This is a genomic window from Serratia sp. CoH_122_TC_1 (assembly GCF_058191755.1).
The window spans coordinates 216,350-257,420 of the sequence record NZ_JBXWLA010000009.1 but is presented as its reverse complement, the minus strand read 5'-3'; the positions used below and the strand labels follow the sequence as shown (position 1 = coordinate 257,420).

Below are 41,071 nucleotides of genomic sequence, written 5' to 3'. Positions count from 1 at the left end.
GTTGTTCCCGGTCAGTGGAGGCGCATTATAGGGAGTTCTCAGAAGGCCGCAACCCCTAAATGCAAAAAACTTTTCAAACGCTCAAATAACCACCAAAAAGGCCATTTTAGGATATTTATTAGTCAGAAAATGGGAGTTTTAAGGCTGTTACCCCGCAAAAAATCGGAAGCCCAATAAAAACAGATAAAGAAAAGGGAGCGGTTTCCCGCTCCCTATTATCGTAATCACTCTATATAGACATTACTGCCTGGCGACGATGTGCTCGTTTTCCACATCCAGCGTAACCAACTTGCCTGGAATCAGTTTGCCAGAAAGGATTTGCTGCGCCAGCGGGTTTTCTATCTCCTGCTGGATAGCACGTTTCAACGGACGCGCCCCATATACAGGGTCGAAACCCGTTTTGCCTAGCAGCTCCAGTGCAGGTTCGGTCATCGTTACTGCATAACCACGCTCTTCCAGACGTTTGTACAGACGCGCCAACTGGATCTTGGCAATCTCGGCAATGTGTTTCTGACCGAGAGGATGGAACACGACCACCTCATCTATACGGTTGATGAATTCCGGACGGAAGTGGTGGCTCACCATTTCCATGACGGATTCCTTCATCTGTGCGTAGTTCATCTGACCAAAGTGCTCCTGAATGAGATCGGACCCCAGGTTAGATGTCATGATCACCACGGTATTACGGAAATCAACAGTACGTCCCTGGCCATCGGTCAGGCGCCCATCATCCAACACCTGCAGCAGGATGTTGAACACATCCGGATGCGCCTTCTCCACTTCATCCAGCAGAATCACGGAATAAGGTCTACGGCGCACCGCCTCAGTCAGGTACCCACCTTCTTCATAACCGACATAACCTGGAGGTGCACCCACCAGCCGCGATACCGAATGTTTTTCCATAAACTCGGACATATCGATACGCACCATCGCGTCGTCACTGTCGAACAGGAACGAAGCTAACGCCTTACATAGCTCGGTTTTACCTACCCCGGTCGGCCCGAGGAACAGGAATGAACCTATTGGCCGGTTTGGATCTGACAGACCAGCGCGGCTACGGCGAATAGCGTTGGATACGGCGCTCACCGCTTCATCCTGGCCAATGACCCGGGTATGCAGTTCATGCTCCAGGCGCAATAGCTTGTCACGCTCACCTTCCAGCATTCTGGCGACCGGAATACCGGTAGCGCGAGCCAGTACCTCAGCGATTTCTGCGTCAGTTACACGGTTACGCAACAGCTTCATGGTTTTGCCTTCAGCCAATGTGGCCGCAGCAAGCTGTTTTTCCAACTCAGGGATCTTACCGTATTGCAATTCTGACATCCGCCCCAGATCGCCGACGCGACGCGCCTGCTCCAGAGAGATTTTGGCCTGCTCAAGATCCGCTTTGATATTCTGCGTACCGGAAAGTGACGCCTTCTCGGCTTTCCACTCTTCTTCCAGCTCTGAATATTCGCGTTCTTTCTGCTCCAATTCACCACTGAGCATTTCCAGCCGTTTCTTACTGGCGTCGTCAGACTCTTTACTCAGCGCCTGCTGCTCCAGTTTAAGCTGTATGATGCGGCGCTCCAGACGATCAAGTGATTCTGGTTTCGAGTCCATCTGCATACGGATGCTGGACGCAGCCTCATCGATCAGGTCAATGGCCTTATCCGGCAGTTGGCGATCGGAGATGTATCGATGCGACAGCGTCGCCGCCGCGACTATCGCCGGGTCCGTGATCTGCACATGGTGATGCAGTTCATAACGTTCTTTCAGGCCACGCAAGATGGCGATGGTGTCTTCAACGCTAGGCTCTGCCACATAGACTTTCTGGAAACGACGTTCGAGCGCCGCATCCTTCTCTATATACTGGCGATATTCATCCAGCGTTGTCGCACCGACGCAATGCAGTTCCCCGCGCGCCAGCGCAGGTTTCAACATATTACCGGCATCCATCGCGCCGTCGGCCTTACCTGCACCAACCATAGTGTGCAATTCGTCAATGAAAAGGATAACGCTGCCTTCCTGTTTGGACAGGTCGCTCAGCACGCCTTTCAAACGTTCTTCGAATTCACCACGGTATTTAGCACCTGCAATTAATGCCCCCATATCGAGGGAAAGTACGCGTTTATGCTTCAGGCCTTCCGGCACTTCACCATTAATGATGCGCTGTGCGAGGCCTTCGACGATGGCGGTTTTACCCACGCCAGGTTCGCCGATCAATACCGGGTTGTTTTTGGTACGGCGTTGCAGTACCTGAATAGTACGACGAATCTCTTCATCACGACCGATAACCGGGTCAAGTTTGCCCTGCTCAGCACGTTCTGTCAGATCAATCGTGTATTTCTTCAACGCCTGACGTTGGTCTTCAGCACCTTGATCTTCCACGCTGTCACCGCCTCGCATTTGCTCAATGGCCTTACTGATTTTATCGGTTGTCGCGCCAGCCGCTTTCAACAGATCGGTCAATGTTCCACGATCTTCAAGCACCGCTAACACAAACAGTTCGGATGAAATGAATTTGTCCGCCCGCTTTTGCGCCAGCTTGTCGCACAGGTTCAGGACACGTACCAGCTCATGGGACGGTTGAACGTCACCACCGGTACCTTCAACTTGAGGCAGTCGAGACAAAGCCTGTTCGATTTCGGTGCGCACGCGCCCGGCATCGATACCGGCAGAAGTTAAGAGTGGACGAACCGTGCCCCCTTCCTGATTAAGCAAGGCGCTCATCAGATGTAACGGCTCAATAAACTGGTTGTCGCGCCCAAGTGCGAGAGATTGGGCATCGGCGAGGGCAAGCTGGAATTTGTTGGTAAGACGATCCAGACGCATAACACCTCCAAGTTTGGTCGAAATTGCTACTGGAGATTAAATGAGGTCATCCCTCAAATTTTCAAGGTTATTTCGACTGTATATTTTCGGTACTACATCATGCGTCTTTGGACCGCCCTAATTCAATAGGTTATATCAGCCAGATTAAACTTGCCAGACGTCCGGTTATTCCATCGCGGCGATAGGAGAAAAAATGACTCATTTCGCTCACCGTACAGCGATCACCACCGTAGATGGCGTGGATACCTGCACGCTGTAAGCGCTGACGGGCCAACAGATAGATGTTAGCCAGGAATTTATCGCCGTGTGGGATAAAGGCAGCCGCAGCGGCGCCATCAACATTTATAAACGCGGCACGCACTTCGGGGCCGACTTCAAACTGCTCTGGACCAATCGCCGGGCCGAGCCAGGCGTTAATGTTTGCTGGCTCAGTGGCAAATTCTGCCACCGTGTGTTCCAGCACACCATTACATAACCCGCGCCAACCGGCATGGGCTGCGGCCACTTCATCACCGGCCTGCGAGCAAAACAGCACCGGCAAGCAATCTGCCGTCATCACTGCACACACCTGCCCAGGCACATTACTGTAAACCGCATCCGCACGCAGATTGGTCGGCGTTCGCCCATCTAACCGCACGACACCTGTACCATGTATCTGTTCCAACCAAACCGGCATCTGCGGTAGTTCAGCCCCGCCCACCAGCCGTTGGCGGTTATCCGCGACTGCCCAAGCCTCATCACCAACGTGAGTGCCGAGGTTAAGCGAATCGTAGGGCGGCGCACTCACGCCACCACCACGGGTTGTGCTACAGGCTTTTACGCCAGCAGGCAGCGGCCAATCCGGTAAGATGAGCGAATCCATTACCAGTTCATCTGATCTTTGAATTCTTCGGTATCCGCTTTCAGCGCGTTAATCAGATCGACCATATCCTGTGGCAGCGGCGCATGCCACTCCATTTGGATACCGCTGATCGGATGATATAAACGCAGCATGGTAGCGTGCAGTGCCTGGCGATCGAAACCGCGCAGTGCGGCAATAAATGCCTCTGACGCGCCTTTTGGCGGACGCGGACGGCCACCGTAAAGCTGATCACCCACCAGCGGGTGGTTAATGTGCGACATATGCACACGGATCTGGTGAGTACGGCCGGTTTCCAGGCGCAAACGCAGACGAGTGTGCGCACGGAAATGCTCCATAATACGGTAGTGCGTCACCGCCGGCTTACCCATTGGGTGAACCGCCATATGGGTGCGTTTGGTTGAGTGGCGCGAAATAGGCTCCTCAACGGTACCGCCTGCGGTCATGGTGCCGATAGCAACCGCTTCATATTCACGCGTGATTTCACGCGCCTGCAGCGCTTCGACCAGTCGAGTTTGTGCTGGAACGGTTTTCGCCACCACCATTAGACCTGTGGTGTCTTTGTCCAGACGGTGCACGATGCCGGCACGCGGCACATCGGCAATTTCAGGATAGTAATGCAGCAACGCGTTGAGCACAGTACCGTCCGGGTTACCGGCACCGGGGTGCACAACCAGATCGCGTGGTTTGTTGATCACCAAAATATCACTGTCTTCATAGACGATATTGAGGGCGATATCCTGCGGTTCCCAGCGTGCTTCTTCTTCTATCTGTGCATCAATGGCGACCGTCTCTCCCCCCAGCACCTTCTCTTTCGGTTTGTTTATCGTTTTGCCATTGACCTGCACCCGATTGTCCAAGATCCAATCTTTTATGCGAGATCGTGAATAATCAGGGAACAATTCGGCCAAAGCCTGATCTAAACGTTGTCCGAGTTGAGATTCGGCCACCGTTGCGGTGAGTTGTACTTGTTGTGCCATATGCAGCTTCTTCGTTAACGTTGGGTTTTCACGGCGATGCCGTTTAATATAATGTGCTATTGTACCTGGTCTTTGTCGGGAGCTTAACGGACAGTCTCCCGGAATAACACCCTGAGGATAATCAAAACGTCATGACGCGTATGAAATATCTGGTGGCGGCAGCCACGTTGAGCCTGGCGCTGGCAGGTTGCTCCACATCCAAGGATGCGGTTCCCGACAACCCACCTTCGGAAATCTATGCTACTGCCCAGCAAAAACTGCAGGACGGTAACTTTAAGGGCGCGATTACGCAACTCGAAGCGTTAGATAACCGCTATCCTTTCGGGCCGTACTCTCAACAGGTCCAGTTGGATCTGATTTATGCCTACTACAAATCTGCCGATTTACCGCTGGCTCAGGCGTCTATCGATCGTTTCATGCGTCTGAATCCAACGCACCCGAACATTGACTACGTGATGTACATGCGTGGTCTGACCGATATGGCGTTGGATGACAGTGCATTGCAAGGCTTCTTCGGGGTCGATCGTTCAGACCGAGATCCTCAGCATGCACGCGCTGCGTTTCGCGACTTCAGCCAGCTGATTCAACAGTATCCGAACAGCCAGTACGTGACCGATGCAAACAAGCGTTTGGTGTACCTGAAAGACCGCCTGGCCAAGTATGAGCTTTCGGTGGTGGAATACTACACTAAACGCGGTGCCTACGTCGCGGTCGTTAATCGCGCCGAGCAGATGCTGCGTGAATTCCCGGATACCAAAGCGACACGCGATGCGTTGCCGCTGATGGAAAACGCGTATAAGCAATTGCAACTGAACGGCCAGGCCGACAAAGTGAGCAAAGTGATCGCTGCCAACCCGGCATAACCTGATTGGCAACAGCAGAAAAACAAAACGGCAGCCTCGGCTGCCGTTTTCATTTGCCGAATACTTAACCAAAGCAGGATAAATACACAAGCAAAAACACGGCGTTAGCACATATGCCTCACCGCTTATCCTTTCAATAATGCGCGTTCCGCTCTCTAGACTCAAGCGTTAGATAGCCAATTCAAAGCTTGAATCACAGATTGAACTAACTTTGCAAAAAGTGACAAAAAAATGTGATTTTCATCACGCATTTAAGCAAAAAGCGGGGTATGCTGGACTCATCCAAGACGGAAAGACAGAGAGGTAAGTTATATGACATTGAACATTACCAGCAAACAAATGGATATCACTCCCGCAATCCGCAGTCACGTCGAAGACCGTCTCACCAAACTGGAAAAATGGCAGGCCCAACTGATTAACCCGCATATCGTCTTATCGAAAGAACCGAAAGGGTTTGTTGCCGACGCCACCATTACCACACCTAACGGCCCGCTGGTTGCCAGCGCCAAACATGATGACATGTACACCGCCGTTAACGATTTGATCGCCAAGTTAGAGCGCCAGTTGAACAAGGTGCAACATAAAGGCGAAGCACGCCGTGCCGCGACCAGCGTGAAGGACATTATTCCGGAAGTAGAGCCGGAACAGGAATAACCGTTTAGCGGCTGTTTCACATCGAACGCGCCTGAGGGCGCGTTTTTTGTCTGGTTTTTTTATTGACGAGATAAAAGCCTGCGGTTACTTTAAAACTTGTCACACACACTTTGGATATCACATGGCTCGTAAACCGTTTTTCTTCGCATTCTTTTTTACCTTCCCCTGATTGGGAGGCGTTTCGTCGTGTGATAAAGAATGCGAAGACGAACAGCAAAGCCTCCTGAAAACAGGGGGCTTTTTTTATGGCTATTTTACAACGTATAAAAATACAAGGCAGAAGCTGATTATGACTGACAACCCGTTACTCGTGCTGCGCAAACGCATCAGCGCACTGGATCTGAAATTGCTGTCCTTGCTGGCAGAGCGCCGTGAGCTGGCGGTAGAAGTAGGGAAAACCAAACTTCATTCCCATCGGCCAATCCGCGACAAAGAGCGTGAACGCGATCTGCTGGATGCCTTAATTGCCGCCGCCAAGCCCTACGACCTGGACGGATTTTACGTCACTCGCCTGTTCCAACTGATTATTGAAGATTCTGTGTTGACCCAGCAGGCGCTATTACAGAACCAACTCAATCAAGTCAGCCAACATTCTGCCCGTATCGCGTTCCTTGGCCCTAAAGGGTCCTATTCACACTTGGCAGCACGTCAATACGCCGCCCGCCATTTCGATCAATTGATCGAGTGCGGCTGCCATAAATTCCAGGACATTTTCACCCAGGTCGAAACTGGCCAGGCGGATTACGCTATTTTGCCCATCGAGAACACCAGTTCAGGTTCGATTAACGACGTCTACGATTTACTGCAGCACACAAGTTTGTCTATCGTCGGTGAATTGACTAACCCTATTGATCACTGCGTCCTGGTTGCCAATGACACTGATCTTGCCCAGATCGAAACCGTGTATAGCCACCCTCAGCCATTCCAGCAGTGTAGCCAATTCATTAACCGCTACCCGCACTGGAAAATTGAATATTGTGAAAGCACCGCAGCCGCGATGGAAAAAGTGGCCAAATTGAACTCGCCAAAAGCCGCCGCATTAGGCAGCGAAGCTGGCGGTGCTCTCTATGGTCTACAGGTGTTGGAACATAATCTGGCCAATCAACAGCAGAACATTACTCGCTTCATTGTGCTGGCGCGCAAAGCGATTGACGTCTCGGAACAAGTTCCCGCTAAAACGACGCTGATTATGGCCACAGGCCAGCAGTCTGGCGCGTTGGTGGAAGCATTGCTGGTGCTGCGCGATAACGGCATCATCATGACCAAACTGGAATCTCGCCCGATTAACGGTAACCCGTGGGAAGAAATGTTTTATATCGATGTGCAGGCAAACCTGCGTTCTGAAGCGATGCAGAAAGCATTGAGGGACCTGACGCCCATCACGCGCTCGTTGAAGGTGCTGGGTTGCTACCCGAGTGACACCGTAGTACCCGTCAATCCATCCTGATAGAGATAAAAAAGGGTTCGGCATTTGCCGAACCCCGATACATTATTATTGCCGGCTGTCGTTCGCCTGACGTAACAACGAGCGGCTTTCCACCAAGAATCGCTGCGCATAGTCACCAAACCAATGCTCGACCTTCTGGAAGCTCTGAATAAACGCCTGTTTGTCGCCCTGATCCAGCAGCTTTATCGCCTCACCAAACCGTTGGTAGTAGCGTTTGATCAATGCAATGTTCTCTTCCGAGGACATGATGATATCCGCGTACAGCTGCGGATCCTGAGCAAACAGACGCCCGACCATCGCCAACTCTAACCGATAAATCGGCGAAGAAAGTGCCAGCAACTGTTCCAACTGAACGTTTTCTTCTGCCAAGTGCAAGCCATAGGCAAAGGTTGCAAAATGGCGCAGTGCCTGAATAAAGGCCATGTTCTGGTCGTGCTCAACCGCGCTAATACGGTGTAAACGTGCCCCCCACACCTGCAACTGCTCCAATAACCATTGGTACGCCTGCGGCTCGCGACCGTCGCAATACACCACCACTTGTTTGGCTACACTGCCAACGTCAGGGCCAAACATCGGATGCAGACCCACCACAGGGCCAGTATGCGCAGCCAACATGGCATTCAGCGGACGATTTTTTACGGAGGCCAGATCAACCAGGATGCAATCTGCCGGCAGTGGCGGTAACCGCTCAATGACCTGTTCTGTCACGTGAATAGGTACGCTGACAATCACCATGCCGGCATCCGCCAGCAAAGTGTCAGCCTGCGCCCAATCGTCCTGATCCAACACTTTGACCTGGTAGCCGGACAGCGTCAGCAGACGATTAAACAACCGCCCCATTTGGCCATTACCGCCAATAATGACAATCGGGCGCAATTGCGGATGCAGCGTTTTAAAACCTTTGTCGTTCTCGCTGACGTAAGACTCGCGCATAACACGACGTAATACGTCCTCAATCAAGTCAGGCGGTACACCAAGGTTTTCCGCCTCTTTACGTCGTGAGGCCAGCATTGCGGCCTCACGCTCAGGAACATATACCGGTAAGCCGTGGTGGCTTTTCACCTCCCCCACTTCCGCCACCAGGTGCAGGCGTTTCGCCAGCAGCTCTAACAGCGCCTTATCCACTTCGTCAATTTGATCGCGCAGCGCGGTCAGTTCAGCCACCATAACTTACTACTCTCCAGTGCGTGCCGTCAGTGCGGCGCCGAGTTCCTGGTGCATATGACGCAGCAGCGTCTCTGTACTTTCCCAATTAATACAGGCGTCGGTTACAGAAACACCGTAGCGCATATCTGCACGCGGTTGCTCAGATGACTGGCTGCCTTCGTGCAGGTGGCTTTCCAGCATGATGCCGGTGATCGAACGGTTACCCGCTTTGATCTGCTCTACCACGGACTCGGCAACTGCCGGTTGACGACGATAGTCTTTATTCGAGTTGCCATGGCTGCAATCTATCATCAAGGACGGATGGAGTCCCGCGTCCCGCATCTGTTTTTCACAGGCTGCAACGTCCTCAGCACTGTAGTTTGGCGTTTTACCACCACGCAAAATCACATGGCCATCCGGATTGCCCTGCGTTTGCAACAGACATACTTGGCCAGCCTGATTGATACCCACAAATCGATGCGGCATTGCCGCGGCGCGCATGGCATTGATTGCCGTACCCAGGCTGCCATCCGTGCCATTTTTGAAGCCGACCGGCATCGACAACCCTGAAGCCATTTCGCGGTGAGTTTGTGATTCCGTCGTGCGCGCACCAATCGCTGACCAGCTAAACAGGTCGCCAAGGTATTGCGGGCTGTTTGGATCTAATGCTTCTGTTGCCAACGGCAAGCCCATACCAACCAGATCAAGCAGCAGGCGACGCGCGATATGCAAACCTGCTTCAACATCAAACGAACCATCCATGTACGGATCGTTAATCAAGCCTTTCCAGCCAACAGTGGTTCGCGGTTTTTCAAAATAGACACGCATAACGATATACAGCTGATCGCTCAATTCAGCCGACAGGGTTTTCAAATGACGGGCGTAATCCAGTGCAGCATCCGGGTCATGGATAGAACAAGGCCCGCACACCACCAACAGGCGATGATCGCGCCCCTGCAAGATATCGGCGATGGTTTTGCGCGCGGTAGCGATTTCATTTTCATCGCTGGCGCTAAGCGGGAACTGGTTCTTCAACTCTTCCGGAGTAATCAGAATTTGTTCTGCACTGATATGAACGTTATTGAGCGCGTCTTTTTGCATGATGCTATTCCTGTCGTTTGCCGTTATGCGTAAGCGTTGAGAGTACGTTGAGCGATTCAGGACCTTACCATATCACGTGATGTAAAGTTTTCAATCCGATATCTGTAAATAAAAAATTACCAATAAGATTACGCATACCAAAAGATGATATTAAAAAACAAGAAAATTTATTTAACTAACTGATTTTAAATGAATAAAATCAAGGAAACACTAGAGTCCTCTTTTCATTTCTTCATAGCTACCCAGCCTACATCACCACCGAAAAACGTAAATATAAATTTACATCAATGATATCAATACACCCCAGGAGCAAGGCTCTACCGAACATAATAGCCAGGTACATCTCACAATGCGGTTGCCACCAAGCGACAACCTCACGTAATGCCCCGTTAAATGCTAAGGACACTCAGCATGATATGCCACTGGACAGGGTTAATTAAGTAGAAGAAAAGTGAATAAGTGATGATGAGAAATTAAAAACTTAAGCTAATCGTAGCTATTTTGGTCGCCATGACGAACCGATATAATGTGACCGAAATCACCTATAATCACTCTTAACAACTGGATCCAAAATGCTCTCTTTACGCGCTCGTCGCGCTATTCCGCTGTTCATTAGCTGCTTAACGACTTTCACCAGTGTTTCAGCCCTTGCCGACAATACACTTTTTACCGCGATGGACGACCCAGCCACAGCTAAAAAGCCATTTGAAGGTAACGTCCAGGCTGGTTACAACTCTCAGTCAGGCAACTCGCAAAGCTCAACACTGTTGGCTAACACCAGCATGACCTGGTTCAACAGCGATGCTGCCTACAGCCTCTGGGGAGCAGCCAACAACACCACGTCGTCCAATGTGCGTTCGTCAGAAAAGTATCAAGCCGGTGGCCGTACCCGTTATAACCTGAGCGATCGTAACTATCTGTTCGGCCAAGCAAGCTGGCTGAGCGACCGCTTCAACGGCTATGACTCCCGTTCAACACTGACCGGGGGTTATGGCCGCCAGATTCTCAACGGACCGCTCAGCGATCTGCGTGTTGAATTTGGTCCAGGCGTTCGTCACGACGAATACCATGGTGGTGGTCGTTCAACCAAAGCGCTGGCCTACGGTGCTGCTAACTATTCGTACCAGCTAACCGACAACACCAAGTTCTCCGAAGGTGTTTCCGCACTGGCGAACGAAGAAACCACGTTGAACTCCGAAACTGCATTGAGCGTCGCAATTAACGAAAAATTTGCACTGCGCCTGGCCTACACGGTGACTTACAACAGTAAGCCACCTGCGTCTGCACCAAAGAATACCGACACGACCACCTCAATCAGCCTGGTCTACGGTCTGTAATTCCTTCGTCTCTACAATCCAATATTACCTAAGCCCATCATTGATGGGCTTTTTTTATGCCTGAGGTGACAGCGTCAACCAAATCATGCCCAATGCTTTCAATGCATCGGTGGAACACTGGAAGTCCGCATTCCCGCCGCAGACCTGTACCTGATTACCCGGCAAACGCGCAATATCATAGACGTCAATGTTGCCATCTATGTCGATCAACCAACGGCCATTGGCAATGTGTGTCACCGCTAAATCCACCAGCCAAGAAACCCGCCCGCCGTCAACATAGGCTGGCTGTGTAACGCCAGCAGAGATGAGTGAACTATCCGCCAACCATTCTCCTGCATCTTTCAGTTGCCCGGCAACGAGCCTATATTTAGGTAGTGCCCGCCCGCTGGCTGGCGCCACGTCATACTTGTTGCCATTCCACATATCTCCTTGCCCAGTAGCTAACCACAGCAAAGAAACACCGGTATCCAAAGCACAGGTCACCACGATATCCCCTGGAAAATAATTACGGCGAACCCAAGTGCTCATGGTACCTGATGAAATCCCCAACAAATCCCCCAGTTCTTTCTGAAGACTGAAACCATAGGCATCAAGGATACGGCGCAGAACGCTTTTACCGCCGGAGGCCAGAACTCGGTCATAAAGCGCTTTGCCCTGTGCTGGCTGAGTAGACATGTATCCGACTTTTGCTTTTGCAAGCTCACCAGTCATTAGCCAAGACAAATCAGTGCCCGTAGCCAGCGCACAGCTAATGATCACATTACCAGGAACACTACCGCGCTGCTGCCAGCTACTGATATTGTTAGGAGCTATCCCCAAGATTTCACTAAGTTCTTTTTGCGTGCTAACACCATAGGCTGAAAGGATCCTTTCAATCACAGCGCCTACTGAGGCGTTAACGTTCACAGTTTCTTCACGCATATCATCACCGATTAAATTAAATCTTGTATTTACAAGTCGCATTTTGCGATCTAAAGTACAGTCACAATGCTTCAAAAACGATTTCCATACTATTTTAGTTAAGATGATGCGATACGGTTGATGAAAATGCAAACACCAAGATAACCAAGTAGCACGTTACACCGGCTGTTAAGTGCAGAGAGCGCGAGTAATCACAAGGTGATTGTGACTTTAGTTGGAATAACTCTCGCTTTTGCAAGTCCAATATAGCATTCAGGGAGGTCGCCATGCTGCTGGCCAGTGAAGAACAGCGGGCTATTGGTTTGCGGCGTATCGCCGAAATCCGCCGTACACTGTTCGCCCACAATAAAAATCAGGCCGAAGAGATCTATAACACAGCGCCGCTGCATCTGCGCCACACGTTCTGTTTTCATGCTGGCTTAACCGAACACCACGTGATGTTGCGGTTCGATGAAATGAGCTATCTCCACCGACAGAAAATTGTCGCTGCGCTCAATGCCTTCATTGAATTGGGCAAAGCACTGCCTCGCTATATCAGCGAAGAAGACTGTTTACTCAATCAGAAAAAATAGCCGTTCTGCAAACCCTGGCGTGCAACCCGCCGGATATCGCTCGGCCCAAATACCCTCTTTAAGGAAAACACCCAATGGCTGATACCATTGATATGGCGCAAGAACGCCAGGCGCTAGTGCTCGAAAAGCAGATAGCCTATGCCAGACCCTTAGTTACTCAGGCTTCTGCACTGTTTTGCGTCGGATGTAACGTGGCGATCCCGGAAGCACGACGCGGAGCCATTCCTGGCGTAAGCCGCTGCGTGACCTGCCAAGAGCTCGCAGAAGCTCAGCAACGTCATTTTATCCAACGGTAAAACGATGTCCGCCCCGACCCACAGCCAGACTTCATCCTTGTTTGAAGGCGTGTCCCCCTGGAATGCCCCGCGGCCAGCCATCGGCCGCGAACCGACGTTAAACCGCGATCGGCTACGCCAGTGGCAAGCCGCGCTACGGCGTGTCAACACCTTGCCTTATTACCTGCGAACGCAGTTTATTGAGCATCATCAACATCTGCTGAGCCAACAGGGGCCGCAAGCATCCTGGCGTTACCTGGTGCTATTTTTCGAACGCCGAATGTGGCCACGCATTCAGCAGGTGAACCTTAAATTTGGCCTGAATCGGCAAGCATCGGCACGGTTTGGTAATGAAGCCGATAGCTACGGGGCTTTGCCGACACTAGGTGATAAAGCACTGGAGCAGTTAGCTAAACGGATCGCCGGTCAACTCTTGGCAATTTATCAGAGCGAATGCGATACCCTCTTGGCTAAACATGCAGAGGATGCTTCGGTGTTGCTGCAAACGAAGGTTCAGACGCGTCTCTACGGCCAGATCGCTGGCATGGCACGTGCCTTCAACATTCAGCCCATGCATTGGCGTTGCTACCAAAAGGGGAACTTAGATAGCCATCGCGCAATGGCAGCGTTATCGAGGCTGACCTGCAACCGTTGGTGGTTCCGCCAGCTTAAAACGCAACGTATGCAGTGGCGAGAAGCTTTGCTGATTGCAATTGGGAATGTCAGTCGCAACACCTCACCCTATGCCAGTCAGCAGGCTATTAGAGATGTAAAGGCGCGGCGCCAGTCAAACCTGGATTATCTGCGCCGCTGTGATTTGGAAAATACTCAGACCGGCGAACGTATTGATCTGATGGAGAAAGTACTGGGTAGCATCGCCAACCCGGCGATCCGCCGTATGGAGCTAATGAATACCCTCGCAGGCATTGAAACCTACGCCGCGCGCAGGAAGCATATCGGACTGTTTGTCACCCTGACGACTCCCGCACGTTTTCATCCCACTCGAACCCTTGGTGACCATCGCAAGACACGCTTCAATCACCGCTGGGACCCTGAAGATTTCACCCCAAAAGACGGCCAACGCTACCTGGTGAAGCAATGGAGCAAAATGCGCACCGCATTTAAGGATTGTCAACTCCAGGTCTACGGCATCCGGGTGGTGGAACCCCACCACGACGGTACGCCGCATTGGCACCTGATGCTGTTTACTCCCCATAATCACCGTCAACCGGTGATCGATATTCTGCTCCGTTATGCACTGCAGCAGGATGCGGGGGAACCCGGAGCGCAAGAGAATCGTCTCCAGTATAAGCACCTGAATCGAGGGGGTGCGACAGCTTACATGGCCAAATATATTGCCAAGAATCTCGATGGCTATGCGCTGGAGGGAGAACTCGATCATGAGACCGGTACCCCGTTGAATGAAACCGCCAATGCCGTCAGCGCTTGGGCCAGCACCTGGCGTATTCCGCAGTTTCATCCTTTTGGTTTGCCCAGCATGGGCGCATACCGCGAGTGTCGTCGCATTCGTGGGCAAAGCCTGACGCAGCAGTTCGATGAGCGAACCGAAGCCGTACGCGCCGCCGCCGATACTGGAGACTTCTCCGGTTATATCGATGCCCAGGGCGGTGCCAACGTGCCCCGCAACCGGCAATGGGTACGTGTAGCGCGTGATGATGCGCCCACACTGAACAGTTATGACGAACGAGTGCAAAAAGTGGTCGGTATTTATGCTCCTCATCTGGGCTCCGAACGGGTATACCGGACAAGGACGCTGCAGTGGCGCATCGTCGCCAAAAACAGCAAATCTGCGACACCTTGGAGTTCTGTCAATAACTGTGGGTCCTCCCCCTTTAACGGCCCGAAACTGGCACCCTCCGCACGTCTGACTACAGCACAACAGCAGTATTGCCTGACTATTGCCCGCGATCTTCGGCAGATAGGTATCGATCCGCAGCGCTGGCAACTGGAAGTATTAGCAAGAGGAGGAAAAATCAGCTTTGACGGACAACTTGTACAATTTCCGCTAATCAATGACTGGGCCAACTTTTACCGCACAAATGATAAATCCAATCATTGACGCCTTTAGCGTTTTGCTTAATACTGTATAAATAAACAGTATACTTAAGAGAGGGCAAGAACAGTGGAAATTATGGATAAACAACAGCTAACACTGTCCCGCATCCAGTTCATCGCCGATGTTTCGCAGGCTGCTCAGTGCAGTGCCGCCGAATTTTTGATCGCCATGTCGCTGATTTCAGATCTGGCCGGCCAGGTGCTGCCAGACAATGATTATCAAGAAATATTTTACCCGGCTGACGGACAGGACTCTCGCTAAGCCAGTCGCTGCTGGTGCTACCCCCCCTTTTTTTCCAACACCCGCCGCCGGCGGGTGTTTTCGTTTATGCCGTCGGCACTTTCTCGCTTCGGTTGTGCCAGCTCATCCACAACCCCATCGCGTTGCCGACGCCAGCCCCGCGCGGGAAACTGGTGCCTATCCAGGGCCCCCGAGCCGCTATCACTCCCCTATTGCAGGAGCGTAATAATGAAAATTTATGCACAACAAGGCGACACCATTGACGCAATTTGCTGGCGCTATTACGGCAGCACTCAGCGTCTGGTGGAGCAGGTTTATCTCGCCAATCGTGGCCTGGCCAATGCAGGCCCAATACTCCCCCACGGTCATCCGATCGAACTGCCAGATCTGCCGGCGGCCGTTCAACGAGAAACCGTCAAACTGTGGGACTAAACGATGGAGAAACTCACCTCAACGCTTGCCTATCTCACGGCGGCCTGCCTGGCCTGGATGGGGCGGCACTCTACACAGGACATTGCCCTTTTGGTCGGTGCTGCGGTCGGTGTTGGTACCTTCGCAGTGAATTGGTACTACCGGCGTAAAAGCTACCAGCTGTTGAAATCGTTAAAAAAAAACGGCTTGAAACGCGGAGTCTACGATGAACTCACTCGCTAAACGCTGCGGCGTGGCGGCTATTTTGGCCCTCGCCACCCTGCTGCCACAGTTTAATACCCTGCACACCTCTGAGCAGGGATTGCGTCTGATTGCCGATTTCGAAGGCTGCCGGCTTTCGCCTTATCAATGTAGTGCCGGCGTCTGGACCAACGGCATCGGCCATACCGCCGGTGTGAAAGCCGGCTCTGTCATCAACGAACATCAGGCAGCGGCCAATCTGATCGAGGATGTCCGCACCGTCGAACGAGGGATAGCCCGCTGCATGGCAGTAAAGATGCCTCAGCCGGTTTACGACGCAGTCAGCGCTTTTGCCTTCAACGTAGGAGTTAGCGCGGCCTGCAATTCCACATTGGCCACCTTTATCAAACGCCAACAATGGCAGGCAGCTTGCGATCAGCTACCGCGCTGGATCTATGTCAACGGCATTAAAAGCCAGGGGCTGGAGCGCCGTCGCACTGCCGAACGTGCGCTGTGCCTGCAAGATGCCCAGCGCCCATCGCAGTTGCTTCGACTCAACCATTAAAGGAGAGACATCATGTTAAAACCCGAGCAGTTGCGTACTGCGCTGACCACCGCTCTGCCAGACCTACAGACGCATCCCGATAAGTTACGCATCAGCCTGGATAACGGCCGCGTGGTCTCGACATTAGGCCCTTCGCTGTCATTCGAATACCAATACCAGCTCAATCTGACGCTGAGCGACCAGACTGCCGAAGAAGACCTGGTGATGGTCACCGTCTTGACCTGGCTGCGCAGTCACCAGCCCGACATTCTCGCCAACGCGGAAAAACGAAAAAATAGCTTTGCCTTCAAACGCGATATCAGCGCCGCCGGCCAGCTTGACCTGCAGTTGCAATTGACCGAACGCATTCAGGTGGAACATCGCGACAGCGCGTTGCATATCACACCGTTGACCGAGCCAGCAGAGCCGGAGAATGTCATTCGCTTCACCCGCGTTTACCTGCACGGCGAGCTGATCAGCCAATTTCAGCAGCCATAAACTGACCCGAGGGACGGCTTCTGTTGTGCTGGCGTCAGCTAAACGCCGCCGCATTGCCGCTCCCCTTACACGGCGGCATTCTTAACAGATGAACACAGACAACTTTGATATTCAGCGCCTGGTACGCAACCTGATACGCATCGGCACCATCAGCGAGATCGACCTCGAGCGCGGGCGCTGCCGCGTTGCCACCGGTGGCAACCTCACCGACTGGCTTAACTGGCTAACCGGCCGAGCCGGTGATGCTCGTTACTGGTGGGCGCCCAGCGTAGGTGAACAGGTGCTGGTGCTGTCGCTGGGAGGCGAGCTCGACACCGCCTTCGTGCTCCCCGGCATTTTTTCCGATGCCCATCCCGCGCCGTCAACCTCGGCTCAGGCAGCACATATCACCTTCCCTGACGGCGCGGTGATCGAATACGAACCGGCAGCAGGGGCACTGAAAGTCATGGGTATCAAGAGCGCCACCATCGAAGCCACAGAACAGGTAAGCGTCACTGCACCGGCCATCACCTGTCGTGCAACGAGCAAGATCACGCTGGATGCCCCCGAAGTGGAATGCACCCAGCTATTAACCACCGGCACCATCGCCATCAGGCAGGGCGGCTCGATGACCGGCGATCTCAACCACTCCGGCGGCAGCATCAGTTCTAACGGCGTGGTGGTACATAGCCACACCCACGGCGGCGTGCAAAACGGCGGAGGCCAAACGGATAAACCAGCATGAATAACGCGAAATATCTCGGCATGAACCGCGGCTCGGGCCGCGCGATCACCGATCTTGACCATATCCACCAATCGGTTAGCGACATTTTAATCACTCCGATCGGCTCACGCATCATGCGCCGCAATTACGGTTCGCTGCTGTCCGAGCTGCTGGATCAGCCGCAAAACGACGTGCTGCGGTTGCAGATTATGGCTGCCTGCTACAGCGCGCTGCTGCAATGGGAGCCGCGCATTCAACTTAGCGGCATCACCTTTAACACCACCATCGACGGAAAAATGGTGGTCGACATTACCGGCAACCGTACCGATACGCCGGATACCTTTTCTCTTTCTGTTTCTGTGAGCTGACACCATGGCAACCATTGACCTGAGCTTATTACCCGCCCCCACAGTGGTGGATCCTCTCGATTACGAGTCTCTGCTGGCCGATCGCAAAGCCACGCTGATTTCCCTTTACCCTGAAGAACAACGTGAAGCCATTGCACGTACGCTGACGCTGGAGTCGGAACCGATCGTCAAACTGCTGCAGGAAAACGCATACCGCGAACTGATCCTGCGCCAGCGCATCAATGAGGCCGCTCAGGCGGTGATGCTCGGCTATGCCGGCGGCAGCGATCTGGATCAGCTTGGCGGTAACTTCCAGGTTGAACGCCTGGTGGTCCAGCAGCCTGACAATACGGTCACTCCACCGGTGGCGGCGATTATGGAGTCCGACAGCGATTTCCGTGTGCGCATCCAGCAGGCCTTCGAAGGGCTGAGCGTTGCCGGCTCCAGCGGTTCCTACGAATACCACGGCCGTTCCGCCGATGGCCGGGTAGCCGATGTTTCTGCCACCAGCCCCAGCCCGGCCAACGTACTGATTTCGGTTCTCTCGCGTGAAGGTGATGGCACCGCCAGTGCCGAGCTGGTGGCGATTGTCGATAAAGCGCTGAACGATGAAGACGTGCGCCCGGTGGCGGATCGGGTCACCGTCCGTTCTGCCACCATCGTCAATTACAATATCGATGCACTGCTCTACCTCTACCCTGGTCCGGAAGCCGAACCAATCCGCCGCGCTGCCGAAGCCAAGCTGAAAAGCTACATCAGCGCGCAACATCGCCTGGGCCGTGATATCCGTCTGTCGGCGATTTATGCCGCTCTGCATGCCGAAGGGGTGCAACGGGTAGAACTGAAAAGCCCTCAGGCCGACATCGTGTTGGATAAAACCCAGGCTTCGTACTGTTCCAGCTATCTTCTGGCGGTAGGAGGCTCCGATGAGTAACCGCCTGCTGCCGGTCGGCTCTTCACCTCTGGAGGTCGCTGCGGCCGCCGCCTGCGCCGAGCTGGCCGTGATGCCGGTCCCCCTGCGGGAACTGTGGAACCCGGCCACCTGCCCAGTCAACCTGCTGCCGTATCTGGCCTGGGCGTTTTCGGTCGATCACTGGGATGAGGACTGGACGGAGGAAAGCAAACGCAACGTCGTTTCTTCTGCCTTCTTCGTGCATCGTCATAAAGGCACTATCGGCGCCATCCGCCGCGTGGTGGAGCCGTTGGGCTATCTAATCAAACTGCGCGAATGGTGGGAAACCAACGCGGAACCAGGCACCTTTTCACTGGATATCGGCGTGCTGGAAAATGGCATCACCGAAGAAATGTATCTGGAAATGGAACGGATGATCGCCGACGCCAAACCGGTCAGCCGCCACTTGACCGGCCTGGCGCTGAACCTGGAAGCCTCAGGTAATATCGAGGTCGCCGGCGGTCATTACGACGCCGAGATAACCACGGTATATCCGGATTATGTCGAGTACGCCCACCAGATGCTGGAGGGCCACTATCAATTTTTACAACGTAATACCGGTACCACCCTGGATTCGACCCAACAACATTTTGTCCTTAATGAAGAACATGTTCTGGCTGACTCGCGCCATGAACGAGAGCTTTCGCGCATGGCAGGATTGCCCAATGACGCCACCACCGAGGGGCAGGCATTGCAAATTCTCGGCTATGCCCATGCCTACCTGGCGACCCGACAACAGAAGTACCTGGATCAGGCCATTGCCTGTTTCGATGCTTATGTGACTCATTTTTACGACGGTGCCCCCATCCCAAAAACCCCTCAGCGTTGGGTAGCCAACTGGATCGTCAACGCCAAGGAGCCGGTACCTGCCAACTGGCCGGTAGACAGTAAAGATCCGACGCACAGCGGTTTCAAAGGCGTCCCCATGACCTTCATTAAAGGCAAAACGCAGATCCCGCAGGGCGCGCCGTACTGGGGGGAATATCTGGATATCGCTACTTTCGCCTTTGACGGCATCCTGGCCTGGGATGCCATCAATGCACAGGTGCGTGCGGTTGACGCCGCCGGCAACGTGAGCTGGAGCAGCGACGGCAAGCGTTACGACGTTGAATGGATCATTAACTGGCAGGGTTATCAGATTAGCGCTGACGGTGACATTCTGGCCCAGGGTCTGCCCTCCGAGCAGTTTGGTACCGTTCAACTGAAAGATGACACGCTCAGTGGCAGCCATAAGCTGAACTTCGCCAATCGCCAGCCTGTCGAGCACGGCGGCGTCATGATCGAACGTAATCAGGCTCAGCACAATCGTCCGCTGCACGTGCCAGTTCCGCACAATGCCATGGGTAATGCGGCGGACGCCGAATTATGGTTCGCCGATGCCTGTCACCTGCTGCACCAAATCACCGGCGAGCAGCGCTATTTCAACGCCTGGAAAAGCGTTGAATTCACCGCCATGGAATACACCGATATTGACGCGCAGGATAAATTCTTCCGCCAGAGTTTGCATGCCAATACTCCCTTCACCGACGGCATCTCCTACGACTGGTCTTATCCTGCCGATGCGCCCGTCAGCTATGCACGCAACGCCGAAGGTATGATCAGCCTGCGTAAAGAAGTAGCGTCTCAACAGTCGCTGGAGCAGCAGGCGGTGTGGTTTCGCATCAACGACCAATCGAAAGTACGCACTAGTTTCGGCGGCGTTGATGACAAAAACCAGCCGATTTCCTGCAAATTACAGCTTGCTATTGCACCAGAAAAAGATGCGGCACAAGCCACTGACTGGGGCATAGGTCTGCCGCAGTCCACCCAAACTCAGGTAAAAACTTACGATATCCCACTCACCAGTCTGGCGGCGTTAACCCGCAAAGATGGCAGCGATTATCTGCTGGCCGACCTGCGTGCCGTGACCGATTACGGCGGTTGCGCGATCGGCAGCCTGTTTGAGGAGCAAGTTTACGATCGGCGCAGCGCAACGATAATCAACGCGCGCTACCCTAACGATGACGCCGGAATGGTAATCGGTGCCTGGCTGACTGCCGGAGAACGTTTTCCTGTTAACCAATTGGTTTATCGCGCCGATGCCGACTTCAACCTGCGGCTAGAGGATGACGACAAATGGCGCTGGTACTGGATACTACCCGCCACCGACGGTAAATGGAAGTTGGCAACCTTTGGCCCGGCAGCCGCAGTGCTAAGCGGCTATCAGCCGGACCATCAGGATGCTGATGAGAAACCTGCCCATCCTAATTTCAGCACTGTTGACCAGGTCACTATCCTGCAAGACGGCAACGTAGCGGACGCCAACTTCAGTTACTACGTACTGAATGATATTCCGCCGACCTTCAGCGCTGACGACGGTTACACCATCAAATACCGCGTCACGCTACAGGCGGAAAATCCTTATACCGCGCTTTTAGGGGATTGCACCCTGTTGGGCCACCGTCAGGACAGCCTATTCTGCACGCCCGGCGTGATCCCCTTTTCCAACATCTATCAGGCAGACAGCCAACAGTTCGACGGCTGGCACGGCATGCCTTATCCGGGCTACCAGTACCCCTTCATTTTCGTGCACGCCGATGCCGATCCCGACGGCCTGATGCTGAACAACATGACCGAGTTCCTGTGGCAGTCACAGCAATGGTACCAGCAGCAGTTTGGCGTATTGGGGCCCGGCGCTTCCGCTTATATCTGGAATCGCTGGGACAACCTGAGCTATGGCAATGCGGACAACTGGACCATGTATCACTGGGGCGATGGGACTGCCTGGTCCGGTTATCAGCCGCGAGCTTTCTTTGGCGCTGCGCGCGCCTGGCATGAGCTGAAACTGGCGGGTAAAACACCGCCGGCCAAATTGGTCAGCTATGTCGAAAACTGGCTGAACTGGCTGATTGGTTTTACTCAGGATTCTGGCGGTATTACACCGACCGATTTCCCGATGTCCGGTATCCCACAACCCGACAAACATGACTTTACCGGCCATATGTGTGGCCTTTGGTTGGCCGGAGCCGTGATGGCAAAAATGGCCGGTAGCGAGGTCATCGGAACAGAATATTTTATTGAACAATGCGTTACAGAGTTACAGAAGAATTATCTCACCAGTGGGGATGTGATGGATGGCGCCTGGTCGCCAGCCCCGCGTCCCGGCACGGACAACGGGATGTTCTTCGGTTTTTGGTCGGGTGAAATCCTGCGCGGATTGAGCCTGTATGTGATGTACAAGAGCGGCCTCAACTATCCGGCCGACAAACAGAAGAGAGCAACGACATGACAGCAAAATACCGCGCCCTGCTCACCGATCAGGGCAAAGCGCTGCTGGCTAACGCCGCGGCAACCGGCCAGAAGCTGGAGATCACCCAGATGGCCGTCGGCGACGGCGGTGGCTCAGCCACTTTGCCCAGCGAAAACCAAACCAAACTGGTGAACGAGAGGCGACGCGCCGTGCTCAATTCCCTGCAGGTTAACGCCAACAGCAGCAACCAGGTAATCGCCGAGCAAATAATCCCCGAAGATACTGGCGGCTGGTGGATCCGTGAACTGGGGCTGTACGATAAAAATGGCGTACTGGTAGCCGTGGCCAATACTCCTGACACTTATAAGCCATTGCTGGCCGAAGGTGCCGGTCGTACTCAGGTCGTGCGCATGGTCCTGCTGGTCAAAGGTGACGCCAGCGCAGTGATTGTGGCGGATAAAACCGCCGTGTTGGTTTCCCGTGATACGCTGGATGCGGCTATCGCCGAACATGCTCGTTCACGCAATCACCCTGACGCTACCCTGCTCGCCAAGGGGTTCACCCAGTTGAGCAGTGACATTAATAGCAGCAGCGAAGCCCTGGCGGCGACGCCAAAAGCGGTGAAGGCGGTTAATGATGCGAGCGTCAAAAAAAGTAACAACCTTTCGGATCTGACCAACAAGGCCGTCGCACGTGGCAATCTCGCACTGGGTAATGCTGCAACGAGAAATGTGGGAACTGAAGCTTCAAACCTGATGGAAGTCGGGGCGTTCGGCCTCGGTGCAGGCCCAATACATCGTACAGACACTTACAGCAACCGTGGTGAAATTTATCGAGTCAACAGCACTTCAAAAAATGCACCAGGTGGCGGTGTCTATGGCGTACTAAACCTCCCTTGCGATGGAGGTCCTTCCAGCGGATATCTGGCTGTGCAGAATAATGGCGCTGCTTATATCGGTAACTCCAGCACAGCGGAGAGACCACTGTCATGGTCCAGGATTTATACTACGGGTTTTAAACCTACTGCAGCGGATATTGGAGCCTATAGCAAGGCCGAGGCTGAAGGGCGTTTTGTCAAACAAAGTGGAGACACCATTACCGGTGGTTTAACGGTTAATGGCTCTATTGAAACAAAATCAGGGATGACCACTCCGTCATTATCTGTAAATGGATCAACCACTATTGCAGGTGGGCTTATTGCAAAGGCTGGTGTGGAGTTTTACGGTTCTACTCCATATATAGATTTCCATTATAATAATAGCACCGACGACTTTGACACCAGACTAATTAATGACAACAAAGGTATATTATCTTTTCATGGTTCAGAATATTATATTAATGGCAAGCTGAGTGCCACTGGTGACATTTGGTTCGGTGGTAAATTAAATGTTAATGGCATCTCTACATTCTACAGTGGTGATTTCATCACCAAATTTGGAAATATAACCCATGCTGACGGAAACCGGCAGACAAATGGTTTCCGCTTACAAGGCCAGGGAGATCTGTCTGCAGACATTTATCATTATGAAAAAGTCGGTAGTTATCATGAACTTGGGTTGCACGTAGCTAACGGCGGTGCTGACGGTTGGTTCGCATTCCGCAACAATGGTGAATTTCGCGCTAATGGCGCAATCTTTGCTTCTGGAGCTATTTTACAAACAGACGGTAATCTCAATGGCAGCGTATGGGGGGGATATCTAAGTAATTATCTTGACCGAAATTATGTCCGTGACATCCGACTGGGAAGTCTGGAAAGTATTATGACATGGAATGGTCCTGGTTACTCAGATAGTGCTGGTTATGTATTAACCGGTGCGTTAAATAGTAATAGAGACGAATATATTGACACTATCTTCCGTCGCCCACTACAAAAAAACATTAACGGAAACTGGGTTACCGTTTGGAGCGTTTAAATGAAAAATATAAAAAATTTCACTCTGACTCAGCCTGAAAGTTCAGAACAAAAATTACTGGCAGCCTCACATGGTGTTCTATTTTTAAAGTCTGATAACGGTGATGACTGGTATGAGTGTCAAAAATCATTCCGCCAAGACACATTTAAGATCATGTATGATATGAATGGTATTATTCACTCAATCTCCAACAAACCTAATGCAGAAGGACATTATGATGTTTCTGGTTTTTTCCCAGAAAACATGAGCGTTGCAGAAATAGAGCACCTACCGGAACATGCTGATATTGATGGTCGCTGGATGTTTGATGGGACACAGGTTAAGCCTCGCGCGTACTCAATCGCAGAATTACAGCAACAGGCTACGAATAAAAAACAGGATCTGATTAATCAAGCCACGCTCCAAATTACAACACTCAACGACGCCATCGAGTTAGAGATGGCGAACGAAGATGAGCAACGGCGGTTAACTACCTGGAAGACCTATCGCGTTCTACTCAACCGAATCGATCCAGAAGATGCCGCCGACATCGATTGGCCAAATCCACCACAGTAATATCCATCCAACGCCCCGACAGGGGCGTTTTTTTTAACCTTAATTTTCCTACTGTTGTATCAGTTCTCATACATACCCAATGAGATGCACGCGCCCATCACGAAGGGCATTCTGTTATGACCAACCACAAACGGAGTAATGCTATGGGTGATTATCACCACGGCGTGCGTGTCCTCGAAATCAACGAAGGCACCCGCGTAATTTCCACCGTCTCGACGGCTATTGTCGGCATGGTTTGTACTGCAGAAGATGCCGATACAACCTTGTTCCCCCTCAACACTCCGGTGTTGATTACTGACGTTCTGGCCGCCAGTGGCAAGGCCGGTAAGAATGGCACTCTGGCACGCTCGCTGCTGGCGATCGCCGAGCAGGCCAAACCGGTCACCGTCGTGGTACGCGTGGCGGAAGGCAAAGACGAGGCCGAAACCACTTCCAATATCATTGGTGGCGCCGATGAGAACGGTAAGTACACCGGTATGAAAGCCTTGCTGGCGGCACAGGCCGAGTTGGGGGTTAAGCCCCGTATTCTGGGGGTGCCAGGCCACGACAACCTGGAAGTCGCTACCGCGCTGGCCGGCATCTGCCAGCAGCTGCGTGCCTTCGGCTATATCAGCGCCTACGGCTGCAAAACCGTATCCGATGCCATCAAGTACCGTGCAAGCTTCAGCCAACGCGAACTGATGCTGATTTGGCCGGATTTTGTTAACTGGAACACGACGACCAACAACAGCGATATCGCTTACGCCACAGCTCGAGCACTAGGTCTGCGCGCCAAAATTGACCAGGAAACTGGTTGGCATAAAACCCTGTCTAACGTCGGCGTCAACGGCGTCAGCGGTATTTCGGCCAGCGTATTTTGGGATCTGCAAACCGTCGGTACCGATGCCGACCTGCTGAACGAAGCCTGTGTCACCACCTTGATCCGCAAAGATGGCTTCAAGTTCTGGGGCTCACGCACCTGTTCCGACGAGCCATTATTCCAGTTCGAAAACTATACCCGCACCGCGCAGGTATTGGCTGACACCATGGCCGAAGCTCATCTGTGGGCCGTTGACCGCCCGGTTACGCCAACGCTGATCCGCGACATGATCGACGGTATCAAAGCCAAGTTCCGCGAGCTGAAATCTGCCGGGCTGATCATTGACGGCGACTGCTGGTATGACGAAAGCGCCAACGACAAAGAAACCCTGAAGGCCGGCAAGCTGTTTATCGATTACGACTACACCCCAGTACCGCCGCTGGAAGACTTGACCCTACGTCAGCGCATCACCGACCGCTACCTGGCGAACTTCGCCGGGTCCGTGAACAGCTAAGGAGACCTGAATCATGGCACTGCCAAAAAAACTGAAATACCTGAACCTGTTTAACGATGGCTTCAACTACATGGGCGTGGTTTCCGCCATGACCCTCCCAAAACTGACCCGCAAACTGGAGAAATTCCGCGGCGGCGGTATGAGCGGTGCGGCATCGGTGGACTTTGGTCTGGACGATGATGCGCTGGTGGTCGAATGGACCATGGGCGGCATCGATGAGCTGGTGCTGAAGCAATGGGGGCGCGTCGATGCGGTACCCCTGCGCTTCACCGGTTCTTTCCAGCGTGATGATACCGGTGAAGTATCGGCGCTCGAAGTGGTCATGCGCGGTCGCCATAAAGAGATCGACAGCGGCGACTTTAAGCAAGGCGAAGACACCGAGACCAAGGTTTCTACCGACTGTACCTACTTCAAACTGAGCATCGACGGCAAAGAGCTGATCGAGATCGATACCGTCAATATGATCGAAAAAGTCGACGGCGTGGATCTGTTGGCGGCCCACCGCCGCGCTATCGGCCTGTAATTATCACTTCAATGGCCAGCCGCAGTGCTGGCCCTGTTTACCCTGACAATAATTGGATACCCCCATGGAACTGAATGCATCCCCAGAAAATACCGTTGTACTGGAAACCCCGATCAAACGCGGCGACGGCGAGATCCGCGAAGTACAGATCACCAAACCGAACGCCGGCAGCCTGCGCGGTATCGGTCTGGCGGCCCTGGCCAACGCCGACGTCGACGCCCTGATCACCATCCTGCCGCGCGTGACCTATCCAAACCTGACCAAAGAAGAGTGCGCCCGTCTGGAACTGCCGGATCTGATTGCGCTGGCCGGCCAGGTGATCGGTTTTTTGTCACCGAAATCGGCCGGGTAAACATCGATCCCGTTCTGACCGTGGATGACCTGATGGCGGACATCGCAGTGATTTTTCACTGGCCGCCATCGGAAATGAACGGCATGACGCTGACAGAGCTGATGAACTGGCGCTATAAGGCCCTTCAACGTAGTGGAGTAAAAACAGATGAGTAGCAGCGGCAGCAAAAAAGCGTTGGCAAACGCGGATACCACCATTCGCAACCGGCGAAAACAGCTTAAAATAGAACAAAAAAACCAGGCCCAACTAACTCAATTACTGAAGATAAAAGCGGCGCAGGCCGACGTCCTGATTGAGCTTGATACGATTCAAAATACCCGTAAGGCTTTGCCCGCTTTTTTATCTTCCCCCAAAGATATTGAAACGGCACAGCAGGCGAATCTCAATCACGTCGTGCAAAAGGCCCGTGGAGCCATTTTATCGCTCCAGCAAGGCCATCTCGAAAAACAGCTCCAGGGCAAAGGAATTGATACCGCAAATTTAACCAGCGCCCAGCAACGCTCCCAAAAAAAATCAGAAACCGTCCAAAGCCATCTTAACTTCCAACAAGGCGTCCGCCAAAAATTGAGTCAGCAGAGACGCACGGAAGTACTTGGTGATTTTCAAACCCGGCAGAACGGAATTGGAAAGATTCGCGATGTGGCTTCAAAGGGGTTGGGACTGGCAGGTAGTGCCTTCAAAACCGGTAAAGATTTGTTGGCTCCGGGTATGAAGTTTGAACAGCAGATGTCCGGTTTGCAGGCGCAGTTGGGATTAAACAACGACGACCCCCGATTAACAGCCCTGCGCCAGCAGGCAACCGGCAGGGTGTCCAGAGGGCGGTCCCCGCAGGAAGTCGCTGAAACACAATCCGCTCTGGCCACCGCTGGCTACAATCCTCAGGAAATTTTGGCTGCGACGCCTGCAGCACTGAATCTGGCCAAGGCCAGCGGCGGCAGCATCGAAGAGGCAGTAAAAGCGCTGTCGAGTATCCAACAGGCCTTTCAACTGCCTGCCGATCAGGCGGGAAATATCGCCGATATTATGGCCAAAGCCAGCAGCAGCTATCAGTGGAGCCTTGATGAGTTCGATAAAAAAATTCGGGCCGCCGCACCGGCAGCCCTCCAGAGTGGACAGGGGCTGGAGCAAACTGCAGCACAACTAGCCCCGCAAGGGCATAGTTTGGGAACAGTTGACGGTGCTGCTCAGGTGATGGTCACCATCCGGGGGGATAATCTGGACGGCGATATTAAAAAACTGTTCGCCACCTGGGACAGCATTCGAATCGATCTGTTCGATGGGCAAAATTCAGCCCTACGGCAGTTGACGCAAACCGCGACCGGTTGGCTGAACACCCTGGGTCAATGGTCAAAAGAAAACCCCGCGTTGGCCAATACGTTGATGACAGTAGCCATTGCCGTGACTGCACTCATTGGGGGCCTCTCAACCATAGGTACCTTTATCGTGCCTGCGCTGAGCGCCATTAACATGCTGATGGCCGGTGCTGGCTTACTGGGCACTGTATTCACTTCCGTTGGCGGCATGATAGCCGGAGCCTTCGTTGCCCTCAGCCTGCCCATTGTCGCCGTAGTCGCAGCGATCGTCGGAGGGGCCGCCTTAATCTATAAATACTGGGAACCGATTAGCGCCTTTATCGGCGGAGTCGCGGAAAGTTTCAGTACGGCAATGGGGCCGATTGGCGATGCATTTTCTCCAGTCATTACAGCCTTCAACACCGTCATGGACAAGTTAAAACCGGTCTATAACTGGTTTATGCAATTATTGACGCCGATAAAAAGCACTCAGGAAGAGCTGAATACCGCAGCGGCTTACGGAAAAATGCTGGGCGAATGGCTGGTTTGGGCATTCAGGCTGCCCGGCGATGCGCTTAACCAGCTAGTGGGTTTAATCGGCAAGGCGCGAGGCATCATTGATTCGGCTATTGGATGGTTTAGCAATGAAAAAAGGGATCCAACCTCGGAAAAATATGACAGCAGCCTCTCCCCCAGCGGCGGCGTGTTGAGTTTAGGAAACGAAAACTATCGTGCCGTTCGCCCAACAAGCACCCCTACCGTTTCTGATAACAGTGTACGGACCAATAACGTCTCTATCAACGTACCGGAGGGAACTACGCGTGACGAAATGGAACGTGTCGTCCGTTCAGCCATGATGGACATCGAAAATACTCGACGTAATCAGCACCTCAGCGCTTATGCGCAGGTATAAGGAGCCAGACTAATGATGCTAACTCTGGGACTGTTCGTATTTATGTTACGCACCCTGCCCTACCAAACCATGAACCGTCAACTGAGCTATCGCTGGCCGACAGGAAGCCGCGTTGGGCAAAGACCAAGCGCTCAATTTTTGGGCGTGGATGGCGAAACTATCACCTTAAGCGGACAATTGATGCCTGAGCTAACCGGTGGGCGGCTATCTTTACTGACGCTGCAAACTATGGCTGAACAGGGGCGCGCCTGGCCGCTTATCGAAGGCAGCGGCACCATTTACGGTATGTTCGTGATCGAGAAAATCACTCAGGACAGCAAAGAATTTTTCGCTAACGGTCAACCACGCCAAATTTCCTTCACCATCACATTAAAACGCGTAGATGAATCGTTGCATGCCATGTTCGGCGATTTGCGCCACCAGGCTGGCGACCTGCTGACGAAAGCGCAAAAAGCAACGGGAGTGTCATTATGATCGCCGATGTTTATCAACCTATGGGGGCCAAACCGGCCCCCGACTTTATCCTGACGCTGGCAGATAAGGATATTACCAACGATATCCGTCAACGGCTGATCTCGTTAAACATGGTAGATAATGGCGGCTTGAGCGCCGATCAATTGACCATTAACCTGGACGATAGCGATGGCCTGATTTCCCTGCCTGGCCGGGGGGCCATTTTGGAGTTGTTTCTTGGTTGGGATAACTCGGCGCTGGTCGGCCAGGGCAAGTTTATTGTTGATACCATCATCCACTCAGGCGCTCCAGATCTCATCTCCATCACCGCCCGCAGCGTTGATTTTCGTGGCTCGCTGAACGAATCCCGCAGCGAGTCTTATTCCGACAAGACCTTTGGCGAAATCGTACAACAGATTTCAACACGTAATGGGTTGAACGAACCCTATTTGAGTAATGAGTTGGCCGCAATAAACATTGCGCATATCGACCAAACCAATGAGACCGATGTTCAATTTCTTTCTCGTTTGGCCTTGGCAAATAGCGCACGAGTGACTATCAAATACCAGCGCCTGCAGTTCATCAGGCCCGGATTTGGCCGTAACCCGCGTGGCGAGCCAAACCCTATTAAAACACTGATCCGCAGTGACGGTGACACTCACCGTTTTGAACTGAAAGATCGCGGCAGTTACACCATTGTCAGTGCCAGTTGGCTGAATACCGAACATCCGGAGCAAGCAAACAGTAGCGTACAAGTAGAGCGGGAAATCCCGCAGGCAAATGCCAGTACATCCCGACATCCTGCCGCCAAATTCACTGAAAGAACTGTCACTGTTCCGCGGCAAGCCAGCAGTTATATGGCCGGCAAAGAAAAACAGGTCTACCACATTGCAAAAATCTATCGTGATAAAGAAACCGCCATGCGGGCAGCTCAATCACTGTTTGAGCAATTACAAAGAGGGATCGCAACCTTCAGTATCAGCCTGGCAACCGGACAGCCAGACCTGTTCCCTGAGACCCCCATCCGAGTTTATGGTTTTAAGGAAGCTATCGATCAGCAGCTCTGGGTGGTTAATAAGATTACCCATACCTTAAGCAACAGTGGCTTCTTCAGTAATCTGGAACTAAACGTCTATATCGAGGGTGTTGAGATCGTTACCAAAGAAAGTTGATCTCTATTTCGAATAATCAAACTTGCTTTTGCAAGATTGTGAGCTATTATAAGTCATATAACTTGATGCAGTCGAAAGGGGGATTCAACTATGATGCACTGTCCACTTTGCGGTAGCGTGGCCCATACTCGCTCCAGCCGCTACTTGAGTGAAGCGACCAAAGAGCGCTATCACCAATGCCAAAACATTAACTGCAGCTGCACCTTTGCCACGCATGAGTCCGTCGCGCGAGTGATTGTGAAGCCTGGCGATATTATTCCAGCTCAGCCGCACCCGGAAAAAAACAAGCCGCGCACCGCCGCGCTGTAATGCAAAGAGCCTGCTACCGCAGGCTTTTTTATGCCAGCGGAAACTTACTTTTTCAAAAACAAAATCTTGCAAATGCAACCATTAGATTTTAAGCACAAAAAAAGGGGTCGGCATAATGCCAACCCCTTCATAGCTATTAACTTTTGGATGCAGCGTTAGCCGACGCGGTTCAGACGCTCTTTGATACGAGCAGACTTACCAGTACGCTCACGCAGATAGTACAGTTTGGCTTTACGAACGGCACCACGACGTTTAACAGCAATGCTGTCAATTACTGGTGAGTGAGTCTGGAATACACGCTCAACACCTTCGCCGTTGGAAATCTTACGAACAGTGAATGCAGAGTGCAGACCGCGGTTACGGATAGCGATAACCACGCCCTCGAATGCCTGCAGACGTTTTTTGCTACCTTCAACGACCCATACCTTCACTTCCACGGAATCACCCGGACGGAATGCAGGTACGTCTTGTTTCATCTGCTCTTGTTCAATTTGCTTAATAATGTTGCTCATAATATGTCTCTTACCCTAGGTAAACTGATATATCGGTCGCGTCGAGCCAATTGCTCAGACGTTCCCTTCATAGTCCTGCTGCTTGAGCTGATGTTCCCGTTGGAACTCAGCCAGCAACACCGCTTGCTCGTCAGTCAGAGCTAGGCTTTCTAGAAGTTCAGGTCTTCTAAGCCAGGTACGGCCCAGCGACTGCTTTAAGCGCCAGCGACGTATCTCGGCATGGTTGCCCGACAGTAAAACCGGCGGAACCTCCATCCCTTCCAACACCTCAGGACGGGTATAGTGCGGGCAGTCCAGCAATCCATCGGCAAAAGAATCTTCTTCTGCTGAAGCCTGATGGCCCAGTACACCCGGGATAAAGCGGGCGACTGAATCGATCAGGGTCATTGCCGGCAGTTCCCCACCGCTGAGTACGTAATCTCCGATTGACCATTCTTCATCAATTTCGGTTTGGATTACGCGCTCGTCTACCCCTTCATAACGACCGCACACCAGAATCATCTTCTGGTTGGTCGCCAGTTCGCACACACCGGTTTGATCCAGCTTGCGCCCCTGAGGTGACAGATAAATCACCTTTGCTCCCTCGCCTGCCGCTGCTTTTGCTGCATGAATAGCTTCCCGCAAGGGTTGCACCATCATCAACATTCCCGGGCCGCCGCCATAAGGGCGATCGTCCACGGTACGATGCCGGTCGTAGGTGAAGTCACGAGGACTCCAACACTGCACGCTCAGCAGGCCATTTTTTACTGCCCGGCCAGTCACCCCGTAATCGGTGATTGCGCGGAACATCTCAGGAAACAGGCTTACAATACCAATGAACACAAGCCAATCCCCATACTGTCATTCCACTTGTTTCGACCGTTTAATTCGGAGGTCAAAAACCAGGATCCCAATCTGCTTCAATCACGCGAGCAGTGAGATCGACTTTCTTGATAACCTGCCCATGAAGAAACGGGACCAACCGCTCCTTCATGCCGAACGCATCTTTCAGGTTAGCTTTCACAACCATCACATCATTAGAACCGGTTTCCATCATATCGATGACTTTACCCAGCTCGTAGCCGGTGGTTGTGACTACCTGGCAACCCATAAGGTCTTTCCAATAGTAATCATCACCCACCAACGCAGGAAGTTGTTCCGAATCTACCAGTATCTCGCGATTGGTCAGTAGATTCGCAGCATCCCGATCATCAACGCCTTTGACTTTGATGATCAGATCCTGACTGTGGCGCTTCCAGTCTTCCAACTCGACAAGCTGCCATTGACCCGCCTGCTGGATAAACCAGGGCTGATAGTCAAAAATGCTTTCGGCGTTCTCGGTGGATGAAAATACTCTGAGCCAACCACGGATGCCGTAAGTAGACCCCATTTTACCGAGTACAATCGGCTGCTTAGGTGCTACCGGTTTGAGTTGCTTGCTCATTGCCACCACCGCGACAGATTAAGCTGCTTTCTTAGCGTCTTTGATCAGCGCGTGAACGCGATCAGAAACGGTTGCACCCAGGCCGACCCAATGTTCGATGCGGTCCAGGTCCAGACGCAGTGCTTCAGCCTGACCAGATGCGATCGGGTTGAAGAAGCCTACGCGCTCGATGAAACGACCATCACGAGCATTGCGGCTGTCGGTCACTACTACTTGATAGAACGGACGCTTTTTAGCGCCGCCACGTGCCAAACGAATTGTTACCATAACATCCTCTTTAGTTAATAAAACAGCCGGGCCCCATTGAGGGAACGGGGCCCGGTTGCAATATAAAAAGCCCGAAAATTTTACTCATTTTGGCGCAAAAAGCAATCGAAAGCGTAGTTCGTCGTCAACAACTTTTTACGGCCAGTCATATTTCGGGCGGTTTTCACCGCGAACGGCAAATGCTTAAACGCGCTCACCCTAGAGGGCAAGCACCTGTCAGCGGCCTGGGAAGCCCGGCGGCATCATACCTTTCATGCCGCGCATCATCTTCGCCATTCCGCCTTTTTTCATCTTTTTCATCATGCGTTGCATGTCGTCAAACTGTTTTAACAAACGGTTAACGTCCTGCACCTGCATGCCGGAGCCCACCGCAATGCGACGCTTGCGCGAGCCTTTGATGATCTCCGGTTTAGCGCGCTCTTTCAGCGTCATCGAATTGATGATCGCTTCCATGCGCACCAGAACTTTATCGTCCATCTGCGATTTCACATTGTCCGGCAATTGGCCGGCGCCAGGCAGTTTGCTCAGCATGCTGGCCATACCGCCCATGTTACGCATCTGCTTCAGTTGTTCCAGGAAGTCGGTCAGATCGAAACCGTCGCCCTTCTTCAGCTTGTTAGCCAGTTTTTCCGCCTGTTCGCGGTCAACTTTGCTTTCGATATCTTCGATCAGCGACAGCACATCGCCCATGCCGAGAATGCGTGAAGCCACACGGTCTGGATGGAATGGCTCCAGCGCTTCCGTCTTCTCACCCACGCCGAGGAACTTGATCGGTTTACCCGTGATATGACGGATGGACAGCGCAGCACCGCCACGCGCGTCACCGTCGACCTTGGTCAACACTACGCCGGTTAACGGCAGGGCTTCGTTAAAGGCCTTGGCGGTATTGGCAGCATCCTGACCGGTCATGGCGTCGACCACAAACAGGGTTTCCACCGGCTTTATCGCCGCATGCACCTGTTTGATTTCGTCCATCATCGCTTCGTCAACGTGCAAACGGCCCGCGGTATCGACGATCAAGACATCGTAGAATTTCAGCTTGGCCTGTTGCAGCGCTCGATTAACGATATCGATCGGTTTTTCTTTAACATCCGATGGGAAAAAGTCGATGCCGACGCTTTCTGCCAGTGTTTCCAACTGTTTGATCGCCGCAGGGCGATAAACGTCGGCGGAAACCACCAACACTTTTTTCTTCTGTTTTTCTTTCAGGAACTTGCCGAGTTTGGCAACGCTGGTGGTTTTACCCGCCCCTTGCAGACCCGCCATCAACACCACTGCCGGCGGTTGTGCCGCCAGATTCAGCTCGGTGTTCACTTCGCCCATAGCGGCAATCAGCTCGCTCTTGACGATTTTGACGAACTCTTGCCCAGGCGTCAGGCTTTTGTTGACCTCATGACCGACCGCGCTTTCTTTTACGCGATTGATAAAGTCCCGTACCACCGGCAGCGCAACGTCCGCTTCCAGCAAAGCCATGCGCACTTCACGCAGGGTTTCTTTGATATTTTCTTCGGTCAGCCGCCCACGGCCGCTGATATTGCGCAGGGTGCGCGACAAACGATCGGTTAAATTTTCAAACATCGTCTCATGCTCAACGTGTAATGACAGGCCGCTCTGGCGACATAATTGCGGCGATTATAACACGAAGCGGAGAGGATCTCTGCCTCAGCGTTGGAGATCGGTTGGAGTAGGACGCGCTGGACGCTATACTGACAATCCAATTCACCACGCCGAAGCAAAATTAAACGCTATGCCAGTTTTCTCCATTGTGGCTTTGATCGCCTACCTGCTCAGCCTTGGACTGATTATTCCCAGCTTGTTGCGGAAGAACAGCGCATACCGTCGGCTTGCTCTCGTCTCGGCGGTGGTGGCGCTGGTTTGCCACGCCATCGCACTGCAACAGCGTATTTTTGACGTCAGTGCCGGGCAAAATCTCAGCTTGCTCAACATCGGCTCGATAGTCAGCCTGATCATCTGCTCGGTTATGACGTTTGTCGCTTCACGCGATCGCGGCTGGTTCTTGCTGCCTATCGTTTATAGCTTCGCGATGATCAATCTCGCCTTTGCCAGCTTTATGCCTGGCGAGTTTATTACGCATCTGGAAGCCAGCCCTGAACTGATGGTGCACATCGGCCTGGCGCTGTTTTCCTACGCTACGCTGATCATCGCCGCGCTGTATGCATTGCAACTCGCCTGGCTGGACTATCTGCTGAAAAATAAAAAGCTCTCCTTCAGCGCCGATATGCCGCCGCTGATGAGCATTGAGCGCAAAATGTTCCACATCACCCAAATCGGCGTCGTGCTGCTCACTCTCACGCTGTGCACTGGCCTGCTTTATATGGACAACCTGTTCAGCAAAGAGAATGTGCACAAAGCTGTGCTGTCCATCATGGCATGGTTTGTCTATATCGTTTTGTTGTGGGGTCATTACCATGAGGGTTGGCGTGGCCGCCGTGTCGTTTGGTTCAGTTTTGCCGGTGCCTTCTTGCTAACATTAGCCTACTTCGGCAGCCGTCTTATCCAACAAGTGATGGTTCGTTAACGTCTCTGGCTCTCTTTCTCCATACATAAGGAATACCGCGTTGGAGCATGTTTCGACAGGAACCCTGATCATCATCTTGGTGGTTATGATTGTGGTTTCCGCTTACTTCTCAGCATCCGAAACCGGCATGATGACGCTAAATCGCTATCGTCTCCGTCATCTTTCCAAGCAGGGTAACCGCTCTGCCCGCCGGGTCGAGAAGCTACTGAAAAAGCCAGACCGTCTGATTGGCCTGGTGCTGATCGGCAATAATCTGGTGAATATTCTCGCCTCCGCGCTGGCGACCATTGTCGGCATGCGTCTCTATGGTGATTTTGGTGTCGCTATTGCCACCGGTGTATTGACGTTTGCCGTGCTGCTGTTCGCCGAAGTGCTGCCGAAAACCTTTGCTGCACTGTATCCGGAACGGATCGCCTTCCCCAGCAGCTTTTTACTGGCTCCGCTGCAAAAGGTCATGTTCCCGCTGGTATGGCTGCTCAATGGCATCACCACCTTGGTCCTGCGCCTGTTCGGCATCCACACTAACGTGCGCGTCAGCGACGCCGTCAGCAAGGATGAGCTGCGTACTATCGTTAACGAATCACACTCGCAGATATCTCGTCGCAATCAGGACATGCTGATTTCAGTCCTGGATCTCGAAAAAGTGACCGTGAACGACATCATGGTACCGCGCAATGAGATCGTCGGTATCGACGTCAACGACGATTGGAAATCGATCATGCGCCAGCTCACACACTCGCCGCACGGCCGCATTGTGCTGTACCGCAGTTCGTTGGATGACGCCATCGGAATGCTTCGCGTACGCGAAGCCTACCGTCTGATGACCGAGAAAAAAGAGTTCAACAAAGAGAACCTGCTGCGTGCCGCCGATGAGATTTACTACGTGCCTGAAGGGACTCCGCTGAATGTCCAACTGGTGAAGTTCCAGCGTAACAAAGAAAAGGTTGGCATCGTCGTTGACGAATACGGTGATATTCAGGGGCTGGTGACGGTTGAAGATATTCTGGAAGAGATTGTCGGTGATTTCACTACCTCCATGTCACCCACGTTGGCGGAAGAGGTCAATCCGCAGAGCGATGGATCAGTCTTGATAGACGGCACTGCCAACGTGCGTGAGTTAAACAAGGCATTCAATTGGACCCTGCCGGCTACTGATGCGCGTACGGTTAACGGTATGCTGCTGGAGGAGCTCGAAGAGATCCCCGACGTCGGCACCCGAGCCCGGATAGGCCACTATGATATCGATATTCTCGACGTGCAGGACAATATGATCAAACAGGTGAGGGTCACGCCGATAAAGTCACTGCAATCCAGCGTTCAGCAACACTGACCCCCCGCCAGAAAGGAAAAAGCCGCGTAATGCGGCTTTTTTTATCGCTGCAACGGGGACCGAACTAGATATGTAGTTCTTGCAACTTCTCTTTCGGCAGTGCCAACTCGTCGTTGTGGTTCACCACCACGTCGTGATCAAGAATATGCTTAGCGATTTCCTGCGCTTCTTCCAATGAGTGCATGTGATAAGTCCCACACTGGAACTCATTCAGCTCAGGAATTTTACGCTGGTCGGTCACTTTCAGCACATCGCTCATCGCGGCTTTCCACGCATCGGCAACACGCTGCTCTTCCGGCACACCAATCAGGCTCATGTAGAAGCCGGTACGGCATCCCATCGGGGAGATATCGATAATCTCAACACCCTGACCATTCAGGTGGTCACGCATAAAACCCGCAAACAGGTGTTCCAGCGTATGAATGCCACGCTCAGGCATCACTTCCAGGTTCGGCCGGCAGAAACGCAAATCGAACACGGTGATGGTATCGCCATGAGGCGTTTTCATGGTTTTCGCTACGCGGACAGCCGGAGCTGCCATGCGAGTATGGTCTACGGTGAAGCTATCCAGCAATGGCATTTCGTTACCTCCTCGTAAAAGAGTATTTATTTCGAAACTTTTTTATCTAACCAGGAAACCTTTTCTAACTCAGCGAGTCTGAATATGTGAAAGACGCGCATTTGTTATCATCATCCCTGTCATCAGAGATGCATATTTGGCCACATTGATGTGGCCTTTTTCTTTTTCAGCCCCCACCATGTTGCTTCAGGAACTCTTCAAAGCTTAGCGTATCACTGGCTTCTACGTTACGTTGACGCTCCCACGAGGCTTCCTGTTCTTTTGCCAGCTCGGCTTCAGTCAGGATTTCCAGCGGCTCTTCTATCAGCATCTGGCGGTATTGTTCAGCCAGTTCCAGACCCACACGCCCCGTGCCTTCTTCCTTCATGGCTTTTAGGATGCGGGCAGAGAATGTCAAATCCGGATCGTCAAACGCCGCGACCAGTTCATCGCACACCTGTTGATATTGGCTATCACCGGCTTCGCTATCGAGCACTTCCGCCACGCGGCGCAGATCGTCAAACAGCGCTTTGCCTACTTTTGCCAGCGGCTCACGGCTGTCATCACACCCCATGCCAATCGTCTGACCCGGCTTGCGGCCTTCAAGAATCACACGATTCCAGTTTTTACGCGTGCACAGCAACTCATCGCTGCTCATCTCTGGCGCATCGGCCAGCACACACCACACCAGGAACAGGTCCAGGAAGCGCGCCTGTACGGCATCAACGCCGATGGGTGAGAATGGGTTGATGTCCAGCGAGCGAACTTCAATGTATTCGATACCGCCGCGCAGCAGCGCATCTGACGGAGTCTCTCCGCTGTTGGTTACACGCTTCGGTCGGATTGGCGCATAGAGTTCGTTTTCGATCTGCAACACATTGCTGTTCAGTTGCAGATAACGATCGCCGTCCTTCACGCCCAACTTGGCAAACTCTTCTGATGGCGTGGCAATTGCCCGCTTCAGGCCTTCAACATAACTTTGCAGATCGTTGAAAGTAATGCCCAGGTTGCTCTGCGATTTATTGGTGTAGCCGAGATCGCTCAGACGCAACGACGTGGCATACGGCAGATAGCACATCCCTTGTTCAGTACGTTCAAACGGCAACGTAGTTTCACGCCCTTTCAGGAATGAAGAACAAATTGCCGGCGATGCGCCAAACAAGTACGGAATGACCCAGCCAAAACGGTAATAGTTACGGATCAGACGGAAATATCCCGCGGAGATCTGCTCTTTACCACTTTCAGCATCTTTAACACCCGCCCACGCCTGCCAGAACTCCAGCGGCAGTGAGAAATTGTAGTGCACACCGGAAATAGTTTGCATCAACGCGCCGTAGCGGTTCTTTAACCCTTCGCGGTATAGCGTTTTCATACGACCGATGTTCGACGCGCCGAACTGCGCCAGCTCAATGTCCTGCTCCGCTTCAATAAAGCACGGCATGCTGAGCGGCCACATACGCTCGTCACCCAGGTTACGCGCTACGTGACGATGAATATCACGTAAGAACGTCAGCAAGTGATCGAGGTTGTCGTCAACTGGCGTAATGAACTCTAACAATGCCTCAGCAAAGTCTGTGGTTATCCAGTGGTGCGTTAATGCCGCCCCCAATTTCTCCGGATGTCCGGTTGTTGCAAGCTTACCGTCCGCGGTAACACGCAGCGTTTCACGCTCAATGCCGCGACGGATGCCTTTTAATGCATGGGGATGGGCTTCCAACCAAGAAAGCGCCTGAGATACGTCCGGGATCAAATTGACCTCCCGCTTCTAAAAACAAGAACTCGTAAGCATACTGAATCCGCACCCGAGAGAATATTGAGTTATATTCACGTCGTTAATGCCACCAGGCCATTCCCTGTAACGTTATCATCGTAAGAATGATGTAACGCACCGCCTTTCCGATACACAGAAACAGCGCGACAGGGCCCCAGGGCATGCGCAGCCAACCTGCCAACACGCACAATAAATCGCCCACTACCGGTACCCAACTGAGCAACAGCGCAGCCGGGCCAAAGCGTTGCATCCACCCGAGCGCGGTATCCAGACCTCGCTGCGGTTTCAACGCCGGTAGCAGGCGCCCGATAATGACATTGGTCAACCCACCGAGCGTATTCCCCAACGTCGCGGCCAGCACCAGTAATTCTGGTGAGACACGGCTGTTGGTCAGCAAGGCGACCAAAACAATTTCTGAATTTCCCGGCAGCAACGTCGCACTGAGGAAGCTGCTGCCAAACAACGACATAACGGCCAGCGTACTACTCACAGCGTACGAACGTCTACCACAGCCATATTGGCGCTTTTCGCGGCCTGAATACCGAAGTCTGCGTCTTCAAATACCACGCATTTCTCCGGCGGCACGCCAATCAGTTCGGCGCAGCGCAGGAAGGTGTCCGGCTCCGGCTTGTGGCGTTGCACGTCATCGGCGCCAACGATCGCATCAAAGCAATGGAACAGATCCAGATGGCGCAACAAGGTTTCTGCCATGCGGTGCTCGCTGCCGGTGCCAACCGCCATAGGACGGCGCCCATGGTAGGCTTTCACCACCTCAATCAACGGCAGGGGGCGAACACTGTCCAACAGCATCGCTTCTACCGCGCGGGTTTTCTCTGCAGCCAACTGATGGGGATCGAGATCGGCCTGGTGGCTGGCAATTATCGCCTGGGCAATACGCCAGGTCGGTGAGCCGCTCAACGCTACCATCGCCGCCTCATCAAACGTCATACCGTAACGGGACAACACCTCACGCCACGCTTTGCGGTGCGTTGGCTCAGTATCGAGAATGGTGCCGTCCATATCGAAAATAAGACCTTGATAGCGGTCGTACATCGTTACTCCATGATCGTTGAGGAAAGAAAACTACTTTAGCGTAAAGCCGGCAGGTTGTCGCTGATCGCGTAATAGCGGAATGTGCTGTGCAGGTGCCTAAGGATGGCGCGATAACAACGACGTTCGCTGAATGCCAAAAAGCGAAAAACCCGCCGAAGCGGGTTTTTCTTAGAGGGTGCATCCAGGAGGATAATTCGGCTGCGCCTCTCCCTGCGGGCCGTTGCTAAAGCAACGTTGTCTCGCTACGCTCGGCTCGAACCTCCAACCGCTCTGCTCGCAGTCGGAAAAGCGAAAAACCCGCCGAAGCGGGTTTTTCTTAGATGGTGCATCCAGGAGGATTCGAACCTCCGACCGCTCGGTTCGTAGCCGAGTACTCTATCCAGCTGAGCTATGGATGCATTACTATTTTTGGTTTGTCTGCTTGAATACAACAAGTTGACAGAAAGAATGGTGCATCCAGGAGGATTCGAACCTCCGACCGCTCGGTTCGTAGCCGAGTACTCTATCCAGCTGAGCTATGGATGCACTACTATTTTTGGTTTGTCTGCTTGAATACAACAAGTTGACAGAAAGAATGGTGCATCCAGGAGGATTCGAACCTCCGACCGCTCGGTTCGTAGCCGAGTACTCTATCCAGCTGAGCTATGGATG

The 41,071-nt window shown here is 52.8% G+C and carries 43 protein-coding genes, 2 tRNA genes, 1 other RNA gene, 1 pseudogene and 1 other annotated feature; of the genes and pseudogenes, 29 read left to right on the top strand and 18 right to left on the bottom strand.

Features of this window, described 5'->3' with window-relative positions:
• Positions 1–240: 240 nt before the first annotated feature.
• The 3 genes from clpB to rluD all read right to left on the bottom strand — a co-directional run bounded on the left by clpB (position 241) and on the right by rluD (position 4,653).
• Entirely contained in the window at positions 241–2,814 is a 2,574-nt protein-coding gene (gene clpB / locus AC2FC2_RS14085; RefSeq protein ID WP_209635253.1) for an ATP-dependent chaperone ClpB, read from the bottom strand.
• 130 nt (positions 2,815–2,944) lie between these two features.
• The gene (gene yfiH, locus AC2FC2_RS14080; RefSeq protein ID WP_490659418.1) at positions 2,945–3,676 is read right to left on the bottom strand and encodes a purine nucleoside phosphorylase YfiH; all 732 of its coding nucleotides are present in this window, start codon (positions 3,674–3,676) and stop codon (positions 2,945–2,947) included.
• Complete coding sequence (rluD, locus tag AC2FC2_RS14075; protein WP_209635249.1) at positions 3,676–4,653, bottom strand: 23S rRNA pseudouridine(1911/1915/1917) synthase RluD; 978 nt, start codon at positions 4,651–4,653, stop codon at positions 3,676–3,678. The genes yfiH and rluD overlap by 1 nt, the downstream gene beginning before the upstream one ends.
• A gap of 131 nt (positions 4,654–4,784) precedes the next feature.
• Here rluD and bamD point away from each other — a divergent pair, with 131 nt between their 5' ends.
• The 4 genes from bamD (at position 4,785) to pheA (ending at position 7,617) form a co-directional block, all read left to right on the top strand.
• Positions 4,785–5,516: an outer membrane protein assembly factor BamD gene (gene bamD / locus AC2FC2_RS14070; RefSeq protein WP_209635248.1), complete on the top strand. Its 732-nt coding sequence runs from the start codon at positions 4,785–4,787 to the stop codon at positions 5,514–5,516.
• Between the two features lie 312 nt (positions 5,517–5,828).
• On the top strand, positions 5,829–6,170 hold the full coding sequence (gene raiA, locus AC2FC2_RS14065) for a ribosome-associated translation inhibitor RaiA (protein WP_209635246.1): 342 nt from the start codon (positions 5,829–5,831) through the stop codon (positions 6,168–6,170).
• A gap of 120 nt (positions 6,171–6,290) precedes the next feature.
• Positions 6,291–6,417: a sequence feature (Phe leader region), on the top strand.
• The gene (locus AC2FC2_RS14060; RefSeq protein WP_193378397.1) at positions 6,292–6,339 is read left to right on the top strand and encodes a hypothetical protein; all 48 of its coding nucleotides are present in this window, start codon (positions 6,292–6,294) and stop codon (positions 6,337–6,339) included. Its footprint overlaps the feature before it by 48 nt.
• A 42-nt stretch (positions 6,418–6,459) precedes the next feature.
• Complete coding sequence (pheA, locus tag AC2FC2_RS14055; RefSeq protein ID WP_209635244.1) at positions 6,460–7,617, top strand: bifunctional chorismate mutase/prephenate dehydratase; 1,158 nt, start codon at positions 6,460–6,462, stop codon at positions 7,615–7,617.
• 45 nt (positions 7,618–7,662) lie between these two features.
• Here the strand turns inward: pheA and tyrA are convergent, their stop codons facing one another.
• Both tyrA and AC2FC2_RS14045 read right to left on the bottom strand, forming a co-directional pair.
• The gene (gene tyrA / locus AC2FC2_RS14050) at positions 7,663–8,784 is read right to left on the bottom strand and encodes a bifunctional chorismate mutase/prephenate dehydrogenase (protein WP_490659417.1); all 1,122 of its coding nucleotides are present in this window, start codon (positions 8,782–8,784) and stop codon (positions 7,663–7,665) included.
• 6 nt (positions 8,785–8,790) lie between these two features.
• Entirely contained in the window at positions 8,791–9,864 is a 1,074-nt protein-coding gene (locus AC2FC2_RS14045; protein WP_209635240.1) for a 3-deoxy-7-phosphoheptulonate synthase, read from the bottom strand.
• Positions 9,865–10,436: 572 nt separating this feature from the next.
• Between AC2FC2_RS14045 and AC2FC2_RS14040 the strand changes: the two genes are divergently transcribed.
• The gene (locus tag AC2FC2_RS14040) at positions 10,437–11,201 is read left to right on the top strand and encodes a DUF481 domain-containing protein (RefSeq protein WP_020825294.1); all 765 of its coding nucleotides are present in this window, start codon (positions 10,437–10,439) and stop codon (positions 11,199–11,201) included.
• Between the two features lie 54 nt (positions 11,202–11,255).
• Here AC2FC2_RS14040 and AC2FC2_RS14035 read toward each other — a convergent pair whose 3' ends face one another.
• Positions 11,256–12,122, bottom strand: a complete 867-nt coding sequence (locus AC2FC2_RS14035) for a phage repressor protein CI (protein ID WP_490659420.1) — start codon at positions 12,120–12,122, stop codon at positions 11,256–11,258.
• A 266-nt stretch (positions 12,123–12,388) separates the two neighbouring features.
• On the opposite strand from AC2FC2_RS14035, the gene AC2FC2_RS14030 reads away from it, so the two are divergent.
• The 22 genes and pseudogenes from AC2FC2_RS14030 to AC2FC2_RS13925 all read left to right on the top strand — a co-directional run bounded on the left by AC2FC2_RS14030 (position 12,389) and on the right by AC2FC2_RS13925 (position 30,966).
• Positions 12,389–12,694, top strand: a complete 306-nt coding sequence (locus tag AC2FC2_RS14030) for a hypothetical protein (protein ID WP_490659416.1) — start codon at positions 12,389–12,391, stop codon at positions 12,692–12,694.
• Between the two features lie 74 nt (positions 12,695–12,768).
• Positions 12,769–12,990 (top strand): TraR/DksA C4-type zinc finger protein, encoded by a 222-nt coding sequence (locus AC2FC2_RS14025; protein ID WP_490659415.1) that lies wholly within the window; start codon positions 12,769–12,771, stop codon positions 12,988–12,990.
• A gap of 4 nt (positions 12,991–12,994) precedes the next feature.
• On the top strand, positions 12,995–15,049 hold the full coding sequence (locus tag AC2FC2_RS14020) for a replication endonuclease (RefSeq protein ID WP_490659414.1): 2,055 nt from the start codon (positions 12,995–12,997) through the stop codon (positions 15,047–15,049).
• A 63-nt stretch (positions 15,050–15,112) separates the two neighbouring features.
• Complete coding sequence (locus AC2FC2_RS14015; protein WP_490659413.1) at positions 15,113–15,307, top strand: hypothetical protein; 195 nt, start codon at positions 15,113–15,115, stop codon at positions 15,305–15,307.
• A 207-nt stretch (positions 15,308–15,514) separates the two neighbouring features.
• Positions 15,515–15,718, top strand: a complete 204-nt coding sequence (locus tag AC2FC2_RS14010; RefSeq protein WP_490659412.1) for a tail protein X — start codon at positions 15,515–15,517, stop codon at positions 15,716–15,718.
• 3 nt (positions 15,719–15,721) lie between these two features.
• A complete protein-coding gene (locus AC2FC2_RS14005; protein ID WP_012005317.1) occupies positions 15,722–15,940 on the top strand; it encodes an HP1 family phage holin in 219 nt (72 codons plus the stop codon).
• Positions 15,924–16,463 carry a lysozyme gene (locus AC2FC2_RS14000; RefSeq protein WP_490659411.1) on the top strand — a complete coding sequence of 180 codons (540 nt, stop codon included), beginning with the start codon at positions 15,924–15,926 and terminating at the stop codon, positions 16,461–16,463. Before AC2FC2_RS14005 ends, AC2FC2_RS14000 begins: the two co-directional genes overlap by 17 nt.
• A 12-nt stretch (positions 16,464–16,475) precedes the next feature.
• The gene (locus AC2FC2_RS13995; protein ID WP_490659410.1) at positions 16,476–16,940 is read left to right on the top strand and encodes a phage tail protein; all 465 of its coding nucleotides are present in this window, start codon (positions 16,476–16,478) and stop codon (positions 16,938–16,940) included.
• 88 nt (positions 16,941–17,028) lie between these two features.
• Positions 17,029–17,664: a phage baseplate assembly protein V gene (locus AC2FC2_RS13990; protein WP_490659409.1), complete on the top strand. Its 636-nt coding sequence runs from the start codon at positions 17,029–17,031 to the stop codon at positions 17,662–17,664.
• Complete coding sequence (locus tag AC2FC2_RS13985; protein ID WP_490659408.1) at positions 17,661–18,011, top strand: GPW/gp25 family protein; 351 nt, start codon at positions 17,661–17,663, stop codon at positions 18,009–18,011. The genes AC2FC2_RS13990 and AC2FC2_RS13985 overlap by 4 nt, the downstream gene beginning before the upstream one ends.
• 4 nt (positions 18,012–18,015) lie before the next feature.
• Positions 18,016–18,924: a baseplate assembly protein gene (locus AC2FC2_RS13980; RefSeq protein ID WP_490659407.1), complete on the top strand. Its 909-nt coding sequence runs from the start codon at positions 18,016–18,018 to the stop codon at positions 18,922–18,924.
• Positions 18,917–19,438: pseudogene (locus AC2FC2_RS13975) on the top strand (phage tail protein I); the annotation flags it as partial. The gene AC2FC2_RS13980 and the pseudogene AC2FC2_RS13975, both read left to right, overlap by 8 nt.
• A 2,768-nt stretch (positions 19,439–22,206) precedes the next feature.
• Positions 22,207–24,084 carry a phage tail protein gene (locus AC2FC2_RS13970; protein WP_490659406.1) on the top strand — a complete coding sequence of 626 codons (1,878 nt, stop codon included), beginning with the start codon at positions 22,207–22,209 and terminating at the stop codon, positions 24,082–24,084.
• The gene (locus AC2FC2_RS13965) at positions 24,085–24,639 is read left to right on the top strand and encodes a tail fiber assembly protein (RefSeq protein ID WP_490659405.1); all 555 of its coding nucleotides are present in this window, start codon (positions 24,085–24,087) and stop codon (positions 24,637–24,639) included. It begins immediately after the preceding gene.
• Between the two features lie 143 nt (positions 24,640–24,782).
• Complete coding sequence (locus AC2FC2_RS13960; protein WP_490659404.1) at positions 24,783–25,952, top strand: phage tail sheath protein; 1,170 nt, start codon at positions 24,783–24,785, stop codon at positions 25,950–25,952.
• A 13-nt stretch (positions 25,953–25,965) separates the two neighbouring features.
• Positions 25,966–26,475, top strand: coding sequence for a phage major tail tube protein (locus AC2FC2_RS13955; RefSeq protein WP_006323695.1), 510 nt, complete (start codon positions 25,966–25,968; stop codon positions 26,473–26,475).
• A gap of 64 nt (positions 26,476–26,539) precedes the next feature.
• Positions 26,540–26,827 carry a phage tail assembly protein gene (locus AC2FC2_RS13950; RefSeq protein WP_490659403.1) on the top strand — a complete coding sequence of 96 codons (288 nt, stop codon included), beginning with the start codon at positions 26,540–26,542 and terminating at the stop codon, positions 26,825–26,827.
• Positions 26,828–26,847: 20 nt separating this feature from the next.
• Positions 26,848–26,982 (top strand): GpE family phage tail protein, encoded by a 135-nt coding sequence (locus tag AC2FC2_RS13945; RefSeq protein WP_490659402.1) that lies wholly within the window; start codon positions 26,848–26,850, stop codon positions 26,980–26,982.
• Positions 26,975–29,032 (top strand): phage tail tape measure protein, encoded by a 2,058-nt coding sequence (locus tag AC2FC2_RS13940; protein WP_490659401.1) that lies wholly within the window; start codon positions 26,975–26,977, stop codon positions 29,030–29,032. The genes AC2FC2_RS13945 and AC2FC2_RS13940 overlap by 8 nt, the downstream gene beginning before the upstream one ends.
• A 12-nt stretch (positions 29,033–29,044) precedes the next feature.
• Entirely contained in the window at positions 29,045–29,506 is a 462-nt protein-coding gene (locus tag AC2FC2_RS13935; protein WP_490659400.1) for a phage tail protein, read from the top strand.
• Positions 29,503–30,657 (top strand): contractile injection system protein, VgrG/Pvc8 family, encoded by a 1,155-nt coding sequence (locus tag AC2FC2_RS13930; RefSeq protein WP_490659399.1) that lies wholly within the window; start codon positions 29,503–29,505, stop codon positions 30,655–30,657. Before AC2FC2_RS13935 ends, AC2FC2_RS13930 begins: the two co-directional genes overlap by 4 nt.
• A 90-nt stretch (positions 30,658–30,747) precedes the next feature.
• A complete protein-coding gene (locus AC2FC2_RS13925; RefSeq protein WP_490659398.1) occupies positions 30,748–30,966 on the top strand; it encodes an ogr/Delta-like zinc finger family protein in 219 nt (72 codons plus the stop codon).
• A gap of 155 nt (positions 30,967–31,121) precedes the next feature.
• Here AC2FC2_RS13925 and rplS read toward each other — a convergent pair whose 3' ends face one another.
• The 5 genes from rplS to ffh form a co-directional block, all read right to left on the bottom strand.
• Complete coding sequence (gene rplS / locus AC2FC2_RS13920) at positions 31,122–31,478, bottom strand: 50S ribosomal protein L19 (RefSeq protein ID WP_012005300.1); 357 nt, start codon at positions 31,476–31,478, stop codon at positions 31,122–31,124.
• Positions 31,479–31,532: 54 nt separating this feature from the next.
• Positions 31,533–32,300 carry a tRNA (guanosine(37)-N1)-methyltransferase TrmD gene (gene trmD / locus AC2FC2_RS13915; RefSeq protein ID WP_490659397.1) on the bottom strand — a complete coding sequence of 256 codons (768 nt, stop codon included), beginning with the start codon at positions 32,298–32,300 and terminating at the stop codon, positions 31,533–31,535.
• 52 nt (positions 32,301–32,352) lie between these two features.
• On the bottom strand, positions 32,353–32,901 hold the full coding sequence (gene rimM, locus AC2FC2_RS13910; RefSeq protein ID WP_209635235.1) for a ribosome maturation factor RimM: 549 nt from the start codon (positions 32,899–32,901) through the stop codon (positions 32,353–32,355).
• 18 nt (positions 32,902–32,919) lie between these two features.
• A complete protein-coding gene (gene rpsP, locus AC2FC2_RS13905; protein ID WP_004932501.1) occupies positions 32,920–33,168 on the bottom strand; it encodes a 30S ribosomal protein S16 in 249 nt (82 codons plus the stop codon).
• 216 nt (positions 33,169–33,384) lie between these two features.
• Positions 33,385–34,746 carry a signal recognition particle protein gene (ffh, locus tag AC2FC2_RS13900; RefSeq protein WP_037424818.1) on the bottom strand — a complete coding sequence of 454 codons (1,362 nt, stop codon included), beginning with the start codon at positions 34,744–34,746 and terminating at the stop codon, positions 33,385–33,387.
• A 169-nt stretch (positions 34,747–34,915) separates the two neighbouring features.
• Between ffh and AC2FC2_RS13895 the strand changes: the two genes are divergently transcribed.
• Together AC2FC2_RS13895 and AC2FC2_RS13890 are read left to right on the top strand one after the other, a co-directional pair.
• Positions 34,916–35,707, top strand: coding sequence for a cytochrome C assembly family protein (locus AC2FC2_RS13895; RefSeq protein WP_017891659.1), 792 nt, complete (start codon positions 34,916–34,918; stop codon positions 35,705–35,707).
• Positions 35,708–35,747: 40 nt separating this feature from the next.
• Positions 35,748–37,037, top strand: a complete 1,290-nt coding sequence (locus AC2FC2_RS13890) for an HlyC/CorC family transporter (protein WP_265555759.1) — start codon at positions 35,748–35,750, stop codon at positions 37,035–37,037.
• 64 nt (positions 37,038–37,101) lie between these two features.
• On the opposite strand, the gene luxS is transcribed toward AC2FC2_RS13890, so the two are convergent.
• The 7 genes from luxS to AC2FC2_RS13855 form a co-directional block, all read right to left on the bottom strand.
• Positions 37,102–37,617: an S-ribosylhomocysteine lyase gene (gene luxS, locus AC2FC2_RS13885; RefSeq protein WP_209635231.1), complete on the bottom strand. Its 516-nt coding sequence runs from the start codon at positions 37,615–37,617 to the stop codon at positions 37,102–37,104.
• A 166-nt stretch (positions 37,618–37,783) separates the two neighbouring features.
• Entirely contained in the window at positions 37,784–39,346 is a 1,563-nt protein-coding gene (gshA, locus tag AC2FC2_RS13880; RefSeq protein ID WP_404760426.1) for a glutamate--cysteine ligase, read from the bottom strand.
• Positions 39,347–39,428: 82 nt separating this feature from the next.
• The gene (locus AC2FC2_RS13875; protein ID WP_265555760.1) at positions 39,429–39,857 is read right to left on the bottom strand and encodes a YqaA family protein; all 429 of its coding nucleotides are present in this window, start codon (positions 39,855–39,857) and stop codon (positions 39,429–39,431) included.
• The gene (gene yqaB, locus AC2FC2_RS13870) at positions 39,854–40,420 is read right to left on the bottom strand and encodes a fructose-1-phosphate/6-phosphogluconate phosphatase (RefSeq protein WP_490659396.1); all 567 of its coding nucleotides are present in this window, start codon (positions 40,418–40,420) and stop codon (positions 39,854–39,856) included. The genes AC2FC2_RS13875 and yqaB overlap by 4 nt, the downstream gene beginning before the upstream one ends.
• Positions 40,421–40,593: 173 nt before the next feature.
• Positions 40,594–40,707, bottom strand: a non-coding RNA gene (locus AC2FC2_RS13865) — RtT sRNA.
• Between the two features lie 34 nt (positions 40,708–40,741).
• Positions 40,742–40,818 (bottom strand) — tRNA-Arg (locus AC2FC2_RS13860).
• Between the two features lie 50 nt (positions 40,819–40,868).
• Positions 40,869–40,945 (bottom strand) — tRNA-Arg (locus tag AC2FC2_RS13855).
• Positions 40,946–41,071: the final 126 nt, after the last annotated feature.

Bases quoted from the DNA above. Each gene is read 5' to 3' on its own strand.
- clpB (WP_209635253.1), bottom strand. From the start codon at position 2,814: ATGCGTCTGGATCGTCTTACCAACAAATTCCAGCTTGCCCTCGCCGAT.
- yfiH (WP_490659418.1), bottom strand. From the start codon at position 3,676: ATGGATTCGCTCATCTTACCGGATTGGCCGCTGCCTGCTGGCGTAAAA.
- rluD (WP_209635249.1), bottom strand. From the start codon at position 4,653: ATGGCACAACAAGTACAACTCACCGCAACGGTGGCCGAATCTCAACTC.
- bamD (WP_209635248.1), top strand. From the start codon at position 4,785: ATGACGCGTATGAAATATCTGGTGGCGGCAGCCACGTTGAGCCTGGCG.
- raiA (WP_209635246.1), top strand. From the start codon at position 5,829: ATGACATTGAACATTACCAGCAAACAAATGGATATCACTCCCGCAATC.
- pheA (WP_209635244.1), top strand. From the start codon at position 6,460: ATGACTGACAACCCGTTACTCGTGCTGCGCAAACGCATCAGCGCACTG.
- tyrA (WP_490659417.1), bottom strand. From the start codon at position 8,784: ATGGTGGCTGAACTGACCGCGCTGCGCGATCAAATTGACGAAGTGGAT.
- AC2FC2_RS14045 (WP_209635240.1), bottom strand. From the start codon at position 9,864: ATGCAAAAAGACGCGCTCAATAACGTTCATATCAGTGCAGAACAAATT.
- AC2FC2_RS14040 (WP_020825294.1), top strand. From the start codon at position 10,437: ATGCTCTCTTTACGCGCTCGTCGCGCTATTCCGCTGTTCATTAGCTGC.
- AC2FC2_RS14035 (WP_490659420.1), bottom strand. From the start codon at position 12,122: ATGCGTGAAGAAACTGTGAACGTTAACGCCTCAGTAGGCGCTGTGATT.
- AC2FC2_RS14030 (WP_490659416.1), top strand. From the start codon at position 12,389: ATGCTGCTGGCCAGTGAAGAACAGCGGGCTATTGGTTTGCGGCGTATC.
- AC2FC2_RS14025 (WP_490659415.1), top strand. From the start codon at position 12,769: ATGGCTGATACCATTGATATGGCGCAAGAACGCCAGGCGCTAGTGCTC.
- AC2FC2_RS14020 (WP_490659414.1), top strand. From the start codon at position 12,995: ATGTCCGCCCCGACCCACAGCCAGACTTCATCCTTGTTTGAAGGCGTG.
- AC2FC2_RS14010 (WP_490659412.1), top strand. From the start codon at position 15,515: ATGAAAATTTATGCACAACAAGGCGACACCATTGACGCAATTTGCTGG.
- AC2FC2_RS14005 (WP_012005317.1), top strand. From the start codon at position 15,722: ATGGAGAAACTCACCTCAACGCTTGCCTATCTCACGGCGGCCTGCCTG.
- AC2FC2_RS14000 (WP_490659411.1), top strand. From the start codon at position 15,924: ATGAACTCACTCGCTAAACGCTGCGGCGTGGCGGCTATTTTGGCCCTC.
- AC2FC2_RS13995 (WP_490659410.1), top strand. From the start codon at position 16,476: ATGTTAAAACCCGAGCAGTTGCGTACTGCGCTGACCACCGCTCTGCCA.
- AC2FC2_RS13990 (WP_490659409.1), top strand. From the start codon at position 17,029: ATGAACACAGACAACTTTGATATTCAGCGCCTGGTACGCAACCTGATA.
- AC2FC2_RS13985 (WP_490659408.1), top strand. From the start codon at position 17,661: ATGAATAACGCGAAATATCTCGGCATGAACCGCGGCTCGGGCCGCGCG.
- AC2FC2_RS13980 (WP_490659407.1), top strand. From the start codon at position 18,016: ATGGCAACCATTGACCTGAGCTTATTACCCGCCCCCACAGTGGTGGAT.
- AC2FC2_RS13970 (WP_490659406.1), top strand. From the start codon at position 22,207: ATGACAGCAAAATACCGCGCCCTGCTCACCGATCAGGGCAAAGCGCTG.
- AC2FC2_RS13965 (WP_490659405.1), top strand. From the start codon at position 24,085: ATGAAAAATATAAAAAATTTCACTCTGACTCAGCCTGAAAGTTCAGAA.
- AC2FC2_RS13960 (WP_490659404.1), top strand. From the start codon at position 24,783: ATGGGTGATTATCACCACGGCGTGCGTGTCCTCGAAATCAACGAAGGC.
- AC2FC2_RS13955 (WP_006323695.1), top strand. From the start codon at position 25,966: ATGGCACTGCCAAAAAAACTGAAATACCTGAACCTGTTTAACGATGGC.
- AC2FC2_RS13950 (WP_490659403.1), top strand. From the start codon at position 26,540: ATGGAACTGAATGCATCCCCAGAAAATACCGTTGTACTGGAAACCCCG.
- AC2FC2_RS13940 (WP_490659401.1), top strand. From the start codon at position 26,975: ATGAGTAGCAGCGGCAGCAAAAAAGCGTTGGCAAACGCGGATACCACC.
- AC2FC2_RS13935 (WP_490659400.1), top strand. From the start codon at position 29,045: ATGATGCTAACTCTGGGACTGTTCGTATTTATGTTACGCACCCTGCCC.
- AC2FC2_RS13930 (WP_490659399.1), top strand. From the start codon at position 29,503: ATGATCGCCGATGTTTATCAACCTATGGGGGCCAAACCGGCCCCCGAC.
- AC2FC2_RS13925 (WP_490659398.1), top strand. From the start codon at position 30,748: ATGATGCACTGTCCACTTTGCGGTAGCGTGGCCCATACTCGCTCCAGC.
- rplS (WP_012005300.1), bottom strand. From the start codon at position 31,478: ATGAGCAACATTATTAAGCAAATTGAACAAGAGCAGATGAAACAAGAC.
- rimM (WP_209635235.1), bottom strand. From the start codon at position 32,901: ATGAGCAAGCAACTCAAACCGGTAGCACCTAAGCAGCCGATTGTACTC.
- rpsP (WP_004932501.1), bottom strand. From the start codon at position 33,168: ATGGTAACAATTCGTTTGGCACGTGGCGGCGCTAAAAAGCGTCCGTTC.
- ffh (WP_037424818.1), bottom strand. From the start codon at position 34,746: ATGTTTGAAAATTTAACCGATCGTTTGTCGCGCACCCTGCGCAATATC.
- AC2FC2_RS13895 (WP_017891659.1), top strand. From the start codon at position 34,916: ATGCCAGTTTTCTCCATTGTGGCTTTGATCGCCTACCTGCTCAGCCTT.
- luxS (WP_209635231.1), bottom strand. From the start codon at position 37,617: ATGCCATTGCTGGATAGCTTCACCGTAGACCATACTCGCATGGCAGCT.
- yqaB (WP_490659396.1), bottom strand. From the start codon at position 40,420: ATGTACGACCGCTATCAAGGTCTTATTTTCGATATGGACGGCACCATT.